The sequence below is a fragment of the Pantoea nemavictus genome (assembly GCF_037479095.1).
Lineage (GTDB): Bacteria > Pseudomonadota > Gammaproteobacteria > Enterobacterales > Enterobacteriaceae > Pantoea > Pantoea nemavictus.
Map to the genome: position 1 here is coordinate 1,325,751 of NZ_JBBGZW010000001.1, position 57,671 is coordinate 1,383,421.

The window sequence follows — 57,671 nt, forward strand, 5'->3', positions numbered from 1 at the left end:
CTGCGCAGCGCCAATTCGCCCGGCTAAAGCAGCTTGCGCAGCACAGCCAGACCTTGCTGCAGATCGTCGCGATCGTGCTCGTTAAGCCGATCATCAATGCGCGCCGCAATCCACTCAGCGCGCTGTTGACGTGCGGCGGCCAAAGCAGCGCGTGCCCGATCGCTCAGCACAATCACCTGGGCCCGCGCGTCCAGCGCACTTTTTTGCCGCAGCACCAAATCCTGTGACTCCAGCTCGTTAATCACCAGACGCATACTTTGATGCTTCACGCCGCGCAGTCGCGCGAGGTCCGCGATGGAGAGCGCCTGATGGCTGTCGAGCAGATCGAGGGTTTCATATTGCGACGTGCGTACGGTCGCCGTGGCAACACGCACATTACGCACCAGATGACTGACAAGCTGGCGGAGTTCTTCCGCCAGCTGCTGGGTTGAGGTTTCAGTGGTCAAGTTGGCGATTCCGGCAAAATATCTTCGCCCCATTATAGGGAATCGCGATAAATCTGCGCTAGCGCCAGGCTTTAAACAGCAAACTGGCATTCACCCCGCCGAAACCAAAGCCGTTGGATAATGCATAGGTCATCGCCGTCGGCTGTGCGGTCAACGCCACCAAATTCAGCCCTGCCGCCGCTTCATCCGGATGTTGCAGGTTCAGGGTTGGCGGGGCAATTTGGTCACGCAGCGCCAGAATCGAAAAGATCGCTTCCACGCCGCCCGCCGCACCCAGCAGATGCCCGGTGGCCGATTTCGTTGAGGTGATTGCCACCTGGCTGCCGGCAAACAGTGCAGCGATCGCCGCCAGCTCACCCTTATCACCCACCGGCGTCGAGGTGGCATGCGCATTAATATGCTGCACCTCAGCAGGGGAAATCCCGGCCTGCGCCAGCGCGGTTTCCATCGCCCGGCGCGCTCCTTCGCCATTTTCCGGCCCGGCGGTGAGATGGTAAGCATCCGCGCTGGTGCCGTAACCCACCAGCTCCGCCAGCGGCGTGGCGCCGCGCGCCTGGGCATGTTCCAGCGATTCAATCACCAGCAAACCCGCGCCTTCGCCCATCACAAAGCCGTCACGGTCACGATCAAACGGGCGCGAAGCCTGCTCAGGACGATCGTTAAAACCGCCCGACATCGCCTTCGCCGCGGCAAATCCCGCCAGGCTAACGCGATGGATCGCCGCTTCAGCGCCGCCACACAGCGCAATATCCGCTTCGCCGCTGCGGATCAGTCGTGCCGCATCGCCAATCGCCTGCGCCCCGGCCGCACAGGCGGTCACCGGTGCGCCAATCGGCCCGCGAAAACCATGTGCAATCGAGACGTGTCCCGCCGCGAGGTTGGCGAGAAACGAAGGAATGGTAAACGGCGACAGCCGACGCGGCCCACGCGCAGCGGTGGTTTCTACCGCGTTGGCGATTTCGTTAAAGCCGCCGATGCCGGTGGCGATCACCGTGGCGGTGCGCTGCTGCTGCGTCACATCCTGCGGCGACCAGTTGGCCTGCGCCAGCGCTTCATGGGCGGCCACCAGCGCGAACTCGATAAAGCGATCCATTTTCTTACGATCTTTGGCGGCAATGATGCCGTCGGGATTAAAGCCGTGCTGCGCATCCTGCTCCAGCGTTGGCACCTGCCCCGCCACTTTGCAGGCGATATCCTGCACCATCTCTGGCGGTAGGGCGCTGATGCCCGATTTTCCCGCCAGCAGCGATTGCCACACCGCCTCCGTGCCGCAGCCAAGCGGCGAGACCAGCCCCATGCCGGTGATTACAATACGTTTGCTCATAAATAACTCCTTTAAACCGCCGGCTTTACATCAAAGAACCGGCGGTGCGAATTTCACTGCGTTGTCTCCAGCGCGTTTTTTCTGCAGATAGTCATGGCGATAGTGCATCATCGGCACCGCCGCCGGGCCGGGTACCATCTGATATTTGTCCAGGCTAAGCGGCTGACCATTTTCGCTATCGACCAGTTGCATCTTCACCGGACGCTGAGTGGCGGTTTCCACCAGCTGCATCTGGCGACCTTCCGGCGAAAAGTGCGTACTGCCCCACTCCGTCAGCGCCAGAATCACGCCGCGAAAATCGCGTCCGATTGGCGTGAGATGATATTCGTAGCGCGCCGGACTGGTGCTGTAACACACCTTCTGTAGCAGGCCATCCTCCACCAGCTCTTTTAGCCGACGCGACAGAATGTTGGGGGCCACGCCGCTGCTTTTCTGGAACTCATCGAAGCGGGTAAAACCGGCCAGCGCATCACGCATGATCAGCATGCTCCAGCCATCGCCGATACGGCCGAGGCTGCGCGCGACCGGACAAGGCATGTTGCAAAGCGGTTGGTTTTTCAAGGCTGGATATCCGACATTGTTTTGGTGTCGAATACTGTTACAGAGTGACTTTCATTTTGCAAGTGACTTGCAAAATGAAAGTTATGATGGGGTATGCTTATTTGCGCAATAAATTGCGCCGCTACGGGTCGGTGCACTTGCTCGTAGCGGCGCGATTTATCGCGCGATTTTTCATTAGGTCCGCACCCGCAGCGCCGCCTCAATCTTGTCGGCAATCTTAGTCACCACATACGCAATCACCATGTAGAACACCACCGCAATCAGGAAGGCTTCGAGGTAGTAGAAATTCAGCGCTGCGGTCAATTGCGCCTGAGCGAAGATATCCACCACTTCAATGGCAAACGCCAGCGACAACGCTTTCATGATCACCATAAAGGCGTTCGCCAGATCGGGGATCGCCGCCACAATAATCTGCGGAAACATTACCCGACGGAACAGCTGGCCGCCGCTGTAGCCCAGCGACAGTGCAGCGTCAGATTGGCCGCTATCAAACGAATTGAGCGCGCCCTTCCACACTTCCGCCTGGAACGCCGCTACGCAGGCGCTCAGCGCGACGATAATGATCACCCAGTTCGGCAGCGAGTGGGCATTCACTTCCACGCCAAACAGGGTGGCGACATAGTGCAGCGCCGGCGGCAAACCGTAATAGGCGAGGAAAATTACCACCACCATCGGCACGCCTTTAAAGGCGATCTTGTACGCGATCACCAGCTGGCGCAGCACGGGAATGCGGCGATGCTCCACAAAGGCGAACAGCCCGCCGAGCAGCGTCGAGCAGATAAACACCGTCACTGCCATCAGCAGCGTAACCGGCACCGCATCGAGAATGCTCCAGAAGTCCGGCAGCAAAACCTCAAGATCAAACATGGTTGCTCCCCCTTATCAGACGCTGGTGAATTTCACGCGTGCAGCGGTTTTCGAGCTGTACTTCGCGTGACGTTGTTCGAAGAAACGGATAATCAACCAGGCCACACCGCACAGCAGCGAATAGAGCACCGCCAGCACCAGATAGGTACCGAACTGATACTGGTTGTAGTCGCGTTCCATGATCAGATGCGCGGTCGCCATCACATCCGCCGCGCCGATGTACATCACCAACGCCACGTTATGAATCAGATAGATAATCGCATTGCCGTAACCCGGCAGCGCGAAGTGCACCGCCTGCGGACCGACAATGCGCAGCATTTTCTGGCGGAAGCTGTAACCCATGCTGTCGGCGGCGTCGTGCTGGCCGCGCTCCACAGCAAGAAACGCCGGACGCATCACTTCCGACAGATAACCGCCGTGATAGAGGCTCAGGCCAATCATCGCCGCGATATTGGCGGTGACAAAATCGCTGAAGCCGAACTGCTCAGCCACCAGCGGCAGACCATAAAAGGCGACAAACAGCTGCAGCACCACCGGCACGCTGCGCGCGTAAGAGACGTACAGATCCACAAACTGGCTAATCACCGGAATGCGGCGCACGCGGAATACGGTGGCGATCAGCGCCAGGAAGAACCCGACGATCATCGCAACAAACATTATGCCGAGCGTCAACGGCAGCGCCGAGAGCAGCTCGGGAATCATCGAAGTCAGATTCACGGTGAAACACTCCTGCTAACAATGAAGCAACGCCCGGCTCAGCACCGGGCGCAGCGGCTTCAGGTGAATCTGTTACTTCATGTACTTGGTGACGTCTTCGCCAAACCACTTCTGCGCCAGCTTATCCAGCGTGCCGTCGGCCTTCAGCTGCTGCAGCGTTTTATTGATGTCATCGTTCAGCGCCTGGTTTTCAGCGGAGCGGTGAATCAGCACGTAAGTGTTATTGATGGAAACCGGCTCACTGGCTTTGATCGCCAGTTTCTGGTTGTCGATCACCGTCTGCTCGCCGAGGTTTGAAGGCAGGATCAGCGCATCATATTTGCCACGCTGCACTTCCTTCAGACGATCCGGATACGGCACGCCCGCGCTCGACGCTTTGATCTCCACCTTGTCATTTGGGTTGTCCTGCTGCCACTGGGTCACGAATTTGTACACGCCGCCACCTGCGGTAACCGGCACGATGTTTTTGCCGACCAGATCTTTCATGCCGTTGATATTGCTATCGCTGCGGCTGTAGATCTTCATCAGGCTGGCACCAATCGGCGCATCCGGGATCAGGAACTGTTTGCTGCGCGTCGGCGCTTTGTAATAACCGCCGGTCGCCATGTCATATTTACCGGTCGCCAGGCCGGTTTCCTGGGCGATATCCGCCGCGCCTTCCATGACGAATTTGTACTGCGGCAGTTTGGCGTTGATGGCTTTCAGCACGTCCGGCTCGTAGCCCTGCGGCTCGTGACCAATCGCGCCCCACGACAGCGGTTTGGATTCCGCCGCGGTAGCGATTTTGATGGTGCGCACCGCGTCCGCGAAGCTGTTACCGCTGATCAGTGCCAGCGCGATGATGCCAGGCGCGGCCAGGCGACGTAATGTGGTTTTGATTGCAGGCATGTGGTTGATTCCTTTAATTATTAGAATACGCGTTCTGAATTGAGGAACTGAGCAAGGCGCGGCAGGGTGGGATTATCAAACATCTCAGTCGGGCTGCCCTGCGCGGCCACCACGCCCTGATCCATAAACACGATGCGATTAGAGATGCTTTTGGCAAACTGCATCTCGTGCGTCACCAGCAGCGAGGTAATGCCGGACGACGCCACGTCTTTAATCACTTTCAGCACCTCGCCCACCAGCTCTGGATCGAGTGATGAGGTCGGTTCATCAAACAGCATCACGTCCGGACGCACCGCCAGCGCACGGGCGATGCCGGTACGCTGCAGCTGGCCACCGGAAAGCTGCGACGGATAGTGATCGAGCTTGGCGCCCAGACCGACGCGCTCCAGCTCCTGCACTGCGATATCGCGCGCTTGCTGTTTGCTTTTGCGTTGAATAACGATCAGCGGATCCATCACGTTTTCCAGCACCGTCATGTTTTTGAACACGTTGAACTGCTGGAACACCATCGCGGTACGCAGCCGGATCGCCTGGATCGCCGCTTTGTCCGGTGCCTGATAATCCATGCGAATCTGATCAAGCTGAATGGTGCCGGATGCCGGTTTCGCCAGATAGTTAATGCAGCGCAGCAGCGTGGTTTTACCGGTGCCGCTTGGCCCGATGATCGACACCACATCGCCACGTTTTACCGACAAATCGACGCCTTTCAGGATCGGCGTGCTGCCGTAAGCGAGCTTAATATCGTTGAGTTCTAACATGCAGCAGCCCCTATTTATTCAGGTCAGCATGGCCAAGCACATGCATCAGACGGTTGGCCCAGCCGAAAATGGCGATGGCGTGGATCAGATCGATAATCTCCTGATCGTTCATGCCGACCGCGCGCAGTGCCGCCATATCCTCAGCGCTGGCCTCTGACGGCGTGACGGAGAGACGACGGGCAAAACGGTAGATCGCCGCATCGCGCTCGCCGAGCACATCGGCACGATCGAAGTAAATCGCACTGACTACCGCATCACTTTCTGCCAGCTGCGCATGGCGGCGTGCGTGCACCACCGCGCAATATTTGCAGCCGTTGACGATCGACGCGCCCAGCGCGCCGAGTTCACGATCCGTACGATCCAGCCCGCCCTCAACATACATAATGGCGTTGAACAGCACGGTGCGCGCCACGTAGCTGTCGGGATCGTGCGCCAGCGTGCGCACATACTCGGAGATCTTCTTGTTCGATGGCGTCACTTTCATCGCATCGAGCTGCGCGGGCGTGGCGTCTGCCACTTCGACCGGCGCGATATAAGGGTGCCAGTGCAGCGGCTTGAGATTAACCGACGGAATCATGCAGACCTCAACAAACGTAATCCGGCCGCAACGCGCGTCTGGAAGTTAACAAAAGCGATCAGTTCAGAGAGCGCCACAATCTGCGGATTGCTCAATCCTGCCTGTTCCAGCAGGCGAATGTGCTGCTCGGTGGCGTTCATTGGCTGCTGCGTGACGAGATCGGCATGCCGCGCGATAGTCGCCAGCGGTTCGGCGAGATCGCTGGCACCGGCCGCCAGCGCCAGCAGCGCGTCTGAAGGCTGCAACGCCGCCAGTTGCGCCTGATAATCGTGTTGCAGCTCGGCATCGCCATTCAGCTTCGCCATGCGCTGCGCCAGCGCAAAACGCACATCCGGCGCTAAGCCCTGATCATCATTAGGTGCCAGCACCGATACACGGCACTGTTCTGCGCCATCAACAAATTCCGGGCGCAGGCGGCGCGTACCGTACAGCGCATCTTCAGCGTTTAAGCCGACTGCGCGATCAATTGCGTCACTCACTGCGCGTTCTCCTGGTTGAGTAAGGGCGTGGAATCCACCCATTCATCGCCCTGCAATTCAGGGGTGTCAAAAGCCTGTAAGTTGGCGTAATGCTGCTCGACGTCTTCGGCAAACAGCGACGCGCTGATGCCGCGCACCAGACGATCGGCACCGGCGCTCACCGCCGGAATATCGCCGGAGACTTTGCCGTGCGTCAGCATGGCGGCATCGTTGAAGCAGTGAATATGCGCCAGTCCGGGACACGCGCCTGGCGTCAATTCACGGAACTCAAAGGCGGGACCGAGATCCGGCGCTTCAAGCAGATTGGCGCGCGGCGCGCCCATTTCTGGCTGGTAACGCCCGTCGCGCCAGCTGCGGATATGCGGTGCGATGGCGGCAAACTCTGGGCGTCCGTGGAAATCGTTGCTAAAGCCGGTCGCGGCAATCAAAAAGTCGTAGCGCAGCGGGCCCTGAGTGGTTTCGATCAGCAACTCATCGGCCTGCTGTTTTACCGCTTTGATGCCGCAGTTGAGGAAGAAGCGGGCATTAGCATGACGTGAAACGCGCAGTGTCGAAGAACGCGGCGGCGGCGTTTGCGTAGTCGCGGTGTAATCCACAAACTTCCATTTCCATGCGTCCGGCAACTGATGCATCCCGTGCACCACGCCCTGGCTGCCAATGCCGGTCATTTTGTTGATGCGCGGCATCTGTGGGCGGCGAATCAGCAGATCCACAGCAGCCGCGCCGTTTTCCAGCGCGGTGGCGGCGTTATCCATCGACGATGCACCTGCGCCAATCACCGCAATGCGTTTGCCCTGCAAAGCAGCGAAATCAATGTCGTCAGCAGAGTGCGCCCAGAATTTACGCTCGATACCCTGCAGGAAGTCCGGTACGGCAAAACCGCCAAGGCCAGAGCGTCCGGTAGCCAGCACCAAACGGCGGGTGTAAACCCGGCCGGTTTCGGCACCGCTGAGATCGAGCGCGATTAACTCACCTTCGAAGGTAATATTGGTGACGCGCACATTGTTGCGCACCGGCAGATTCAGCACCTTGCGATACCAAATCAGATAATCCATCCACTGCGCTTTGGGAATTTTATCCAGCTCCTGCCAGGCTTCTTTGCCCCACTGCGCAGTGAACCACGCGCGGAACGTCAGCTGCGCCATGCCGAGCGCCGGGCCATGCAGTGACTTCGGTGAACGCAACGTTTCCATGCGCGCAAAGGTCACCCACGGACCTTCCAGCCCGGCGGGCGCGGCGTCATAGGCCACCACGTTGCTGATGCCGGTAAGCTGCAGTTTAGCCAGCGCCGCCAGGCCACACATGCCTGCACCGATCACCACCACATCACGCACCGGTGCGCCATCCTGGGTGCGCGCTGGCACCCAGGATTTCGCGGGCAGTTCAAGATATTCCAGATCCTGCTGCAGCTGTGCTTCCAGCGCGGCAAGGCCATCGGCGGCATAAGTCATACACGTTTTTCCCTGAAATAAGCGGCGGCCAGCAAACGGGCGAAACCACTAAAGTGCATTGGTGACTATGCATTCTCATTATCCTGATAACACATAGTTAGTGGGTATTAATCACCAAATCACATAGTAAGAGCTAAGGTTTCGCATAATCCTCTTGCCCTAAAACGGAGTCAACAATCTCGCTCAGCTTTTGACCAATGGATTTCTTATATCTTATGCCGAAAATGTTATAAGGCCTTAAGAGGAGATTTTTCATACGCTGGCTAATGACCTAAATCACGCACCTTCCGTAGCGGCGCGATTTATCGCGCAATAAATTGCGCCGCTACAAAATATGATTTGGGTGAGAGGTTTAATCCTGATTAATCAGGCGCATAATGCGCGGATGCTCGCTGGCAGGCAGGCGTTCAAAGCCCGGTAGCAGATGGGCCGCAGCGTCGGCTAAGGCCTCCACCAAGGCCTGTGCAGCAGCGGAGATTTGTCGCCCTTGCGGCGTGATCACGCCAAAGTAGTACGGAATATCCTCCTCCAGTGGACGAATCGCCACACCGGCCAGCGGCATGCCCCAACCGGTCACCGGCTCAAGAATCGCTACGCCCAGTCCGGCGCGCACGCAGCCGAGAATATTGGCGGAGGAGTTAGTCTCGATGGTTTCATGCAGCGGCGTTTTGACCTTTTTCAGCGCTTTTTCATAGCGCCCGCGTAGACGCTGCGGGCTCCACGGCGCAATCAAACGGCGTCCCGCCAGGCTGCTGAGCGACAGCCGCGTTTGCGCCGCCAGCTCATCGTTCTCCGGCAGCGCCACGACGCACTGCGACTGCCCAATCCAGTGTAGCTCCACCGAGTGATGCTCCAGCGGCAAGCTGCACAAACCGAGATCGGCCTCAGCGGTGATCACTGCATGCGCGGTATTAACCGCGGATTCGCTGATGATCTGCACTTTGTTCTGCAAATTGAGTGCGGCCAGCGCCTGCGGCAGCAACCCCGCCGCCAGCGCGGGCGTGGCGGCAATACTCAGCGGACGATGCTGTTGGTGAGCGATCTCCTGCGCGCGCAGGCGAATCTGCTGCAACGAGAGCAGCGCTTTCTGCACGTATTGATGCAGCTGCAACGCCTCTTCCGAGGGATGAATGCGCGGGCCGTTGCGGATAAACAGCGGATAACCGAGCGACTGTTCCAGTTCCTGAATCAAGCGCGACACCGCCGGCTGTGAGCGATTGAGCGCCTTCGCCGCTGCCGTGACGCTCCCTGCAGAGATCACCGCCGAGAAGGCTTCCAGCTGCCGCAAATCCAGGTCGTTTAAAATGGTCATCGCGCGATTTTTCCCTAACTCATTGATCACTCCCGACATTGGCGCGGGAAAGTTTTCATCATAGAGAGAGTCGCGGGAATTAGCCACTGGGTGGACAGTGCGCTTTGTCCCTCACCCTAGCCCTCTCCCGCAGGCGGGAGAGGGAACCGTCCTCTGCGGAATTCAGCATTTTCTCCCACCTAATCATTCCCTCTCCTTCTGGGTGTTCAGTCCGGGGAGATCGTGAACACTTGTTCGGGGACATGGTAGACACTTACAACTAAGGCATAAGAACCCGTTTATGGAGTCGCTTATGCCCTGGGATGCGAGAGATACCATGTCATTACGTACTGAGTTTGTTCTGCTCGCCTCGCAAGACGGGGCGAACATCCGCGAGCTGTGCCGCCGCTACGGCATTTCTCCCGCCACCGCCTATAAGTGGCTTCGCCGCTGGGCTGAGGAAGGGCCGTCCGGTCTTCAGGACCGCTCACGCACGCCCCGTCATTCCCCCGGCAGGTCGCCCGACGACATCACTGACCTGCTGCGTATGGCGCATGAGCTTCATCAGCGCTGGGGAGCACGCAAGATTAAGCGCTGGCTCGAAGAACGCGGACACCGCATGCCCGCCTTCAGCACCGTCCATAACCTGATGGCCCGCCACGGCCTGCTGCCGGGACTGGCTCCGGGTATCCCGGTCACGGGGCGCTTTGAACACGCGGCCCCGAACCAGCTCTGGCAGATGGATTTTAAGGGCCACTTTCCCTTTGGCGGCGGCCGCTGCCATCCGCTTACCCTGCTGGACGACCATTCCCGGTTCTCGCTGTGCCTTGTGCACTGCGCTGACGAACGGCGCGAGACGGTACAGGAGCAGCTGGTCAGCGTCTTTGAGCGCTACGGCCTGCCGGACCGGATGACGATGGATAACGGCTCACCGTGGGGCGACACGACCGGGACCTGGACGGCAGTGGAGCTGTGGCTGATGCGGCAGGGTATCCGGGTGGGCCACTCCCGGCCTTACCATCCGCAGACGCAGGGCAAGCTGGAGCGCTTTCACCGCAGTCTGAAGGCGGAAGTGTTGCAGGGAAAGTGGTTCGCGGATAGCGGAGAGCTGCAGCGCGCCTTCGACCACTGGCGGGCAGTCTACAACCTTGAACGCCCGCATGAGGCGCTGGATATGGCGGTGCCGGCGTCGCGCTATCAGCCATCATCGCGGCAGTACAGCGCCCGCGTAACGTCACCGGAATACGACGAGGGCGTGATGGTCAGGAAGGTGGATATCAGCGGGAAGCTGAGCGTAAAAGGCGTCAGCCTGAAGGCAGGCAAGGCGTTCAGGGGAGAGCGGGTTGGGCTGAAGGAGACGCGGGAAGACGGTTACTACGAAGTGTGGTGGTACAGCACAAAGGTGGGGGTGATCGACCTGAAGAATAAGTCGATCACCATGGGTAAGAATGTTAAAAAGTGTTCACCATGTCCCTGAACACCCGTTTACCATGTCCCCGGACCGTACACTGGGAGAGGGTTAGGGTGAGGGAAATCACAACTTCTCCGTCAACTCACATTCATTCTCATGCAGCAGCCGCAGCATCTCGAGTAAAAACGCGTCTTCGTTGCCCTTCTGCCAGGCAATGCTCAGCGGCAAACCTTTAATCTGTTCCGGTAAATCCAGCGCAATATAGCGCACGCTGTCGCTATTCATCGTGCGGTACGACGCGGGCACCACGGCCAATCCCAAACCGGCCGACACCAAACTCAGAATGGTTTGTTTCTCTTCGGCGAACTGCGCGATGTGTGGCGTGAGTCCCGCCAGTTTGAACAAATTCATCGTCAGATCGTGGCTGTGCGGGCGCGTGCGGCGATCGGGAATAATCATCGCTTCATGCTGAAAATCAGCCACTGCCACCTGTTCGCGCTGCGCCAGCGCATGCTGAATTGGCACCGCCAGCACGCAGCTTTCACGGGTAATAAAGCGCACCGCTAAAGACGCATCGATACTTTGCGGTTCGCGAATAAAAATCATATCCAGCCAGCCCGATTTTAATTTCGGGATTAAATTAATGGTTTTGTCTTCAATAATATGAATATCACTGTGCGGATGCAGCGGCACAAATAAGTTGAGTAAAGCCGGAACTAATCCGCGTGCGGCGCTATCGATGGCGCCAATGCGTAATGTCCGACGTTCATCTTTTAATCCCACTTTAAATCGCTGCGCCAGCGCATCAAATTGATCGATTAATTTGCTGGCCTCATCAAAAAATATTGCACCTTCGGCGGTTAATGAAACATTACGCGTCGAACGATTTAACAAGCGCACGCCAAGGTCTTCTTCCAGTAAACGGATGAAGCGAGAAAGTGACGCAGGCATCATTTCCATTCTTTGGGCAGCGCGCCCAAAATGGAGTTCTTTACCCACGGCGACAAAACAACGCAATTGATTTATATCCACATTTCCCTCGCCCGTTGATTATGCAAATACTTTATATAATCCCCGCCTGATGATCCGCCAAAGCAAAACTGCATACTGAACGCGAAGACAAAAAAATAATACTACCCCTACACAATCTGGAGCACTTTAATATGAACTCTCACCTCGAAAAAAGGGTGATGCGTAAAGTGACGTTACGCATTGTGCCCTTCATCATGCTGCTCTACTTCATCGCCTTTCTCGATCGCGTCAATATTGGTTTTGCTGCATTAACCATGAATCAGGATTTAGGTTTCTCGCCCACGGTATTTGGTTTTGGTGCCGGAATTTTCTTCCTTGGTTATTTCCTGTTTGAAGTACCGTCGAATTTAATTCTGCATAAAGTCGGCGCACGCATCTGGATCGCCCGCGTGATGATCACTTGGGGATTAGTCTCCGGCTGCATGGCCTTCGTGCAGGGCACCACCAGCTTCTATGTGCTGCGCTTCCTGCTCGGCGTGGCGGAAGCCGGTTTCTTCCCCGGCATCATTCTCTATCTCAGCTACTGGTTCCCGGCGGCGAAACGCGCGCAGGTCACCGCCATCTTTATGGCTGCCGCACCGCTTTCAACGGCGCTCGGTTCGCCAATCTCTGCTGCGCTGCTGGAGATGCACGGCCTGCTGGGCTTCGCTGGCTGGCAATGGATGTTTGTGCTGGAAGCCATTCCAGCACTGCTGTTCGGCATTGTGGTGCTGTTCTACCTCACCGATCGTCCGGCAAAAGCGAAGTGGCTGAACGATGAGGAGCGCGCCTGGCTGGAAAACACTATGCGGGCGGAAGAACAGGCGCGCGCCGCCAATCAGGGCCACAGCAGCGCATGGCGCGGACTGGCCGATAAGCGCGTTTTAGCGCTGGCGCTGGTCTATTTCGGCACCTCAGCGGGCTTGTACACCCTGGGCATCTGGTCGCCGCAAATCATCCGCAGCTTTGGCGCATCCTCAATGCAGATCGGTTTCCTCAACGCCTTCCCGGCGGTAATCGGCGTGATCGGCATGATCCTCTGGGCACGCCATTCGGATCGCACCAAAGAGCGTAGCTGGCACGTGATCGGCGCTTGTTTACTGGCGGCGGCCGGACTGATTTATGCCGGCAACGTCAGCACGCTGTTTACGGTGATTATCGCCCTGACGCTGGTGACCGTCGGCATCAGCGCCGCCAAACCGCCGCTGTGGAGCATGCCAACGCTGTTCCTCAGCGGTCCAGCGGCGGCGGCGGGCATCGCCACCATCAACTCGATTGGCAACCTCGGCGGTTTAGTCGGCCCGATGATGATTGGCGTGATTCGCCAGCAAACCGGCAGCTACAGCTGGGGCCTCTATTTCGTGGCGGGACTGCTGGCGATCTCCGCCATCGTGGTTCTGCTGCTCTCTGCCAGCGGCAATAAGCCGCAAACGGCCGAGCTTCCTCATCCTCATACTCATTAATCTGGAGAAACAACATGCGTAACTATTCGATTGCCGCTATTCCCGCAGACGGTATTGGTCCGGAAGTGATCTCTGCCGGTGTGGAAGTCTTGCACGCGCTGACGCGCCAGGATCCGCAGCTGAAGTTCGATGTCGAGACCTTTGACTGGGGTTCGGATTACTACAAACAACACGGCGTGATGATGCCGGAAGAGGGCCTGCAAACGCTGAAGAAGTTCGATGCGATTTACTTCGGCGCAGTTGGCGCACCAGACGTGCCGGATCACATCACGCTGTGGGGTTTGCGTCTGCCGATCTGTCAGGGCTTTGACCAGTACGCCAACGTGCGCCCCACGAAAATCCTGCCAGGTGTGACGTCACCGCTACGCAATCGCGGTCCTGGCGATCTTGATTGGGTCATCGTGCGGGAGAACTCAGAGGGCGAATATTCCGGCAACGGCGGGCGCGCGCACCGCGGGTTGCCGGAAGAGGTCGGCACCGAAGTGGCGATTTTCACCCGCGTCGGCGTGACGCGCATCATGCGTTATGCCTTTAAACTGGCGCAGTCGCGCCCGCGCAAACTGCTCACCGTGGTGACCAAATCCAACGCCCAGCGTCACGGCATGGTGATGTGGGATGAGATTGCCGCCGAAGTGGCGCTAGAGTTCCCGGACGTGCAATGGGACAAAATGCTGGTTGATGCCATGACGCACCGCATGACGCTGCATCCACAAAGCCTCGACACCATCGTGGCCACCAACCTGCACGCCGATATTCTGTCGGATCTGGCTGGCGCGCTGGCGGGCAGTCTCGGCGTGGCGCCGACCGCCAATATCGATCCCGAGCGTCGCTTCCCATCGATGTTCGAACCGATTCACGGCTCAGCGTTTGATATCACCGGCAAAGGCATTGCCAACCCGATCGCCACCTTCTGGACCGCAGTGCAGATGCTGGAGCATCTCGGCGAGCGCGACGCGGCGGCGCTGATTATGCAAGGCATCGAGTTTGTCTGCGCCAAAGGCATTTTGACCCCGGATGTCGGCGGCACGGCCAACACCGCCGAGGTGACGCGTGCGGTAGTGCAGTTTATTACGTCCAAAGCCAGCGTGGCAGAAGCCATCTGATTTGCCCAGTGCGGGTCCAATCATCGCACCTTCCGAAGCGGCGCGATTTATCGCGCAATGAATGGCGCCGCTACGACGGGTGCATGCTGTGATTTGATTTGCACCCTAAGCATTTTTCATTAACAGTCTCTGCCTACCGTTGTTTTTTGCAGGATCCCGCATGACGCACTCAGGCAGAGAAGCCCGTCCGAACGTGAATCGCACCATGATGTTAGCTTTGCTGGTCGCCGTGACCTTCTTTATGGAAAACCTGGATGCCACGGTGATCACCACCGCCATTCCACAGATGGCGCGTGATTTCGCTGCAAGCCCGGTGGCGCTCAACGTGGGTGTGAGTGCGTACTTACTGGCGGTGGCGGTTTTCATCCCGATGAGCGGCTGGCTGGCGGAGCGCTTCGGCGCACGTACGGTGTTTGCCAGCGCCATTCTGATTTTTACGCTCGCTTCCATTCTGTGTGGCCTGAGCGACACGCTGACGATGTTCACGCTCAGCCGCATTCTGCAAGGTATTGGTGGTGCGATGATGGTGCCGGTCGGGCGCATGGTGGTGCTGCGCGTTACCGAGAAAAAAGAGATGGTGAAAACCATCGCGTTTATCACCTGGCCGGGGCTGATTGCGCCGGTGCTCGGTCCGCCGCTTGGCGGCCTGATTGTCACGTATGGTCACTGGCCGTGGATTTTCTGGCTCAATATTCCGCTCGGCATCCTCGCGCTGATCGCGACCGGCTATCTGGTGCCGCAGTTTAAAACCGAGCAACCGCGCCGCTTTGATGGGCAGGGCTTCGTGCTGACCGCCACCGCCTGCACCTCACTGATTATCGCGCTGGAAGCGCTGGGGCAGATGCATCTTAACCTCGGCGTACCGCTGCTGCTGCTCGGCGTGCTGAGCAGCTGGCTGGCTTATCGTCACAGCTTCCGCCATGCGCAGCCGCTGCTGCCCTTTAGCGCGCTGAAAATTGCCACTTTCCGCAACGCGGTGATGGGCGGATCGTTCTTCCGCGCCTCCATCAATGCCGTGCCGTTTTTGCTGCCGCTGCTGTTCCAGCTCGGTTTTGGCTGGAGCGCGGCGCAAGCGGGCGCGATGGTGCTGTGGGTGTTTGCCGGTAATCTGGCGATGAAGCCGGCCACCACCTGGCTGATGAAGCGCTGGGGTTTTCGTCGGGTACTGATGGTTAACGGCGTCATCAGTCTGGCAGCGATGCTGGGCTGCCTGCTGCTCAATCCGTCACTCGGCTATTTCGCAATTGCGGCGATTCTGTTTATTGGCGGGCTGTCGCGTTCGCTGCAGTTCAGCTGCTACAACAGCCTCGGCTTCGCCGATGTGCCGCAGGCCAAAATGAGCGATGCGTCGGTGGTATTCAGCATCTTCTTCCAGTTCAGCATGAGCGCGGGTATCGCGTTGGCGGCGCTGTTCCTGCGCGGTGCCATGCTGTGGCACGATCATACGGCCATTACGCAAAGCGACATTCACATCGCTTTCGCCGGCGTCGCGTTATTAGTGCTGCTTTCGCTAGTTGATGTGTGTCGACTGGAGAAAAATGCCGGTGCACAGGTGCTGGTGAAATAAAGTTGTCCAGTATAAGTAAATAAATGGTTCATGGCCCTTTGAAGAGAAGGGCTAATAATCCAAATAGTAATCATCTCTCCGCATAGTAAAAAAATAGCCTTAATGGTGTTTAATTTCATCAGCTTGAAAATTAAATTAAATATAAGCGATACGGGTAATCACCTTGTAAATAATTTAGCCAGAGAAATATATTTATCACTCCAATAAAATAATAAATTAAATAACGAGAAATAAGCGAGCCTTTTCAACACCGATAAGATAACTCCTAATTAGCCTGCCTTGTGCGTTAGGCTTTAACGACTAGCCTTAAGTGGTAACTGAAATAATAGTTATCTAACTTATTTGAGGCATTAATTATGACAACACCACGTGGCGGTTCTGGCAATTTTGCTATGGACCCAGAAAGAGCCCGCGAAGCGGGTAAAAAAGGCGGCCAGCTTAGCGGCGGTAATTTCCGAAATAATCCCGAGCGCGCGATAGAAGCGGGACGAAAAGGCGGTAAAAAAAGCCGTCGCGTCGTGGATAAATCCCCTGAGTAATGTCACTGCGGCTAGCGATAAATATCCACGTTAGCTGCAGCTCCCTTTATTTTAAGTAAGGAACCATACGATGAGTAATAACAGCGAAGCACACTTTCTTGATTGGGTGAGAGATGCCCATGCGATGGAAAAACAGGCCGAAAAGATGCTGGAAAAAATGGCGTCGCGCCTTGAACACTATCCGGATCTTAAATTGCGTATCGAACAACATCTGGTTGAAACCCGTGAACACCAGGTATTAGTACAGAGCGTTATTGACCGTTACTCCACTTCACAATCGGTATTGAAAGATATCGCCGGCAAAATCTCGGCCTTCGGCCAATCCATCGGCGGTGTCATGGTGGAAGATGAAGTGGTGAAAGGCGCCATCAGCGGCAACGTGTTTGAACACCTTGAGATCGCCAGCTACACCTCGCTGATTGCGGCGGCGCAGCATCTTAACGATCACCAAAGTGCCGAGATCTTTAACCGTATTCGCGACCAGGAAATCGCGATGGCGGATTGGACCTTGACGCATCTGCCGCAGGTAACAGAGCAGTATTTAATTCGTGACGCCACGCCGGGCGTTGAGGCCAAGAAATAGCGCTCATCAACCCGTCGAGACTCTTCCATTTTTCGCAACAATGACTTCGCTAATCCGGCTATTCTGCCCCGCAATTGTCTGTGCGAACCTTATGGTCAGGCTCGGGATCATCCCGAGCATTACCTAAGGAATCGCATCATGAAACTCTATCACTTCCCCCTCTCTGGTCATGCGCACCGCGCTCGTCTGTTCCTGTCGCTGCTGGATGTGCCGCATGAAGTTGTGGATGTCGATCTCAAAGCGGGCGAGCACCACACGCCCGCGTTCCTCGCCATGAACCCCTTCGGCCAGGTGCCGGTGCTGGAAGATGACGGCGTGTATATTGCCGACTCCAACGCCATTCTGGTCTATCTGGCGAAGAAAACCGGGCGCAGCGAGTGGCTGCCGGAAGATGCGCGCGGTGCGGCGGCGGTGCAGCGCTGGCTTACCGTGGCGGCCGGTGATATCGCCTTTGGCCCGGCGGCGGCACGCTTAATTACCGTGTTTGGTCGGCCATTCAATCCAGAAGAAGTCATTGCCCGCGCCCATCTGGTGCTGTCACGCATTGAGCAGCACCTTGAAGGGCGTGAATGGCTGGTGGGCGATGGTCCGACCATCGCCGACATCGCGCAGTACAGCTACATTGCCGGTGCGCCGGAAGGCAACGTCGATCTCTCCGGCTACCCGGCGGTGAACGCTTTACTGCGCCGCATTGAAGCGCTACCGGGCTTTGTACCCTTCCCGCAAACCGCCGCGGGCCTGCGCAGCCAGGTTTAGGAGACGATCATGGGCGAGAAACTGTCAGTGTGGCATGCGGGTGAAATTGCGCTGCAGCAGCAGGCGGGCGTGGCGGATCGCATGGCGGAAGTGGGCCAGCGCGTGGTGCGCGATCACATGCCCGATCAGCATCGTGATTTCTACGCGCAGCTGCCGTTTATTATCGCGGGCAGCGTGGATGCGCACGGCGATGCCTGGGCTACGCTGCTGGAAGGCCAGCCCGGTTTTATCTTCTCGCCCAACGCCACCACGCTGGATATCGCCGCGCACGCCGATGCCAGCGATCCGGCGGCGGCCGGCATGCAGGATGCAGCGCCGATCGGGCTACTCGGCATGGAGCTGCACACGCGGCGGCGTAACCGCATGAATGGCGTGCTGCACGCGATTGGCGGCGGTTTTCGCGTGCAGGTAGAGCAGAGTTTTGGCAATTGTCCGCGTTACATCCAGCTGCGCGACGTTCAGTTTGCGCGCGATCCTGCCGCGCCTTATCACGGCGCCGTGGAAACGCTCAACGCGCTGGATGATGAAGCTCGCACCAGCATCGCCGCAGCGGATACCTTTTACGTGGCGACCTACAACGATCAACCGCATCGCCAGGTGGATGCCTCGCATCGTGGCGGCAAGCCCGGCTTCGTGCGCGTCGGCGATGATGGCCTGCTGACCATTCCCGATTTCAACGGCAACCTGTTCTTCTCCACGCTCGGCAATATCCACCAGAATGGCCAGGCGGGATTGCTGTTTATTGATTACGCCAGCGGCGACACGCTGCAGATGAGCGGCGAAGCGGCGGTGATACTCGACTCGCCGGAGATCGCCGCGTTTCAGGGGGCTGAGCGGCTGTGGACATTTCGCGCGCGCCGTATCGTGCGCCGTCGTGCCGCCCTCGCCCTGCGCTGGCAAACGCCAGCCGATGGCAGCGCGCCCGCTTCACTGATGACCGGTGACTGGCAAACTGCCGCCGAGCGTATGCGTACGGCGCAGCTGGCAACGCGCTGGCGGCCGTTCCGGGTGACGAAAATTGTCGATGAGAGCGCCACCATCCGCTCGTTTCATTTAATGCCGGCTGATGGTGCCGGTTTGCTGCCGCATCTGGCCGGTCAACATCTGCCGATTCGCGTCCAGCCGCCGGGCGCTGGGAAGCCGCTAATGCGCGCCTATACCTTATCAGTCGCGCCAGCCGATGGTTTTTATCGCATCAGCGTTAAGCGTGATGGCGCGGTGTCGCGCTATCTGCACCAGCAGCTTGCGGTTGGCAACATAGTGGAAACGCGCGCACCGGCGGGTGATTTCACTATTGATGCCAGCGAAACGCGTCCGGCGGTGCTGCTTGCTGCGGGCGTGGGAATTACGCCGATGCTGGCAATGCTGCGCCATCTGGTATTTGAGGGGCAGCGCAAACAGCGGATGCGGCCGACGTTTCTGCTGCAGTCGGCGCGCAGCAAAGCCGAGCGCCCTTTCGTACGCGAAATCGATCGGCTGCTGGCGCAGGCGCAGGGCGCGCTCAAGCTGGTGCGCGTGCTGAGCCAAACGGCAGATGCGCAGCAGGATCTGGATTACGACGTCGCCGGACGCATCGATATGGCGCTGCTGTCGCAGGTGCTGCCGTTCAACGACTACGACTTCTATTTGTGCGGGCCGCCGCAGTTCACGCAGGCGCTGTACGACGGGCTGCGCGCCTACAACATCGCCGATCGCCGCATTCACGCCGAAGCTTTTGGGCCATCATCGTTGCAGCGTAGCCGCGATGGCGTTGCAGAAGCACAGCCGCTGCCGCCGGTGGCGACTGAATCGGTGCCGGTGAAGTTTATGGATTCGATGAAGGAAGCGCGCTGGACGCCGCAAGCCGGTTCGCTGCTGGAGCTGGCCGAAGCGCGCGGCCTGAGCCCAGCCTACAGCTGCCGTGCCGGACACTGCGGCAGCTGTAAAACCAAACTGTTGCAGGGCGCAGTGACTTATAAAACACCGCCCAGCGCCCGCGTGGCAGAAGATGAAGTGCTGATTTGCTGTGCGCAGCCCGCGCAGCAGGAAGGTGACGAACAGGCGATTCATTTGGCGTTGTAAGGGGACAATCCACCGCCATCAAGACAGCGTGTGCACAGTGAATTATTAACGAAAAGTTTAACTTCTTAGGTCGTACGCAACTTGCTGTTTTTAATGTTATTTAATTTAACGTCAAATAATAAAGGCGACGCAGAGTGGCTTTGAGCCACGTCTCATAAATACTTTTTTCGCGGCCCTTATTATGGCGCCGTTAGCTGCGTATAGGATGTAGCTGAGTATTTGAGAATGAACACCATGGAAGAATCCAAAAAAAATAGCGTGCATCGTTCCAGTCACGAGAACGCAACGCTCTCCGTTTTAAGCACTGCGCCGGCCCACGTCAGCGCGCATGCAGCATCATCACCAGCAGAAGAACAGACTGTCATCATCAACGCCTCAACGGCTGAAACCAAGCCCGTTTCCATCTGGTACGTGGCTGACTATGAACATGATGGGCAGATTTTACGCGGCGGCATTTATGAAAACGCCGCGCCACGTTTTGTCGGCACCGCCGATCCCGGCACTTTAATTACCATTTTCGATGGTGATAAACAGATTGGCCAGGTGGTCGCGAATATTGAGGGCAACTGGCATTTCACCCCCAATCCTCCTCTAGAGATCGGACCGCGCAACCTGGTTTTCAGCTCCGGGATCTCAAGTGATTCGTTTGATTATGTCGTGCTGGCTGAAGGCTCGCAGATTATTGAGTTGAAGGCTCAGGCCTTCGATAGGGATGAGCGAAGCATACCCCTTATACCCGGCGATAAAATCGAGGACACCACCCCGCGCTTTGTGGGCCTTGCCGATCCAAATATCACTATCACCGTCTACGATCATGGCAAACCGATAGCCACCGTTATCTCTGACGACGAGGGCACCTGGTATTTCTTCCCGACGTTGGGCTTGGGCGAATACTCCCTCACCTTTGACGCTGGCAACGGCAATACCACCAAACCGTTTAATTTCGAAATTATCGGCAGCGCAGAACCGGAAGAGCCGGTGATTGTTGAGCCAGTAGATCCGGTGATTGAAGGCCCGGAAACCCAGCTGATCACCATTGAAGAGGTGAACCAGAATACCAATTATGTCTGGGAACGCATTGCTGAGAACGGCACTACCATCGACACCACGCCGCGCTTTAACGGCAAAGCGGGTGCCAATGTGCAGATCACCGTGTATGACAACGGCCAGCCGATTGGCGTCACCACCTCTAACGCGCGCGGCGAGTGGGTGTTCACACCGCAACTGGACGGCGGCGAGCACAACATCAGCTTCAAAGCCGGTGAAGGCAGCGAGAGCAAGGTATTCAGCTTCACCATCGACGCGAACATCACCATCGAAGCGGTCAACCAGAACACCAATTATGTCTGGGAGCTGATTACCGAGAACGGCACCACCAACGACACCACGCCGCGCTTTAACGGCAAGTCGAGCCCGAATGTGCAGATCACCGTGTATGACAACGGTAAGCCAATCGGCTTCACCACCGCTAACGCGCGTGGCGAATGGGTATTCACGCCGGAACTGAGCGGCGGCATGCACAACATCAGCTTTAAAGATGCTAAGGGCAACGAGAGCAAGGTGTTCAGCTTTACCATCGATGCACAAATCACCATCGAAGAAGTGAACCAGAACATTAATTATGTCTGGGAATCTATTGCTGAGAACGGCACTACCATCGACACCACGCCGCGCTTTAACGGCAAGGCCAGCCCGAATGTGCTGATTACCGTGTATGACAACGGTGAGCCAATCGGCAGCACCACCTCTAACGCCCGTGGCGAATGGGTCTTCACGCCAGAGCTGAGCGGCGGCGTGCACAACATCAGCTTTAAGGATGCGCAGGGCAACGGCAGCAAGGTGTTCAGCTTCACCATCGACGCGAACATCACTATCGAAGCGGTAAACCAGGACACCAATTATGTCTGGGAGCGCATCAGTGAGAACGGCAGCACCAACGACACCACGCCGCGCTTTAACGGCAAGGCCAGCCCGAATGTGCTGATTACCGTGTTAGACAACGGCCAGCCGATCGGCAGCACCACCTCTAACGCGCGCGGCGAGTGGGTCTTCACGCCGGAGCTGGGCGGCGGTGAGCACCACATCAGCTTCAAAGACGCTCAGGGCAACCAGAGCAAGGTGTTCAGCTTCACCATCGATGCGCAAATCACCATCGAAGAGGTATATCAGAGCAGTAATTATGTGTGGGAGCGCATTGCGGAGAACGGCACCACCAACGACACCACGCCGCGCTTTAACGGTAAGGCCAGCCCGAATGTGCTGATCACCGTGTATGACAACGGTGAGCCGATCGGCAGCATGACTTCCAACGCCCGCGGCGAGTGGATCTACACGCCGGAACTAGGCAGCGGTCTGCATAACATCAGCTTTAAGGATGCTCAGGGCAACGCGAGCAAGGTGTTTAGCTTCACCATCGTATTAGCTGAAAGCCAGCCGATCATCGTGGATGAGGTATATGACAACGCGCATTCTGCCTGGCAGCTGGTGACGGAGAACGGCATCACCAACGACACCACGCCGCGCTTTAACGGCACATCAGGCGCGAATCTCAGAATCAATGTATATGACAACGGTCAGCCTATCGGCTTCACCATGTCCGATCACAACGGTAAGTGGGTGTTCACACCTGAGCTGAAGGCAGGTGCGCATAGCTTCACCTTTAAAGCCGGCGAAGGCAGCGAGAGTGATGCGTTTAATTTCACCGTGGAAGTGATGCCGATTACCATCACCCACGCGTATGACGACTCGCAGGGTTACCAACGTGATTTTGAACGCAACACCACCATCAACGACTCAACGCCGCGTTTTGTTGGTCACGCCGAGCCGGGTAAGAAAATCACCGTATATGACAACGGTCAGCCGATTGGCATCATTACTCCCGATCACAGCGGATACTGGTCTTATACCGCCCTCCTGAACAGCGGCGCGCACAAGATCGTCTTCAAGTCAGGCGAAGATAACCAAACCGATCCGTTTGACTTCACGGTGGTGACGCCGGATAGCCAGCCGATCACCGTTGATGATGCCTACGACGACTCCTTAGGCTACAGCCAAAACTTTGCTCGCCACGCCACCATCAATGACACGTCGCCAAGCTTTAGTGGGCAAGCGGGGCCAAATGCGAAAATCACCGTGTATGACCACGGTCAGCCTATTGGTACCGCGGTGTCTAATGCCTGGGGCTACTGGAGCTACACCGCCGAGCTGAAAGGCGGCGCGCACAGCATCACCTTTAAGGCCGGCGAAGGCAGCGAGAGTGAAGCCTATGATTTCACCGTCGCCGCGACGCCCGTCACTATCGATCGCGCATTCGATGATAGCGTCGGCTATGACCGCGAAGTGGGCGACAACGCCACCGTCAGTGACACCGCGCCACACTTTAACGGCAAAGCGGCACCTAATACGGTAATCACTGTTTTCGATAACGGGGTTCCTATCGGCTCAGTCTTATCGAGCTGGGGCGGACGCTGGAACTTCGAGCAGGAACTCGGCGCGGGCAAACACATCATCACAGTGAAAAGCGAAGACGGCAGCGTGAGCGATCCGTTTACGATTTACATCACCGCACCGGTTAAGGCACCTGAAGTCACCATCGATCGCGCGTTTGATGACAGCGCTGGCTATGACCGTGAAGTCGGCGACAACGATAGCGTCAAAGACACCGCCCCCCGCTTTAACGGCACCGCGAAGCCAAATACGCTGATCACTATTTTCGATAACGGTGTTCCTATCGGCTCAGTCGTATCGAGCTGGGGCGGACGCTGGAACTTCGAGCAGGAACTGGGCGGTGGCGAGCACGTCATCACGGTGCAAGGCGAAGATGGCAGCGAAAGTGATCCCTTTACGTTGTATATCGACGCGCCAGTTGAGCCGGGGCCTGATCCTGAACCTCAGCCTGTGCGTAAAACCGAGATTGATTACGGTTTTGCCAAGGTTGGAAACAAAGTCGGCCATCTGAAACAGCATGATGTTATTCAGGACGACAAGCCTGCGCTTGCCGGCTTCGCTGAGCCTAACAGCCTGATTACCATTTATGACAACGATGTAATAATCGGTGTGGCGAGAACCTCCAATCTTGGCACCTGGTCATTCATCGTTCACGACTATCTGGGACAAGGTTCACATAACTTTGTGGCGAAAGCCGACAATGGTCAGGATAGCGATCCGTTTGTGCTGGTGGTGAAAGTACCGGTGAGTGCGAATGCTGTTTATGCCAACTCCGGTGAGGAGTCGAGCTGGAATTCAACCGCCGATACCACGCCCGATCTGCGCGGCGGCGGCCCAAAAAATGTGGTGATCAATCTGTATGAAGGTGAAAACTGGATTGGTTCAGTCAAAACCTTAGCCGACGGCAGCTGGACCTTTACCTTTACCGAGCCGCTGAGTATCGGCCCACATCACATCGTGGCCGTCGCTGAAGAGGGTAATACCAGCGAGACGTACACCTTCGACATCACCGAACCTTCTGTCGTTGAGCCGCCGGTTGAGCCAGAGGTGACTTACACCGTTACGAGGGCGAGCGATGACGTACTGGAGCACGGCCACGTTCTTGCTAATGGCGAGACAGATGACGCAACCCCGCGCCTTTACGGCCAGGCTACACGCTATGCCATGGTCCAGATCTTTGATAATGGTAATAAGATCGGTGAAGTACGCGCTGATGTGTCTGGCATATGGACGTTCGAACCAGAAATTGCGTTAACGCTGGGTAAACATGACATCACTGCAGGACCCGATGTTCAACATCAAGGCCCAGCCTTTAGCTTCACCGTGGTGGCGCCAGATCCAGAAAACCCATTACCGATCCAGATCATTTACGAAGTCAGCAATGCCTACGATAGCGTGCTGGAATCGGGACGTATTCCACAGAACGGCGAGAGTGATGACGCAGCACCGCGTTTTTCAGGGCATGCATCGCGCTATGCGCTGGTCCATATCTTCGATAATGGCGTGAAGATCGGTGAAACGCGCGCTGAAGCGTCTGGCTTGTGGACGTTCAAACCAGAACCCGCATTGTCACTGGGTAGGCATGAAATCAGTGCAGGACCTGATGCCGAGCATTATGGCCCCGCCTTTGTCTTCACCGTAGTGGCACCTGATCCAGAAAATCCACTACCGAAAGGAACGACGTATGAAGTTACCAGTGCCTACGATAACTTCTTTAAGTCTGGCTTTATCAAAGCCAACGGTGAAAGTGATGACAATGCCCCGTTCCTGGCAGGAAAAGCCGATAGCAATGCACTGGTGAAGATCTTCGATAATGGCGTTCAAATTGGTGAAACGCGCGCTAGTGCCACCGGTTCATGGACGTACCAGGTAGAAACTGCGCTTACGCTGGGTAAACACAACATCACGGCGGGATCGAACGTCAAATATCACGGTGAGGCATTTACCTTTACCTTGGTGCCAGCCGCAGCTGAACGCATTTTAGTGGTGGAAGGAGTGAGTACCTACAACGAGGGTGTTGAGCGTTTTGGTATTGGTCATAGCACAGCGATTTACGACAACACGCCGTCATTTAGCGGTATCGCAGCAGTGGGTTCGGTCGTCACCATCACTATCAACGGTAAGACACATGGAACGGCGCTAACCAATGAGTATGGTCGTTGGAACTTCGACGTCACTGAGCCGTTGAAATCGGGCAATAATCTGGTGAAAGTCACCGGTGAAGGTCAGGTGGAGAGCATTGACTTTAGCTTCGAGCTGGCGTCACCGTATGATATAGCCATCTTATGCAGCGTTTATGACGATCAACAGGGGGAAATTCTGATTGGAAACGGCCAGATTTCTTCTGACTCGACCCCTACGCTGAAAGGTTTTGCTGGACAAGATATCCTGTTGGAAATTTTGGACAATGGTAAACCTATCGGTTCGGTACAGACCCTGCAGGACGGCTCGTGGTCGTTTATTGTCCCTGAGCTGCAAGATGGTCCGCACTCAATTGTGGTAAAAAGCCTCTATCTGGAGAGCCACCCCAATAACTTCAATGTTCAGTCTGCCCCTGCGGAATCTGAGGCATCGCTGCTGAATATTTCAGCCGCCGATCTGCTGAGTTCTGCGGAGCCTGCGCTGTTCAGTGAGGACGCTGATGTTCAGCAGCCCGCTGCCCAACCGCTGTCTATCGCACAAGCCGATATGGCGGTAGAAACGCAGTCCGGTGTAGTGAACAACGCTGCGCGAGCGATGATTGAATCTGAGGAGCAAAACTACTCAGTAATGTGATGCTTTAACGCATAAACCACTAAGCAAAAACGGATGGTTCGCCATCCGTTTTTTTATGGATTAAATAGTGGATATTATTAGCTATGATGATGGCGTTCAAAATATAACCCTGAAATTAAACCCTGCCGACGATTATCATGCGATTTTAATTGTCAAAAAATTACAGATTTCTTTTATATATCCATGAATGAATTTACCCAGGACAATTCTGTACGATACCTTCCCCCCGCTTATTCACCCCCCTTTCCTTTCAATGGAATATTTATTAAAAATATCATTAACTCTCAATAAAGTGCCCAAATAACAAGAAATTTCCTATATTTTCACCCATCAAAAATCAAACTGAAATATTGCCATGCGCCAATAAACAGGTAGAGTATTAATAGCAGTTAAGGATAATCATTAATCTGGAATAAACTCATGGAAGAGAAAGCAGGCATAGCGCTTGCCGTTAGCGCATGGTCGCTGGCAATCGGCATTATATTTCCGCAGGTGGCGACCGCCGCCGAACAGGACATTATTCAGCAGCAGCGTCAGAAAGCGATTGAGGCCCAGCTTCAGCCGCCAACGCCTGACGTGCGTTTATCCCCGTCAACCAGCGGCTCCTCCCGCGTCAGCTTTCCACAGGAAACGCCCTGTTTCGCTATTCAGCACATCACGCTGAACGGGCTGAGTGACTTTCCGCACTGGCTACCGCTGCAGCGGCTGGCCAGCCAGGGCCAGGGAAAATGCCTGGGCGTGAAAGGCATCAACCTGCTGATGAGCGTGCTGCAGAACCGCATGATCGACAGCGGTTACGTTACCAGCCGGGTGCTGGCTCCGCCGCAGGATCTGACGCAAGGTACGCTGACGCTGCAGCTGCTGTCCGGAAAAATCAGCCACATCACGCGCACTGACTCCAGCGATCGCTACGTCACGCTCGCCAGCGCCCTGCCCTCGCGCGAAGATCAGTTGTACGACCTGCGTGATACCGAGCAGGGGCTGGAAAACCTGCAGCGTCTGCCCACCGTGCAGGCCGATATGGCGCTGATCCCCGGCAGTGCGCCGGGTGAAAGCGAGATGGCGGTGCAGTGGAACCAGAGCAAGATGTGGCGACTCGGCGCTTCACTCGACGATTCCGGCTCAACGTCCACCGGCCGTTATCAGGGCGGCCTGACGCTCTATATCGATAACCCGTTGTCGCTGAGCGACATGCTCTACGTTTCGGCGAGCCATGATTTGCAGTTTGGTAATGACAAAGGCACCAAAAACTTCACCGGCAGCTACTCGGTGCCGTTTGGTTACTGGATGGCGGGCATCACCACCAGCGATTACAGCTACAACCAGACGGTGGCTGGGGCGTTCACCGATTATCAGTACAGCGGCAAAAGCAAAAGCCTGAACGCCAATCTCAGCCGCGTGCTGCACCGCAACGGCAGCCAGAAAACCACGCTGAGCTATGACGTGATGACGCGTGAAACCCGCAACTTCATCAACGACACCGAAGTTGAAGTGCAGCGCCGCCAGACTTCGGCGTGGCGCCTCGGCTTGCAGCATCGTCACTATATCGGCAGCGCGACGCTGGATGCGGGCGCCAGCTATCAGCGCGGTACCCGCTGGTTTGGCGCACAGCCCGCACCCGAAGAGTTCTGGGGTGAAGCCACTGCGCTGTCGAAGATTATTCAGCTCAACGCCCAGCTGGCCGTGCCCTTCTCGCTGCTTAATCAACAGTTCAGCTTTAACACCCAGTATCTGCGCCAGATGAGCAACACGCCGCTGACGCCGCAGGATCAGTTTGCCATCGGCAACCGCTGGTCGGTGCGTGGCTTTGACGGCCAGCGCACCCTGAATGCAGATGAGGGCTGGTATTGGCGCAACGACATCGGCTGGGCGACGCCGCTGCCGTCGCAGGAGCTCTATCTGGCGCTGGATTATGGTGAAGTGGGTGGGCGCAACAGCGGCCAGGATTACCTGATTGGTAAACACCTGGCCGGTAGCGCGGTGGGACTGCGCGGCTACGCCTTCCGCACCAGCTATGACCTGTTCGCCGGTATTCCGCTCTCGAAGCCTGCCGGCTATCACACCAGTGGCTTAACGCTCGGCTTCAACCTGAACTGGAGCTACTGATGGAGATCAACGGTTACCGGTTAATTGCGCCCTGGCTGGCAGCGGATGACACCAGCGAGGCCGAAGTGCTGGGCATGGCGGTCTGGCTGTGGATGCACTCGAAGCGCCACCGCGATGCCCCGCTGCATACCCTGCCGACGCTGCTGCTGCCGCCGATCAAACAGCAGCAGTACGCCATCGCGGTAAAAGAGGGTCGCCCGCAGTTTTATCTCGGCTGGGCGTGGCTGGATGCCGAGGCAGAGCAGCGCTACCTCACGCACGCCTCGGTGATGATGCAAGAGCAGGACTGGATCAGCGGCGATCGCCTGTGGATCACCGATTTTATCGCCCCCTTTGGTGAGATCCGCGATCTGCTGCGCCTGATGTATGAGGTGATTCTGCCGGAGCACTGTTTCCGCTGGCAGGATCAGCAGGGCAATCTGCGCGGTCAGCGGGTGCATTTTTATCATGGAAAGAAAGTCAGCGAGAGCGCGGCCAAACAGTGGCAGCAGGCGCATCCGCTGAGCGTGGCGTTACCCGAAATCGGATAAGGACATCAGATGAACAAACTTCTCTATCGCATCATTTTTAACAAAGCGCGCGGCATGCTGATGGTGGTTGCCGATATCGCCCGCAGCGGCCAGGGCAAGCAGGCACGTGCACGCAGAACACAGCAGGCGGCCAGCCGGATCTGCGCCCTTTCAGCGCTGCGCTTCTCGCTACTGAGCGCGCTGGGCTGCGTTAGCGTACTGCCCGTTCAGGCGCAGATTGTGGCCAACGGCCAGGCGCCGGGCAACCAGCAGCCGACCGTGGTCAGCAGCGCCAACGGCACCACGCAGGTCAATATCCAGACGCCGAGCGCAGGCGGCGTATCGCGTAACAACTACAGCCAGTTTGATGTCGATCAGAAGGGCGTGATCCTCAATAACTCGCACGGCAATACAAAGACCCAGCTGGGCGGCATGGTCACCGGCAACCCGTGGCTGGCGCGCGGCGAAGCCAGCGTGATCCTCAACGAGGTGAATTCGCGCAATCCGAGCCAGCTCAACGGCTACGTGGAAGTGGCTGGTAAAAAGGCGCAGGTGGTGATTGCCAATCCGTCCGGTATTACCTGCGACGGCTGCGGCTTTATCAACGCCAACCGCGCCACGCTGACCACCGGTCAGGCGCAGGTGAATAACGGCAACCTGACGGGTTATCAGGTCAGCGGCGGTGAGATTGTCATCAACGGCAAAGGACTGGATTCACGCAGTCAGGATTACACCGACATCATCGCCCGCACCGTGAAGGTCAACGCTGGCGTCTGGGCTAATGATTTGAAAGTGACCACCGGTCTCAATCAGGTGGATGCCGCGCATGAAACGCTGACGGCAACGCAGGCCGATGCCGCCCGCCGCCCACAGGTGGCGCTCGACGTGGCGGCGCTGGGCGGCATGTACGCCAGCAAAATTCGCCTGATTGGCACCGAACAGGGCGTCGGCGTGCGCAACGCCGGTGCGCTGGGCGCTACGGCGGGCAACTTTACGCTCACCAGCGATGGGCGCATTGAGAACAGCGGCAGCATCAACGGCGCGCAGGATATTGCGCTGACCAGCCAGGCCGACATCCGCAACAGCGGCACGGTTTACGCGCAGCGCGACAGCCAGCTGCAGGCCGCGGGCGGGCTGAGCAATCAGGGCGTGATCGGAGCCGCAGGCAATAACCGCATTCAGGCGGCATCGCTCAGTAACACCAGCAGCGGCGTGCTGGCCGCCGGTATGAAAGCCGACGGCTCGCTCGGTTCTCAGGGCGACCTGAACCTGACCACGCGCGGCCAGCTCACCAGCAACGGTCGTAATCTGGCGGCGGGTAATCTGAACGCGCAAGGCACGGCGGTTGATCTCAGCGGCAGCCAGACCTATGGCAACAATATCAACCTGACCGCCAGCACTGGCGACGTCAGCACGCGCAGCGCCACGGTCGAGGCGAAGAACAGCCTGCGCGCCAGCAGCAAAAGGCGCATCAACAATGACGGCGGCAAAATCCAGGCGGACAAACTGGAGCTGACCGCCCCGCTGCTCTCCAACCGCCAGGGCGTGCTCAGCCAGCTGGGTGAAAGCGATCTGCTGCTGTCGCACGCGGCGGGGATCGACAACACCAGCGGCACCATTGCCAGCAACGGCACCAACCTGACGCTGAACACCGGGGTGCTGGATAACGGCTCAGGCAGGATTCAGCACGCGGGCAGCGGCCAGCTGAACATCAATGCCAGCACGCTGAACGGCAGCCAGGGCAGTGTTATCACCAACGGTGGATTAGCACTGCGCGGCGATGCGCTCAACCTTGACGGCGCTACCACCGCCGCTACGCAGATCCGCATTGATGCAGGCAGCCTTTCGCATCGTCAGGGTGAGATGGTGCAGAGCAGCAACGGCGTGATGACTATCAACGTAGTGTCGGCGCTGGATAACAGCAGCGGGAAAATTGCCGGTAATGGCGATGTGAATCTGCATGCCGGTTCCCTGAATAACCTGAAAGGCCAGGTTATTGCCGCCGGCTCCGGTTCGCTGAATGCCGCTATTGCGCAGAAGCTGGATAACCACAGCGGCACGCTGGCGGCCAGCCAGAACCTGACCGTCAATGCAGAAACGCTTGATAACACTGCGGGTGCCATCAGCGCGGTGGCGGGCAACACCCAACTGACCAGCCAGACGCTGAACAACAGCACGGGTAAGATTAACGCCGGTCAGACGCTGTCGGTGACCAGCAACGGCCTGAACAACAGCGACGGGCTGCTTACTGGCGCAACCACCACGCTGCAGCTCGGCAGCGGCACGCTGAATAATCAGCACGGCGTGATTGCCGCCGCTGAACAGCTCAACGTCAGCAGCGGCTTGTTCGACAACACCGCCGGGCTGGTGCAGAGCCAGGGCGATGCGCGCATCAACACTAATGGTAACGCCTTTATCAACCGCGACAGCGGCACCGATGACGGCGTTATTGCGCTCGGTTCGCTGACACTCAATTATGGCCTGCTGGATAACCGCAGCGGCGTGATTAACGCGCAGGATCTGAACCTGTTCAACGGCGATATCAATAATCAGCAGGGATTGCTGGCGGCGCAGAACGCCCTGAACATCACAGCAGGCAACATTGATAACCAGCAGGGAAATCTGATTGCCGGACAGGCGCTGCAGCTGCGCAGCAATGAGCTGCTCAACGCCGATGGCTTGATCATGAGCAGCGGCCCGGCAGCGCTTGCCACCGCTAATCTGGATAACCGCCAGGGGAAAATCGGCGCGGTGGGAGATTTAACGCTCAACACGCAACGCCTGCAAAACGATAACGGCGGGCTGATTCAGAGCGGTGCGGCGCTGAGTATCGACACCAACGGCCAGCGGCTGAGCAACACCAACAGCGGCGACAGCGGCGGCCTGATCAGCCAGGGCGATATGCATCTGGTTGCTGGCGAGCTGGATAACCAGCACGGTGCGCTGCTGGCATCCGGGGCCATCAACCTTGCGTCCGGAGAGTTTCTGAACCAGTTCGGACAAATCACCGGGCTCGGCGGCATCACCGCGCAAACGCAGGCGGTCAATAACCAGCAGGGCAATATTCAGTCCGGCGGCGTGCTTGACTGGAATACGCAGGGCAACGCCTTCAACAATGCCGACGGCCTGCTCAGCGCTCAGGGCGATTTCACCCTGCGCAGCGGCGATCTGAACAATCGCGCAGGCCAGGTGATTTCCGGCAGCGATCTTACCCTCAGCAGCGCGGATATCGACAACACCGACGGCACGCTGGCCAGCAAAGACGATTTCGCTCTCGTCGCCAGCACGCTGACCAACCTGCGCGGCGCGGTGCAGGCCGCCGGTAATATGGTGATGACGCTGGTGAACAGCTTTACCAACCAGGGCAACGTGCAGGCCAATGGCGACCTGACGCTTGCCAGTGGCGGCGACATCCGCAATGAAAAGCTGATTCAGGCCGGGGAAACGCTGCACGTCAGCGCCGCCAATCTGGTTAACCTGCAGGACGCCGAGCTCAGCGGCTACACCACCCTGCTCGACGCCAGCGACACGCTGACCAACTACGGCCTGATTGACGGCTATAACACCCGCCTGAACGGCGAGACCGTCAGCAACATCGGCAGCGGACGCATCTACGGCGATTTCCTCAGCATCCAGGCGGGCACGCTGAACAACCTCGCGCAGGACGGTGTGGCGGCGACGATTGCCGCGCGTCAGCGTCTGGATCTCGGCGTCGGCACGCTCAACAACCGCGATCACGCGCTGATCTACAGCGACGGCGTGATGAGCATTGGCGGCACACTCGACGCTAATGGACAAGCCACCGGACAGGCAGGAACCCTCAATAACCACAGCGCCACCATCGAATCCGCCGGCGATATGCTGCTCAACGTCGCCAGCCTGAACAACATCAACGACAACTTTGAAACCGAACTGGTTGAGGTCTCACGCGAAAACATCGAGGAGTACCAGGTATCCGGCAATGCCAACCGCTACGGCCGCGATGAGGTCAGTTTCGAGCACAAAGAAGTCGATTTCGTGCTGACGCCTGATTATCCATGGCAGCAAAACGATATTAACGACAACTGGTATCGCTACCAATACGAGCGCACCGTTGACGAAACGCGGATTAAAACCAGCGATCCGGGCCGGATTATCGCGGGCGGCAATCTGACGATTAACGCGGATAACGTCCTCAACGATAAGAGCCAGATCGTCGCCGGAAACAATCTGGTGATTAACGCCGACACGCTCGACAACGTGGAGGTGGCCGGTGAACGGCACATCACCGACGTCGGCACCGCTTTCCACTACTGGCGCATCCACGAGAAAGGTGGCGACAGCCAGGGCAGAAGCACGGCGGATTACACTCCGCCCACCGTTATCCAGAGCATTACCTTAAAACCCAGCACTATAGAGGAACATCAAAAAGCGGAAGGCAGCGGTCTGGTGATTGATAACCGGACGGGCGGTAGCGTGGGCGATATCTCGCTGGGTGATTTGAGTGCCGGTGCAGCGTTCAATCCTGGTAACGCGGTATTGCTGCCGCCGGGTAAAACCTTTGAAGTGCCGGTGAATACGGCAGCGGATGGCGATGCGGCCAGCAGCGTGATCCGCACCCAGGGGCCGAATACGCGCCTGCCGGATAACAGCCTGTACAAAACCAACCCGACTGGCGGTGATTACCTGATCGAAACCGATCCGCGCTTCACCAACACGCAGAAGTGGCTGGGTTCTGATTACATGATGCAGGCGTTCGTTACCAATCCGGATAATGTGCACAAGCGCCTCGGCGATGCTTACTACGAGCAGAATCTAATTCGCCAGCAGATGATTAATTTAACCGGCCAGCGCTATCTGGATGGCTACGACAGCGACCAGGAACAGTACAAAGCGCTGATGGATGCCGGTATCGCCTTCGGTAAGCAGTTTAATCTGCTGCCGGGCATGGCGCTGACCGCCGAACAGATGAGCCTGATGACCGGCGACATGGTGTGGCTGGTGACGCAAACCGTAACGCTGCCGGATGGCAGCCAGCAGCAGGTGCTGGTGCCGCAGCTGTTTGCTAAGGTGCAGCCGGGCGACCTTGACGGCAGCGGCGCGCTGCTGGCCGGGAAAAATGTCAGCCTCAACCTGAGCGGCGATCTGAACAACAGCGGACGCATTAACGCGCGCGCTAATACCCAGGTGGTGGCCGACAATATCAATAATCTCGGCGGGCTGATTCAGGGCGACAGCATCGGTTTACAGGCGCGCACCGACATCAACAACTTTGGCGGCGTGCTGAAAGGCACCTCCGCGCTCACCGCGCTGGCCGGGCGCGACATTAATGTCACCACCGCCACCCGCACGGCTGAAAGCGCCGACGGCAACTTTGCCCGCACCAGCCTCGATAGCATCGCCGGTATCTACGTCGAAAAAGGCGACGGCACGCTGGCGCTGCAGGCCGGACGCGACGTTAACCTCACCGCCGCGCAGGTGGTGAACAGCAGCGAAAATGGCAGCACGGTAATCAGCGCCGGACGCGATTTGAACCTGAACGCCGTCACCACCGGCAGCCGCGACGATCTCAACTTCGACGGCAGCAACTGGCTGCATCAGTCCTCATCGACCCAGCTGGGAACGGAGATTGCCGGCAAGGGCAACATTGGTCTCGCGGCGGGTAATAACCTGCTGGCAACGGCGGCGAACGTCAGCGCAGGTAACCAGCTGGCGCTGAGCGCGGGTAATGATTTGAGCATCGTCAGCGGCGAATCGCGCACGCAGATGGATGAGCACACGAAAGCCAGCGGCAGCAGCGGCATCGCCTCAAAGAGCACCCGCGAAACCTACACCACCCTTGACGCGCGCACGTCGGTGGGCAGCTCGCTCTCCGGCGACAGCGTGCAGATGCTGGCCGGTCACGACCTGCTGGTTAAGGGCAGCGACGTGGCGGGAACGCAGGACGTGCGGCTGGCGGCGGGCAATAACCTCACCGTCACCAGCGCTGCCGAACAGCGCGACGAGTCGCGCATGATTCAGGAGAAGAAATCGGGCCTGTCCGGCACCGGCGGCATCGGCGTCAGCTACGGCAGCAACGCGCAGAAGTCCACCACCACCACGCACACCGACAGCGTGCGCGGCAGCACCGTCGGCAGCGTGCAGGGCAACCTGACGATGCAGGCGGGCAGCGACCTGCTGCTGCACGGCTCGGACGCCATCGCCGGTAAAGACCTGACGCTTGCCGGCAAGAACGTCACGGTCAGCGCCGCTGAGCAGGGTCTGACGCAGCGCGACACCTATGAAACGAAACAGAGCGGCCTGACGCTGGCGCTCTCCGGCGTGGCGGGCGGCGCGCTGAACACGGCGGTCACCACCGCGAGGGACGCGCGCGAGGAGAGCAGCGGGCGGCTGCAGGCGCTGAAGGGCGTGCAGGCGGCGCTGACCGGCGTTCAGGCCGCGCAGGCCACCCAGCCGGGCGCGGCCAGCCAGGACAACGCCATCGGCGTCAGCCTCTCGTACGGCAGCCAGCAGTCGAAGTCTGAAACTAACCTGACGCAGCAAACCCATCAGGGCAGCACCCTCACCGCCGGCAATAACCTGAACGTTATCGCCGGTGCGGGCGACATCAGCGTGCAGGGCAGCCAGCTGCAGGCGGGCAAGGACGTGCTGCTGAACGCCAGCCGCGACATCAGCCTCACCTCCAGCCAGGAGACGGAGCGCTCGCGCGGCACTAACTCATCCAGCGGCGGCTCGCTGGGCGTGGGCTTTGGCACCAGTTCAGACGGCAGCGGCGGCGGCTTCAACGTCTCGGCGAGCATCAATAAGGGCAAAGGCCACGAGAACAGCGACAGCCTGAGCCACAGCGAAACCCAGGTCACCGCCGGCAACCGCGTGACGCTGGTGAGCGGACGCGACACCACGCTGACCGGCGCGCAGGTGAGCGGCGAGTCCATCAAAGCCGACGTGGGCCGCAACCTGACGCTGACCAGCGAGCAGGACAGCGCCACCTACGACGCGCAGCAGAAGAACAGCAGCGCGGGCGCCAGCTTCAGCTTCGGCTCCATGACCGGCTCGGCCAGCGTCAATATGAGTAAAGACAAAATGCACAGCGACTACAGGTCGGTGCAGGAGCAGACCGGCCTGCTGGCGGGCAAAGGCGGCTTCGACGTCACGGTGGGCGGCCACACACAGCTCAACGGTGCGGTTATCGGCTCGACCGCGGACGCCGGCCTGAACCGGCTCGACACCGGCACGCTCGGCTTCAGCGACATCCACAACAGCGCGGCGTTTAAAACCGAGCACCAGAGCGTCGGCATCAGCACCGGCCCGCTTGGCGGCACCGGCGGCGTCGGTATCGGCGCCATCGGCAGCCAGTTCGCCGGGAACCTGGCGAACAACCTGCAGACCGGTGCGAATAACTCGGGCAGCGCAGACAGCACCACGAAAGCGGCGGTGTCGGACGGCACGATTGTTATCCGCGACCAGGCGAGCCAGAAGCAGGACGTGGCCGACCTGAGCCGCGACGTGGAGAACGCTAACCCGGGACTGGGGCAAATCTTCGATAAGGAGAAAGAGCAGAACCGGCTCAAAGAGGCGCAGCTGATTGGCGAGATTGGCAACCAGGCGGCGGACATTGCCAGGACGCAGGGGCAGATTGCGGCAGCAAAAGCCGCAACCGACAAAATGAAGGACGTTACGCCCGAGCAGCTGCAGGCGGCGCAGGATGAGTGGAGCAAAGCCAACCCGGGCAAAACGCCAACGGCGGAGGACATCAGCGGCCAGGCGTACCAGAACTTCTATAACGAAGCCTTTACCAACAGCGGCTTTGGCACCGGCGGCAAGGTGCAGCAGGCTATCCAGGCCGCCACCGCGGCGGTTCAGGGGCTGGCGGGCGGCGACATCGGAAAAGCGCTGGCGGGCGGCTCTGCGCCCTATCTGGCAACGGTGGTTAAGAACACCGTCGGAGAAGACAATCCGGCCGCTAACCTGATGGCCCATGCGGCCATCAATGCGGCGCTGGCGCTGGCTAAGGGGGAAAACGCAGCAGCGGGAGCGGCAGGCGCGGCGATCGGCGAAGCGATGGGTATGATTGCCAAATCCTACTATGACAAGCCGGTCAGTGAACTGAGCGAAACCGAAAAACAGACGGTGAGCGCGCTGGCCACGCTGGCTGCGGGACTTGCGGGCGGCCTGGCTGGCGGCTCAACGGCGGATGCGGTTGCGGGCGCGCAGGCGGGTAAGACGACGGTGGAGAATAATGCGCTGAGTGACATTATTGAGAACAAAGCCTCCGGAATATCGCAGGAAGAGAAGTATCAGAATGCGCAGAATCAGCTGAAAGCTGCAGTGGAGGAATTTAAGACGCAAAACTGTACCGGAATTAGTCCTGATGCTTGTTCCGCTAAAATGGAAATACATCGCAATGAACTGCTAGCCGGTTTTGCGGCGGCGGGGCTGGATTTTGTTCCGGTGGTCGGCGATATCAAGAGTTTTGCGGAAGCACAGGGTGCGATAGATTATCTGGCGGCAATGGTCGGGATTATACCCGGAGCGGGCGATGTAGCCGCTAAGGCTATCAAAGGTGCTCAAGCGGCTCTGAAGAAAGGCGATGTGGCTGAAGCGTCGAAACTTATAAATCAGGCCAGTAATGAAGTATCAGCATATAACGTAGCGGCTTATCCTAAGTTGAAAGATGATCTGATAAAGCAGAATTTGGACAATATTGCAAAACAAGACTCAAGGTTAGCTGCAGTCGTTAAAGGTGATAATGGCAAGCTGAATTATGGTGTTGGAGCTGGGACACAAAAGGAAGCTACTCAACTGGGTAAGATATGGGTTGGTGATGGAGCAATACCAACAACCGATGGGAAAGGATTAGTTAGTTCTGATGGTTTAAGGGTATATCGTTACCCTGATACAAAACCAAACGCTCCAGAGCATTTAAACCCAACGGGTATACAAGCTAACTTTGAAACATACAAAATAAATCCATCAACTGGAGAGCGCGTACGTATCGGTAACGGCCATATGAGTATAAATAAATGAAAGCAGAATTAAGAACGTTAGGAAATGATTTATACGATCTGAATACATATATTCCAGAGGAAAATGATAACTTCATTATGTCATTAACTTTGACAATTGGTCCGGTGAATGAGGTAGGAAGCAATTTTTTTTATGTGAGAGTCTGCACCCCTGAATGGCTTTGTAAACATCAATGGGTACCGGAACTGATACGTCATACGCTGCTGGTACGTAAATATGATCTGGATGAGATAACAAAAATCATTACAGATTATATCGACCAGTGCGAAGGTGATGACTGGATGGACACAGCGCAAAAACTCTCTCGCGTCTTTGCCTGGGAATATGAAGACTATCAGCCTTAACTGATAAATCCCGCCCTTGTGGGCGGGATTTTACTTATACGTCAGCGAATTACTCTTCAGCCGCCAGCCAGATGTCAGTTGCTCTGGTTCGATAATTTTCTCTATCTTCTGCCGAGTATCAAATCTCAGCGCTGCCATCCCAAACCCCTTCAGAAAGTATGTGCTGGTGCCATAACTGTTTTCCAAAGTGCAAGTACATTCCGGCGCCCTTGACGAAAACGGCACGCCGCTGGTCAGGAAAACATCTACCTCAACGCCGTCACCACCGGCAGCCGCGATGACTTCAACTTCGACGACAGCAACTGGCTGCATCAGTCCTCGTCCACCCAGCCGGGAACGGAGATTGCCGGCAAGGGTAACGTTGGCCTCGCGGCGGGCAATAACCTGCTGGCAACGGCGGCGAACGTCAGCGCAGGTAACCAGCTGGCGCTGAGCGCTGGTAATGATTTGAGCATCGTCAGCAGCGAATCGCGCACGGAGATGGATGAGCACACGAAAGCCAGCGGCAGCGGCGGGTTTGACGTCACGGTCGGCGGGCACACACAGCTTAACGGCGCGGTGATTGGCTCGACGGCGGAGGCTGACAAAAACCGCCTCGACACCGGCACGCTGGGGTTCAGCGACATCCGCAACAGCGCGGAATATGAGGTTGAGCACCAGAGCGTAGGCGTCAGCTCCGGCGGCGGCATGACCGGCGCGGGCGGCCAGTTCGCGGGCAACATGGCCAGCAGCCTGCTGGTCGGAATGAACAGCAGCGGCAGCGACAGCTCAACCACCAAATCGGCGGTAAGCGACGGCACGATTGTTATTCGCGACAAGGACAACCAGAAGCAGAACGTGGACGACCTGAGCCGCGACGCCGAACACGCGAACCAGACGCTCTCCCCTATTTTCGACAAGGAGAAAGAGCAGAACCGGCTCAAAGAGGCGCAGCTGATTGGCGAGATTGGCAATCAGGCGGCAGACATTGCGCGCACGCAGGGGCAGATTGTCGCGGCTAAAGCCGCAGCCGACAAAATGAAGGACGTCACGCCGCAGCAGCTTCAGGCGGCGCAGGATGAGTGGAGCAAAGCCAACCCGGGCAAAACGCCAACGGCGGAGGACATCAGCGGCCAGGCGTACCAGAACTTCTTTAACGAAGCCTTTACCAACAGCGGCTTTGGCACCGGCGGCAAGGTGCAGCAGGCAATCCAGGCCGCCACCGCGGCGGTTCAGGGGCTGGCGGGTGGCGACATCGGCAAAGCGCTGGCGGGCGGTTCTGCGCCCTATCTGGCAACGGTGGTTAAGAACACCGTCGGAGAAGACAATCCGGCCGCATTGATGGCCCATGCGGCCATCAATGCGGCGCTGGCGCTGGCTAAAGGGGAAAACGCGGCAGCGGGAGCGGCAGGTGCGGCGGTCGGCGAAGCGATGGGTATGATTGCCAAATCCTACTATGACAAGCCGGTCAGCGAGCTGAGCGAAACGGAGAAGCAGACGGTGTCAGCTCTTGCTACGCTTGCTGCCGGGCTTGCGGGTGGGCTGGCAGGCGGCTCGACGGCGGATGCGGTTGCCGGGGCGCAGGCGGGTAAGACGACGGTGGAGAATAACTCACTGAGCGGAGATAAAGCCCGCGAAACGGTGAAACAGGCCGCTGAGTCACTGAAAAATCAGGTCAGGGATAAGCTGGGTCAAGGCACAACCTCCTCCATCGCTAATGGCATTATTAACGCCCTTGCCGATACCGGCGATGCGGCATTGGGAAGTGCGGATTACGCAGCGGATGCAGCAATGGCGCTGGCAGCATGTGCTGCAGGTGACAGTTACTGCGGTACGGCTCTGAATGACCTGTCCGGGAAGAATCAGGCGGTAGCAGACAACGTTAAAGCCCTGATGAACAGTGATACCTGGTCAGCAGTAGCCGACACAATCAAACAGGCATCAGAGGGCAATCAGGTAGCGCTGGAAGCCACGGGCGGTATGCTGGCCGGGATTATATTGCCAGGGAAGAAAATACCGGATGCAGCAAATCGAATTGAAACGATACTTAAAACTGAGAAAAACTGGGAAAGTGCACGAAATAAAGCATTGAATATTGTAGGTAGTTTGGGGGTTGACTCTAAACCTGTTATTGGTCGGTTAGAAGTGAGTGCAGGTAACGGGAAAGTTATTGGACGCCAGTCAGGTGATGGTAAAGTTGGCTGGCGTGTCGATTATGATCCTGAAAAGGGAACGCATATTAATATATGGGATTATTCTCAAGGAAAGGGCCCGGGAAAAGCAGTGAAGCAGGTCATACCTTTTGAAGGAAATGAAAAATCATTTGAAACCATATTAAAACAGTTAAACAGGTAGAAATATGAGTTTATTTAATGAGTGTAAAGAAGCTCTTAGCGATGATTTTAACGTGCTCGAAGGTCAGTCTGAAAAGGAAATCATCAATATTTTGTATCAGTTCCCACTATCTAATGGAAACATACTATGGGAAGAACTTGAATATGCAGATTTTGAAGATATAAATGCATTTATTGCAGCCAGTCAGAAAAATGAGTGTGTGTACATTTTTGCAGATGATATTGATGTGCCTGTTTTCAAAACTAATTTATTCTTGGTTGCTCAGAATATTTATGATGTTACTGCATTATCACCTAGACTGTTTATTTTTAACGATAAATTCATATTACAACCATTATTCCCAACTGAAATAATCCGGGTAGGGATAAAGAAATAAAAATGTTAAGTAAATCCTAGCCTTTATCAGCTGGGATTTCTTTGCCAGCTGTCCGATCCGTTGGTCGCTCGTTTCTTTATCTTTGCCATGATCTGAATAACCTCCAGCCTCTCGTACGGCAGCCAGCAGTCGAAGTCTGAAACTAACCTGACGCAGCAAACCCATCAGGGCAGCACCCTCACCGCCGGCAATAACCTGAACGTCATCGCCAGTGCGGGCAACATCAGCGTGCAGGGCAGCCAGCTGCAGGCGGGCAAGGATGTATTGCTGAACGCCAGCCGCGACATCAGCCTCACCTCCAGCCAGGAAACCGAGCGCTCGCGCGGCACTAACTCGTCGAGCGGCGGCTCGCTGGGCGTGGGCTTTGGCACCAGTTCAGACGCCACCGCGGCGGTTCAGGGGCTGGCGGGTGGCGACATCGGCAAAGCGCTGGCGGGCGGTTCTGCGCCCTATCTGGCAACGGTGGTTGAGAACACCGTCGGAGAAGACAATCCGGCCACTAACCTGATGGCCCATGCGGCCATCAATGCGGCGCTGGCGCTGGCTAAGGGGGAAAACGCAGCAGCGGGAGCGGCAGGTGCGGCGGTCGGCGAAGCGATGGGTATGATTGCCAAATCCTACTATGACAAGCCGGTCAGCGAGCTGAGCGAAACGGAGAAGCAGACGGTGTCAGCTCTTGCTACGCTTGCTGCCGGGCTTGCGGGTAGGCTGGCAGGCGGCTCGACGGCGGATGCGGTTGCCGGGGCGCAGGCGGGTAAGACCACGGTTGAGAATAATGCGCTGAGTGCCAGCCAGGCTCTAACCTTTGATAAGGAGTTGTCAGATTGCCAGAGATCCGGTGGTGACTGTCAGGGCGTTATTGATAAGTGGAAGCAGGTCAGCGACAAGCAGAGCACCGAAATCGACCAGAAGCTGAAGGATAATCCTCTGGAAGCCGTGGTGGTTGATAAAGAACTGGCCCAGGGCGGCATTGATATGACAGAGCGGCCCGGTTGGATAGGTAACCTTCCCGGTGTGGATGTGATGACCAGTGAGGAGGCTAAAGCTTACGTTCAGCAGTGGAACGGCCAGGATCTTGCGAATATTGATGTAAATAGCCCTGGCTGGACGAGTTTTGCGGCGTTTGCATCAGATCCTGAGAACCAGGCCGCAGTGGCATCACTGGGAATACTGGGCAAAGACCTTCTTAAGCTTGCTAAGGCAACCGTTTCGAATATAGTTCAAAGCGGTGTATCAACGGGCATAAAGAGTATGCAAACCGGACTGAGAAACCCTCAGCAAGTAGATCAGATAAAAAATGATATGACATCAGGAAATTATAGATTTAATGCTCCTGAAGGCCATATCGATGGATATATAGATAGTAAGGGAAATTATTATATATCTGAAGGTAACCATCGAATGGTAGCTGCTCAAGAAATATATAAAAAACAGGAGATAAATCTTACATAGATAAATTACTGCAAAACGGCTCATGGAACCAGAAAAAGAATGCTCCAGTAGGGGGCTAAACCTATGCCGACAAGGAAGTGATGATCTTATGGAGAATATTATCAATATGAAAAAGAATGAGATATATGTAAAAATGCTATCCCTTTCCCTGCCTTACATCAGAAATGTCCAGTCATTGGGTAAGAAAGACAAAGGGCAAGATACATCATGCTATTTTGAAGCTGAATTGGTGCATAACCTGATGCATACCCTGCTTATCACAGATTTTGTTGAGCATGATTTATGGTTTTTAAATAACCAAGCTAAATATTACTTTGATAAATGTAGCGAAGATATATCACCCAATTATAATCAGCATATAGAATATATTAAATCATTATTTAAAATGGTACCTGATAATTTAAGAACAAATCTGTTATGGCAAGGACCTTGATAAGTATCCCGAAAATATGAGCTGGAATTTTTATCAGTCAGTTATGACTCAAGGATAATCCACTAACTAAGAAGAATAGTGGTCGTGATGTGTATCGTGGACAGGACGAAAACCTTTATGCTCTCGATACGCAACATGGCCGATTTGAAGTTGTCAATCCAAAGGCAAACATTGAGGTAAAGCTGATTTTTCTATGGAAGTAAGAAAACCTGCCGATCCATCTGGCGGACATAACCTGAAGGTTAAATGATGGAATATATCAAACCACTAAATTATTAAGAGAAGTCTATCCGGCGAGGAAGTGTTTTTAGATTTCCTGCGGTGTGGCCATATGAAGATAATGTAGACTTTATGGTGAGTAAGAAATAATAGAATAAAAAAATACGCTGAGCGATTACTGCTATAACTTTCTTGATTTTCATTCTTTTAATTATTATCCGGTTAATTATGACTTACAGAATGATTTAATGAAACCTCCGATCTTAGCAACAAATATACTTGGGGCGTTTACAGCATCAACAACAAGACATATCTGTATATTTCAACCACACCAAAAAAAATAAGACAATACTTAAATAGAACAAGTAATAAATGCACTTAACCCTAACTAACCAAGAGAAGAAAAGCAGACAGGCATCTCAAAATTTCACGATATTTATTGAATTCACCTTGTCATCAACTGTAGTTTTAATATTCACAGAAAGCGCAACTGTGAGTAACTTGTTAATTAAGGATGATTTATGAAGTACACCATAGTATCTCTGGCTTTTTTAGCTGCAATGACTACCTCAGCTGTTGTTAAAGCAGATAATCACACCATCACCCTGGGTTATGCACAAAGTAAGGTGAAGGATTTCAAAGACATTCACGGTGTGAATGCGAAATATCGTTATGAATGGAATTCGCCGCTGAGTATTATCACTTCATTTACCTATATGAAGGGTAGTGATGACAGCAGCTATTTAGCAGCTAAAGACATTATCGATCGTCATGCAGATGCAAAATATTACTCTCTGGCAGTAGGCCCGGCTTACAGAATTAACAGTATAATTAGTGTTTATGGCCTGGTTGGATTTAACCATAGCAAAGTTAATTATAATTATGACTGGAAAAACTATGGTGGAGGGAGTTATACCGACTTGGGAAATATCAGTGCTAGCGGTAAATCTACCAACTTCATGTACGGTGCTGGTGTGCAAATTAATCCATGGAATAGTCTGACAATAGATATTGGATATGAAGGCTCTAAAGCCAGCTACGAAAATAAGGATTATGCAATTAATGGATTCAATATTGGTGTGGGATATCGATTTTAAGTCGATTGAACAAAGCGCTATTTATTGAATAATAGCGGATAGAATCCGGCTTGATACCGGGTTCTATCCGCTCACACGGTTTCAGGATCAAAAAAGATTACAATGTCAACAGATTCCAATTTACCAAGGTTAAGCGGCTGACCTTTAAATCGTTGCTGAATACAACCCTTCTTAGCCCACTTCTACTGGCAAAAAAAATTATTCAAACGTGAGTCAGAACAATCTTTCCCTGGATATTTCCCCAGCCAGCGCGCTCATGTGCGGCGTAAACTTCTGCCAGCGGATAGATGCTTTCAACAACTACACTAATTATGCCCTTCTAAAGTAATTTCTCTGCTTCCGCCAGCTGTCTGCCGCTGGAGCGCACCTGTGTTGTGTAGCCAATTCTCTGGCACCAATAAGTATCTGCCAAATGATTGGTTCTGCCGGTTTTCCCAGAATGCATTCATTTATACTGAAACCATTCCAGTTGAATTTCATTCTCACTTTAGACGTGCTGCGCAATTACCACAGGCTTCACTAATCAGTGAACAAGTTACATATATAGCTATTAAAAGTTTGGATTTTGTCCGCAACTCAAAAAAACATTACTTCCCAACGTTAGTTAAACCCATAAGAAACGCTAATAATTAGTTTCTCTAAATCCTATTCGCTGTTACTATCACACACAGTTATTACATGGATATCGAAGGAACGATGGCACTAAATGGAACACTGATTCTGAACGGCGCGGATTATGTACCGTTCAACATTTATGGCGTGGGCGTTTTTATGGCGTTCTCAGGAAAAGGCGTTTATATGAATAATGCCGCATGTGGCGCAATTCCCAATGAAGGGCCCATACCACCGGGTAAATACTGGATTGTCGAGCGCGGCGGAGGCGGGATTTTATCGTGGTTAAAAGCACAGTCTCAGGATCTTTATAACCGCATTTATAACGGTGCTGAGTTTGGTCGTGATGAGTGGTTTGCTTTGTTTAGGGATGACTGGACTATTGATGATGATTCCTGGATTGAGGGAGTCAAACGCGGATTGTTCAGGCTTCATCCAGGCCGCGTATCAGAGGGATGCATTACTTTGGTTCATAACTCAGATTACGCACTGATTCGCGACGCATTAATGCAGACTTCACCTATGCAGGTTCCCTGTATGAAATCCCTGATGGCACGTGGATGGATTGAGGTAATTGCCAGTGGCAATAACAACATTTGTCCGTAGGACATCAAAAGTTATTTTCTATTTCGCTATTTCACTGATTACCGGGCGAATAATAGGCAACCCTGAAATATGGTTGGATCATAACTTAGCTACTCGCATCGCTAAATTTATTTATGGTGATGGCGAAATAGGAGCGGATAACTTCTACGACCTTTATTTTTATATATCCGTAATTTGTGTCTTGTCTATAACTACTGTTATTTACATCTCAACAATGAAGTTATTACAAAAAATAAGGAGCAATTAAATGCCAATCCCTCCGTACATGTGGCTCAAAGACGATGGCGGTGTAGACATCAGAGGCTCTGTCGATGTTCATGAGCGCGAAGGTAGTATTGAGATCATCGGCTTAAGTCACGGCATCAACCTCCCGGTAGATACTGCCAACGGCAAAATCACGGGTACTCGCCAACATTCATCAATGCGTATTGAAAAGGAAGTGGATAGCTCAACGCCCTATCTTTATAAAGCCGCTGCTACCGGGCAGACATTAAAGAGCGCCGAGATCCGCTTTTACAATATTAGCGATGCTGGGCAAGAGGTTTGCTACTACACGGTGCTACTGGAAAACGTGAAGATTACTGGCGTTCACTGCGGTGTTCCCAATGTGAAACTATCGGGCAACGATAAAATGAATCACTCAGAAAGCGTTAGCATGCAGTATGAAAAAATCACCTGGCGCATCGTTGTTGGCAACATCCAGTACACGAATGCATGGAACGAACGTCCTACTGCTTAACAGAACGCGAGTTACCTCTGGCGATACAGATGCTCAATTTCCGCTTTGAGTCGCAATCGTCGAGCGTTTGTTTGAAGAGTGATGAATCGCAGAAAAGCAAAAACCCAGCCATAAGCTGGGTTTTCTAAATGTTGGTGCCCGGACGCGGAATCGAACCACGGACACGGGGATTTTCAATCCCCTGCTCTACCGACTGAGCTATCCGGGCAACGGGGCGCATTAAACCTTACTGGCGCGGCACCGTCAAACGCTTTTCGGCAAAAATTGACTGACTGATGCCTTTTAAAGCAACCGCCAGACCAACCGGTAAAAAATCATTCTACCTATCGCAGTTATCGATGAATTTTTAATCGCTTGTGCCGATAACCGTGCTGACATCTCATACCAATAATTAAGGTGCACCATGTTCAGCACAATTACATCAGGAATCCTGTCGCGCCTTGCGTGGCAGAAACGCGGTCATAGCCTGGCAACGCTCAATTCGTTGCAGGACGCTATCGCCATGGTCGAATTCACCCCCGAAGGCAAAATTCTCACCGCCAACGATCTGTTTCTTGAGCGCATGGGTTATACGCTCAAAGAGATCGTCGGCCAGCATCACAGCCTGTTTTGCACCGCCGATCAGATCACCTCTCCGCACTATCGCGACTTCTGGCGGCGCCTGAATCGTGGCGAAGGTTTTAGCGACAAATTCCTGCGCGTGGCAAAACACAGCCGTCCCATCTGGCTGGAAGCCAACTATGTGCCGGTGCAGGATCGCAGCGGTCGCGTGATTAAAATCGTCAAGCTGGCGAGCGATATCACCGCGCGCATTATGGATGCGCAGGAGCAGCGCGCGATGACCACCGCCATAGAGCGCTCCATGGCGGTGATTGCCTTCAACTTGCAGGGCGAAGTGTTGATGACCAACGACAACTTCCTGAAAACCATGGGCTACAGCGCGACGGAAGTAGTTGGCGTGCATCACCGCCAGTTCTGTCCGCCAGAGATGCGTGCCAGCGACGAGTATCGCCGCTTCTGGCACAAGCTCAATCAGGGCGAATTTATCTCCGGTCAGTTTCAGCGCGTGAATAAACGTGGCCAAACGGTGTGGTTGCGCGCCACCTACAACCCGGTGTTTAACGAAGCCGGCGAGCTGTACAAAGTGGTGAAGTTCGCCACCGATGTCACCGCGCAGGTAGAGAAGAATCAGCTGGAGCGCGAAGCGGCGCAGCAGGCGTATCAAACCGCGCTGCAAACCAGCGAAAGCACGCGACTGGGTGCGACGGTGATTGAAAACAGCGTGCAGACCATGAACGATCTGGCTGGCGAACTGCACGGTATTTCCGGCGATATCAGTAATCTGAGCGACTCATCCGATCGCATTGGCGCCATCGTCGAAAGCATTCGCCGCATCGCCGATCAAACTAATCTGCTGGCGCTCAACGCGGCGGTAGAAGCGGCGCGCGCCGGTCAGCACGGTCGCAGCTTCGCCGTGGTGGCCAACGAAGTGCGTACGCTGGCGGCGAACATCAACCGCGCTACCACCGAGATTGAGAATATGGTGCAGCAGAACCACACATTGGCGGAGAAAGCGCTGAAAGGCATTGCATCTAACCTGAAACGCGCCGATCAAGGCGTGGTGTTAGCGCAGGAAGCGGGCGGCATGATGGCCGATATTCGCGGCAGTTCCAGCGAAGTGGTGCGCGCCATCGGCCACGTTACGGATGCATTGAAAGAGGACTAATTCACTTTCCTACTGCGCCGCTGTTGCCAGCGGCGGCGCTGCAGCTTCCGGCACAAAGATATGGTCAAGGATGTTGCGCATCAGCGGCGCCGCCGTGACGCCTTCGTTGCCGCCGTTTTCCAGAATCAACGCCACTGCTACTTTGGGATCGTTAAACGGTGCAAACGCGGTATAGAAGATGTGATCGCGCAGACGCATCGGCGTCATTTTGGCGTTATACACCTGATTCTGCTTGAGGCTGAAGACCTGCGAGGTGCCCGATTTGGCCGCAATGCCGTACGGCGCGGTGTGGAAGTATTTGTAGCCGGTGCCGTTTGGCGCATTCGCCATACCGAACATGGCGTGGCGCACCAGCGACCAGTACGGCGATTTGGCATCGCCAATCTGCGCCTGCGGTAATTTCGGCTGATACGGCTGCATGTCGGTGCCACGCTGCGATTTCTCCAGCAGATGCGGGTTGATCACGCGGCCATTGTTGATCAGCGCCACCATCGCTTTCACCATCTGAATCGGCGTAGCCACCCAATAACCTTGCCCAATACCGACCGATACTGTATCGCCCTGATACCACACATGTTTGTGCACCTTTTGCTTCCACTCGCGGCTCGGCAGCAAGCCCGCGTACTCTTCGTTGAGATCGATGCCGGTCGATTTGCCGTAGCCAAACTGGCTCAGCATGGTGTGGATGCGATCGATACCCATCATGAACGCCACCTGATAGAAGAAGGTGTCGGCGGACTCCTCAATCGCGCGCGTGACATCCAGCATGCCGTGGCCCGATTTTTTCCAGTCGCGATATTTGCGATCGGTGCCCGGCAGCGTCCAGGTTGGCGCGCCGAAGAAGGTGGTGCCCGGCGTAATCACTTTGGTGAGCAGCGCGGACATCGCCATATACGGCTTCACCGTCGAGGCTGGCGGATACAACCCCTGGGTGACGCGGTTAATCAGCGGCAGGTCTTTATCCTGCAGCAGGGTTTTATAGGCTTTATAGCTGATGCCTTTAACGAACGGATTGGGATCGTAGCTCGGCGCGGAGACCATCGCCAGCACGCTGCCGTCGTGCGGATCTTCAATCAGCGCCGCCGCGCGTTGCCCCGCCAGCTGGCTCTCAACATACTGCTGCAGATGAAGATCAAGCGTTAGCGTGATGTTTTGTCCGGCAACCGGCGGCACCTCTTTCAGCACGCGCACGATGCGGCCGTGATTATCCACCTCCACTTCCTGATAGCCGGTTTTGCCGTGCAGCAGCGATTCGTAATAGCCCTCAATGCCCTGCTTACCGATGTTGTGGTCGGCGGCATAGTTCTCGCCCACACCTTGAGCGTTCAGACGCTTGTAGTCGTTATCGTTGATTTTCGAGACGTAGCCGAGCACGTGCGCCAGATCGGCGCCGTAAGGATATTCGCGATCCTGATAGGTATCGACGGTGACGCCGCTAAAGCGGAATTGATTGACGGCGAAGCGCGCCACTTCTTCGTCAGTCAGTTCGGCTTTCAGTTCAACCGGCTTGTAGCGGCTGTTCTGCTTGAGTTCATGCTCGAAGGTTTCGATCTCTTCTGGCGTCAGATCGACAATCGGCGTTAGCGCTTTTAGCGTTGCCTGCATGTCGGCGATTTTGTACGGCGTGATGTGAATATCATACCAGCTGACGTTGCGTACCAGCGGGATACCGTTGCGATCGAAAATCAGCCCACGCGTCGGCGCAATGGGGATCATTTTGATGTCGTTCTCATTGGACCGCGTTTGGTAATAGCTGTGCTGATCAACCTGCAGGCGATACAGGTTGATGCCTAAAATGGTAAAGCAGATGACAACCAGGGCAAAAGCGACAATCGCACGGCGGGCAAACAGCTTTTCTTCTGCTTCGAAATTACGAAAATTCATCAGGTGGGCTTAGTCTCTTTGTTATCACGCTAATGATAAGCAGAGAATGTTTCAGAGCCAGCACGAAGATGCACAAGCCTGGGTAAAAGTGTGTCAGATGTTTACGGTGGGGAGCCAGGTCGCCATGAATGGCGACCCTACATTCGTTGTAGGGGCGGCATTTATGCCGCCCTGGTTAATAGGCGCAGCAAGGATAGAAATTAATCCCCCAGCAGCACCGACTCCAGCGCGATCTTAATCATATCGTTGAAGGTGGTCTGGCGTTCAGCTGCGGTGGTCTGCTCATGGGTGCGGATATGATCCGACACGGTGCAGATAGTCAGCGCTTTCGCACCGAACTCCGCCGCCACGCCGTAAATACCCGCCGCTTCCATTTCCACGCCCAGAATGCCGTACTTCTCCATCACGTCGAACATCTGCGGATCTGGCGTATAGAACAGGTCGGCCGAGAAGATGTTACCCACGCGTGCATCAACGCCCAGCGCTTTGGCCGCGTCAACCGCGTTGCGCACCATGTCGAAGTCCGCGATTGCGGCGAAATCATGATCCTTGAAGCGCATACGGTTCACTTTGGAATCGGTGCAGGCACCCATCCCAATCACCACGTCACGCAGTTTCACGTCAGCGCGCACTGCGCCACATGAACCCACACGGATGATCTTCTTCACGCCGAAATCGGTGATCAGCTCTTTGGTGTAGATCGAGCAGGATGGAATGCCCATGCCGTGACCCATTACCGAAATCTTGCGGCCTTTATAAGTACCGGTGTAACCCAGCATGCCGCGCACGTTGTTCACTTCTACCGCATCTTCGAGGAAGGTTTCCGCAATGTGCTTCGCGCGCAGCGGATCGCCCGGCATCAGCACGACGTCCGCGAAATCACCCATTTCTGCATTAATATGAGGCGTTGCCATGATTATTTTCCTTATAAAAATTGGTGCGCTGTTTTACAGCATGCTCTTGCCGTAGTCCATGCTGGACAGGCCGAAATATTTTGCGATGGTCTGGCCGATATCGGCGAAGGTATCGCGGTATCCCAGCGAACCTGGCTTCACATGCGGACCGTAAATCAGAATCGGAATGTGCTCGCGCGTATGTTCGGTGCCTTCCCAGCTGGGATCGCAGCCGTGATCGGCGGTGAGGATCAGAATGTCACCCTCTTTCACCAGTTCCATCAGCTCGGGTAAACGACGATCGAATAACTCCAGCCCGCCCGCGTAACCGGCGATATCACGACGATGTCCCCACGTTGAGTCAAAATCAACGAAGTTAGTGAACACAATTGAGGTATCAGGCGCTTTTTTCATCTGCTCAATGGTGGCATCGAACAGCGCGTCTAAACCGGTCGCTTTCACTTTCTGCGTGATGCCCTGCTCGGCGTAGATATCGGCGATTTTACCTACCGAAATCACTTCACCGCCCTTCTCATCGACCAGTTTTTTCAGCATGGTCGCCGATGGCGGTTCTACCGCGAGGTCATGACGGTTGCCGGTACGCTCGAAGTGTCCGGCTTTGTCGCCAACAAACGGACGCGCAATCACGCGGCCAATGTTGTAGCCACCTTTCGTCAGCTCTTCACGGGCGATTTCGCACAGTTCATACAGGCGTTCGAGGCCAAAGGTCTCTTCGTGGCAGGCAATCTGGAATACCGAGTCCGCCGAAGTATAGAAAATCGGCTTGCCGGATTTCATATGCTCTTCGCCGAGCTGGTCGAGAATTACCGTTCCTGAAGAGTGACAGTTGCCGAGATAGCCCGGCAGATCGGCGCGTTTCACCAGGATATCCAGCAATTCCTGCGGGAAGCTGTTCTCTTTGTCGCTGAAGTAGCCCCAATCAAACAGTACCGGCACGCCGGCGATTTCCCAGTGGCCCGACGGCGTATCTTTACCCGACGACAGTTCGCTGGCGTAAGCGTACGCACCGATGATTTCCGCGTTGGGATCGAGGCCTGGCGGGAAGCGACCGGTGGAAAGCTCAGCGGCTTTGCCGAGTCCTAATTTAGTCAGGTTAGGTAAGTGCAGCGGGCCTTCGCGACCTTCATTGGCGCGGCCTTCGAAACACGCTTCGGCGATATGGCCGAGGGTGTCCGATCCTTCATCACCGAATTTATCGGCGTCTTTGCTGGAACCGATCCCGAAGGAGTCGAGAACCATAATAAAAGCACGTTTCATGCAAGTCTCCTGCGCAATGCGCGATGACAAGTCAAAAAAAAGCGATCAGATCAGTATACCCGAACGGCCGCTGCCTGGCACGCAGAAGCGCCAGTTATTCACTGACGCGACGATAAACCACCGGCGTCATCGCTGGCGCGCTGTCACTCAAGGTGATGGCGGCTTTCACCGCAGCAGCGGCCTGCTGCCACTGCGCTTCCGAACTGGCGTGAATGATGGCCAGCGGGCGCTGCGCGTCAATCTGGGTGCCGAGCGTGGTCATGTCACTCAGGCCGACGCTGTAATCAATGCTGTCGCTGGCGCGCTGACGTCCGCCGCCAAGCGACACCACCGCCATGCCGAGCGCGCGCGTATCCATGGCGCTGACAATGCCAGCACCCTCGGCGTAAACCGCTTTGCTTAGGGTTGGTGCCGGCAAATAGCTGTCCATGCGCTCAATGAAATCTGCCGGACCATTTTGCGCCGCCACCATGCGGGCGAACACTTCAGCGGCCTTGCCGTTATCCAGCACCTGCTGCAGTTTTTTGCGCGCTTCGGTATCGTTCTCCGCCAGTTTGCCGGAGATCAGCATTTCTGAGCACAGCGCCATCGTCACTTCCAGCAAGCGTGGATTGCGTGCAACGCCTGTCAGGAACTGCACCGCTTCACGTACTTCCAGCGCATTACCGGCAGTGGAAGCCAGCACCTGATTCATGTCGGTCAGCAGCGCGGTGGTTTTGCAGCCTGCACCGTTCGCCACGCCGACAATCGCCTGCGCCAGATTTTCTGACGCTTCGAAGGTCGGCATAAAGGCACCGGAACCCACTTTGACGTCCATCACCAGCGCATCCAATCCTTCCGCCAGTTTTTTAGCGAGGATCGAGGCGGTGATCAGCGGAATGGAATCGACGGTGGCGGTGATATCGCGCGTAGCGTAGAAACGCTTGTCGGCCGGCGCCAGCGAGTTGGTCTGGCCAATAATCGCGATGCCGACATCTTTAATGATTTGGCGGAAACGATCGTCGCTGGGGAAGATATCAAAGCCAGGAATCGCTTCCAGTTTATCCAGCGTGCCGCCGGTATGGCCCAGACCGCGACCGGAGATCATCGGCACGTAGCCGCCGCAGGCCGCTACCATCGGACCGAGCATCAGCGAAGTCACATCGCCCACGCCGCCGGTGGAGTGCTTATCCACAATCGGGCCGTTGAGATTCAGCGATTTCCAGTTCAGCACCGTGCCGGAATCACGCATCGCCATGGTTAACGCCACGCGCTCTTCCAGCGTCATATCGTGGAAATAGATGGTCATCGCCAGCGCGGCGATCTGGCCTTCCGAGACGCTGTTGTCGCGCACGCCATTGATGAAGAAGCGGATCTCCGCTTCACTCAGCGCCTGGCCGTCGCGTTTTTTACGAATAATTTCTTGTGGCAGGAACACGGTTGCCTCCCTGGAATGAGGAGGTCGCCATGAATGGCGACCCTACAAAGAATGGATTGAACTTAGTAGCCCGCTTTGCTGGTCGCGGTTTCGTGGCCCAGCGTGTTGAGCAGGCTTGCCAGCAGGCTGGAAGCGCCAAAGCGGAAATGACGCGCATCGGCCCAGCCTTGGCCCAGAATGTCGTCGGCCAGTTTCAGATACAGCGCCGCGTCTTCAGCGGTGCGCACGCCGCCCGCCGGTTTGAAACCAACCTGCTGCTGCACGCCTTTATCTCGAATCACCTGCATCATGATCGCCGCCACGTCTGGCGTAGCGTTGACCGGCACTTTTCCGGTTGAGGTTTTGATGAAATCTGCGCCCGCATCGATAGCGATTTCCGAAGCGGCACGAATCAGCGCTTCGTCTTTCAGCTCACCGCTTTCGATGATCACTTTCAGCAGCACGTTGGCTTCTGCGCAGGCGGCTTTACAGGCTTTCACCAGCTCGAAACCGATGTCGCGGTTGCCCGCAATCAGTGCGCGATACGGGAACACCACGTCGACTTCGTCAGCACCGTAGGCGATTGCCGCACGGGTTTCGGCCAGTGCGATCTCGATGTCATCGTTGCCATGCGGGAAGTTGGTCACGGTGGCGATGCGGATGTCCGGTGTGCCCTGTTCACGCAGCGCTTTACGCGCCGCCGGAATGAAACGCGGATAGATACAGATAGCCGCGGTGTTACCGGCTGGTGATTTCGCCTGACGGCACAGCGCGATCACCTTCTCGTCGGTGTCATCTTCATTCAGGGTGGTTAAATCCATCAGTTGCAGTGCGCGCTGTGCGGCTGCTTTAAGGTCGGTCATGATGCTCTCCAAAAGTCAGACCGGCAGGCACAACCCACCGGAAAATGTGATAATCCTAACAATTACCGTGACGATGAATTGCGCCTCACGTCACACAGAAAAGAAAATCTGTCATGAAAATACAATTATTTAGTGATAAACATCACAAATAATTGCTGATCAGGCCAAAATATCAACCAAACTGTCGTTGTTATTATTATCACAAAAAAGGACGTAAAAGTGTACTTCCCGCTTTAATACTGTAGCTAATCGGGCGTAAGGCAGCGTAAATGCAGAATCTGTCGGGGAGGATCAGGCAGGCAGAGCAAACAGGCGCAGGCTGTTTTGCCATAATGCGTCGGCAATCACCTCGGGCGATTCGCTGCGAAGCTGGCACAGCACGTCAAACACGTTGCGCGCCCGCTCCGGACGGTTAGGCTGGCCCTGAAAACCTTGCAGCGGCATATCGGGCGCGTCGGTTTCCAGCAACAGGGAATGTAGCGGCAGGTTGGCGATGGTATTGCGGGTTTTGCTAGCACGTTCATAGGTAATGGTGCCGCCGACGCCAATCGCATAGCCGAGCTGAATAAAGCGCTCGGCCTGCTGCTGGCTGCCGGCAAAACCGTGCACGACGCCACGGCGTGGCAGATCGTGACGACGCAGGTGCACAGCTAACTGATCGTGGGTGCGCCGCGAGTGCAGAATCACCGGCAGATCGTACTGCTTCGCCAGCTTAAGCTGCTTATCAAGCAGCCGCGTCTGCTTAGCGAATTGCGCCTCCTGCATATAGAGATCGAGACCGATCTCGCCGATCGCCACGCGCTTGCTATCTGGCTTCTTCAACCAGCTTTCCAGCTCGCCAAGATGCGCATCTTCCTGATGCTGTGCAATATTGATCGGATGCAGGCCCAATGCGGCATACAGCGCGCCATGCTGCTGCGCCAGCTGACTGACCAATGCAAAACGGCTGGCAGCGACGCTTGGCACAATGATGCGTTCCACGCCCGCCTGCGCCGCGCGCGCAATACTGGCGGGTGCCGCATCAACGAACGGTGGAAAATCAAAGTGACAATGGGTGTCGATAAACTTCATGCCAGCGAGCCTTTATCAAAATCAGCATCGTTTTCCGCCAGCGCGGGCGTAATCAACGGGCGATTGTCGGGCGCATTGGCAACGGCAGCCGGCGGCGTTACCGTGGTTGAACGCACCAGCGGTTCGGCATCGCTGAGCCATTGGCCGAGCGTGGCGAGGAAATAGCGTCCGCTGCGGCGACCTAAATGGTAATCCTGATTGAGCGAGGACAAACGGCTGCCGAGCGCCATGCTCGCCAGCGGCTTAGGCGGGCAGATTTCAATGATGCGCAGGTTATCCGGCGGCTGTTCAATGAACTGCTGGATTTCACGATAGCTCTCTTCATGCTGATGCAGGACGTTGATCATCGGCTGCAACGCGCTATCGGACAAAAAGCGCTCCATGCGTTTGAACCACTTCGGCGTATACGACATCTGCGACGGCACGGTGCGGATCACCACGATGGTATCCGCGCCACGGCGTGCCGCTTCACGCACCGGGATCGCATCACTGATGCCACCATCCAGATAGCTCACGCCATCCATCTGCACGCCGCTGCGGTAGAAGCCGGGAATCGCGCTGGAGGCTTTGATGATGTCATGCCAGTTGGTGCTGGTCGGGTTGAAGTACTCAGCACGATAATCGTCGCTCCGGCAAGCGCACATATAGAACTCGCTGCCTTTGGCAAACAGCCCTTCGGCGGTGGTGAGCGCCAGCGGAAATTCCTGTTTGGTGATATCGATCAGCCAATCGAGATCGATAAGATGCCCTCCGCGCACGAAACGTAGCGGATCGAAAAACAGTTTGCTGGTGGTGTAACGGGAGATCACGCGTCGTGCGTAGCCAGGTTGGCCGCAGACAAAAGCAGAAAGATTTTGTGCACCGGCAGAGGTGCCAAGCATCAGTTGAAAGGGATTGAATCCAGCGCGTTGAAACTCATCCAGTACGCCCGCAGTGAAGATGCCACGCTGGCCGCCGCCTTCGCACACTAAGGCAATTTTGTTGGATTTGAAGGGAGTTAAAGCCAGCGGTTCAAATGAACCTAACGTCAGCGGAATACGAGTACCCAATGGATGTCCCTCAGTGTTTGCTCTGAGGGAGCTGCCTGAGCAGCATCCCGGAGAACCAGTCATTGTCGTTCCCTGACCAATTGCGTCTGCAATCGTTGCGGCTTCATAGTATGCCGCAAATGACCGGTCTCCGCTTTACGTAACTCGCGGGTTAGCGTCTATGACGCAAGTAGTCAGGGTCGTTTGCGCCCGGTAAACAGGCTCACGAGGAACAGAATAATACCGACAATGAAGACAATTTTAGCTGCCCATGCTGCCGTACCCGCCAAACCGCCGAAACCTAATGCTGCAGCAATCAGAGCGATGACCAGAAAGATAATACCCCAACGAAACATAAGCCTCTCCTTTACCATTGTGAAAATCGAACTGCTTATTTACACCTTTGTTTTTATTACGAAACGGCACCAGCAGGTGCCGAGTCGCCCGCGTTAAGATTTCACCTTCAGGTCATTCTTCACGCTTTTCACGCCTTCAATGGCTTTGGCGATTTTCTCAGCACGATCGGACTGTGCCTGGTTCGCCACTTCCCCAGATAACTGCACCACGCCATTGGTGGTTTCCACCTTAACGTTGCGCGATGGCACAATGTCATCTGCTAAAAGCTTAGCTTTAATTTCGCTGGTGGTGGCGGTATCACCGGCATAACCCTTCAGCGAAGCATTTTTGCTGTCTTTAACGTGCAGTTTGTCACTGACGGATTTCACACCTTCGACTTTCTGCACCAGCGCGACGGCTTTTTCCGCCTGATCCTGAGAGGCAACGAAGCCGCTCAAGGTCACCACGCCATCATGCGTCTTGACGGAGATATCCGTACTTTTAATCGCTTCATCATCCACCAGCGCCGCTTTGGCTTTCGCAGTGATGCCGCTGTCATCCATATAACCATCGACTTTTTTCATTGAGCTATCGATTTTCGAACCCGCGCTGTCGGAGGTTTGCTGTGCTTTCTGCGACAGTGATTCATCTGCAAACGCCGCGCCGCTCAGCAGAGCAGAACCGGCAAGAGCAGCAATCAGGGTTTTGGCAATCTTAGTCTTATTCATCGATATCATCCTTCTATCAGTTAACTCATCCGTTATCGCGGATGCGCCAGCAACGAACGGCGTTGCTGAGTTAGTGGACGTAATGAAACCCGAAAGGTCTCTTTTCTCGTCCGACAGGATAATAGTAGTAGGGATTACAGCTTTTGCTGGCTCTTGTGGTTGATATATCGCCAAAAAGAGAAAAAAACAGCGGAATTAGGAGGAGTCTGTATCCGATAAAACAGGGCCAGTGAAAACCACTGACCCTGCTGGTAACGCCGATTAGTGCTCGCGCGTTTTGCGGAATCTCACGTCAGGATAACGCTCCTGGGTGATATTGAGGTTCACCATGGTTGGCGCGATGTAAGTGAGGTTATCACCGCCATCCAGCGCCAGGTTCACTTCGTTTTTACGCTGGAAATCGTCGAATTTTTTCGCGTCATCACACTCAACCCAACGGGCGGTTGAGACGTTGATGGCTTCGTAAATCGCTTCAACGTTGTATTCGCTTTTCAGGCGCGCCACCACCACTTCGAACTGCAGCACACCGACCGCGCCGACGATCAGATCGTTGTTATGTA

The 57,671-nt window shown here is 55.8% G+C and carries 44 protein-coding genes, 1 tRNA gene and 1 pseudogene (2 of these 46 cut by a window edge); 22 read left to right on the forward strand and 24 right to left on the reverse strand.

Annotated features, from left to right (window positions below; all coding sequences use genetic code 11):
* On the forward strand, positions 1-27 hold the 3' end of the coding sequence (locus WH298_RS05980; protein ID WP_180822444.1) for an ester cyclase. Its footprint begins 396 nt before the window's first position; 27 of the gene's 423 nt are visible here — the last part of the coding sequence; the start codon falls outside the window, past its left edge; its stop codon occupies positions 25-27.
* Here WH298_RS05980 and WH298_RS05985 read toward each other — a convergent pair.
* The 11 genes from WH298_RS05985 to WH298_RS06035 all read right to left on the reverse strand — a co-directional run bounded on the left by WH298_RS05985 (position 24) and on the right by WH298_RS06035 (position 9,380).
* Positions 24-446 (reverse strand): MarR family winged helix-turn-helix transcriptional regulator, encoded by a 423-nt coding sequence (locus WH298_RS05985; protein WP_235440714.1) that lies wholly within the window; start codon positions 444-446, stop codon positions 24-26. The genes WH298_RS05980 and WH298_RS05985 overlap by 4 nt on opposite strands.
* A gap of 58 nt (positions 447-504) precedes the next feature.
* On the reverse strand, positions 505-1,770 hold the full coding sequence (gene fabF, locus WH298_RS05990) for a beta-ketoacyl-ACP synthase II (protein WP_180822446.1): 1,266 nt from the start codon (positions 1,768-1,770) through the stop codon (positions 505-507).
* Between the two features lie 30 nt (positions 1,771-1,800).
* A complete protein-coding gene (locus WH298_RS05995) occupies positions 1,801-2,331 on the reverse strand; it encodes a winged helix-turn-helix transcriptional regulator (RefSeq protein ID WP_036622070.1) in 531 nt (176 codons plus the stop codon).
* A gap of 174 nt (positions 2,332-2,505) precedes the next feature.
* Entirely contained in the window at positions 2,506-3,198 is a 693-nt protein-coding gene (locus tag WH298_RS06000) for an amino acid ABC transporter permease (RefSeq protein WP_007893102.1), read from the reverse strand.
* 15 nt (positions 3,199-3,213) lie between these two features.
* Entirely contained in the window at positions 3,214-3,900 is a 687-nt protein-coding gene (locus tag WH298_RS06005) for an amino acid ABC transporter permease (RefSeq protein ID WP_191322179.1), read from the reverse strand.
* A gap of 87 nt (positions 3,901-3,987) precedes the next feature.
* Complete coding sequence (locus WH298_RS06010) at positions 3,988-4,803, reverse strand: transporter substrate-binding domain-containing protein (RefSeq protein WP_007893098.1); 816 nt, start codon at positions 4,801-4,803, stop codon at positions 3,988-3,990.
* Between the two features lie 20 nt (positions 4,804-4,823).
* Positions 4,824-5,561 carry an amino acid ABC transporter ATP-binding protein gene (locus tag WH298_RS06015; protein ID WP_049850676.1) on the reverse strand — a complete coding sequence of 246 codons (738 nt, stop codon included), beginning with the start codon at positions 5,559-5,561 and terminating at the stop codon, positions 4,824-4,826.
* A gap of 10 nt (positions 5,562-5,571) precedes the next feature.
* A complete protein-coding gene (locus WH298_RS06020; RefSeq protein ID WP_049850675.1) occupies positions 5,572-6,138 on the reverse strand; it encodes a peroxidase-related enzyme in 567 nt (188 codons plus the stop codon).
* On the reverse strand, positions 6,135-6,617 hold the full coding sequence (locus WH298_RS06025; protein WP_180822447.1) for a hypothetical protein: 483 nt from the start codon (positions 6,615-6,617) through the stop codon (positions 6,135-6,137). The genes WH298_RS06020 and WH298_RS06025 overlap by 4 nt, the downstream gene beginning before the upstream one ends.
* Positions 6,614-8,068, reverse strand: coding sequence for an NAD(P)-binding domain-containing protein (locus WH298_RS06030; protein ID WP_180822448.1), 1,455 nt, complete (start codon positions 8,066-8,068; stop codon positions 6,614-6,616). Before WH298_RS06030 ends, WH298_RS06025 begins: the two co-directional genes overlap by 4 nt.
* A gap of 352 nt (positions 8,069-8,420) precedes the next feature.
* Complete coding sequence (locus WH298_RS06035; RefSeq protein ID WP_180822449.1) at positions 8,421-9,380, reverse strand: LysR family transcriptional regulator; 960 nt, start codon at positions 9,378-9,380, stop codon at positions 8,421-8,423.
* Positions 9,381-9,672: 292 nt separating this feature from the next.
* On the opposite strand from WH298_RS06035, the gene WH298_RS06040 reads away from it, so the two are divergent.
* Positions 9,673-10,836, forward strand: coding sequence for an IS481 family transposase (locus tag WH298_RS06040; RefSeq protein ID WP_422616024.1), 1,164 nt, complete (start codon positions 9,673-9,675; stop codon positions 10,834-10,836).
* A 57-nt stretch (positions 10,837-10,893) separates the two neighbouring features.
* Here the strand turns inward: WH298_RS06040 and WH298_RS06045 are convergent, their stop codons facing one another.
* Positions 10,894-11,802 (reverse strand): LysR substrate-binding domain-containing protein, encoded by a 909-nt coding sequence (locus WH298_RS06045; RefSeq protein WP_180822451.1) that lies wholly within the window; start codon positions 11,800-11,802, stop codon positions 10,894-10,896.
* Between the two features lie 131 nt (positions 11,803-11,933).
* Between WH298_RS06045 and WH298_RS06050 the strand changes: the two genes are divergently transcribed.
* The 12 genes from WH298_RS06050 (at position 11,934) to WH298_RS06105 (ending at position 38,040) form a co-directional block, all read left to right on the forward strand.
* Positions 11,934-13,244, forward strand: coding sequence for an MFS transporter (locus tag WH298_RS06050; protein ID WP_180822452.1), 1,311 nt, complete (start codon positions 11,934-11,936; stop codon positions 13,242-13,244).
* A gap of 14 nt (positions 13,245-13,258) precedes the next feature.
* A complete protein-coding gene (locus WH298_RS06055) occupies positions 13,259-14,347 on the forward strand; it encodes a tartrate dehydrogenase (RefSeq protein WP_007893079.1) in 1,089 nt (362 codons plus the stop codon).
* A gap of 160 nt (positions 14,348-14,507) precedes the next feature.
* Positions 14,508-15,914, forward strand: coding sequence for an MFS transporter (locus tag WH298_RS06060; RefSeq protein WP_180822453.1), 1,407 nt, complete (start codon positions 14,508-14,510; stop codon positions 15,912-15,914).
* A gap of 356 nt (positions 15,915-16,270) precedes the next feature.
* Positions 16,271-16,453 carry a con-10 family general stress protein gene (locus WH298_RS06065; RefSeq protein WP_007893075.1) on the forward strand — a complete coding sequence of 61 codons (183 nt, stop codon included), beginning with the start codon at positions 16,271-16,273 and terminating at the stop codon, positions 16,451-16,453.
* A 70-nt stretch (positions 16,454-16,523) separates the two neighbouring features.
* Complete coding sequence (locus tag WH298_RS06070; RefSeq protein ID WP_007893072.1) at positions 16,524-17,036, forward strand: ferritin-like domain-containing protein; 513 nt, start codon at positions 16,524-16,526, stop codon at positions 17,034-17,036.
* Positions 17,037-17,174: 138 nt separating this feature from the next.
* On the forward strand, positions 17,175-17,792 hold the full coding sequence (locus tag WH298_RS06075) for a glutathione S-transferase family protein (protein WP_180822454.1): 618 nt from the start codon (positions 17,175-17,177) through the stop codon (positions 17,790-17,792).
* A 9-nt stretch (positions 17,793-17,801) separates the two neighbouring features.
* Positions 17,802-19,853, forward strand: coding sequence for a 2Fe-2S iron-sulfur cluster-binding protein (locus WH298_RS06080; RefSeq protein ID WP_180822455.1), 2,052 nt, complete (start codon positions 17,802-17,804; stop codon positions 19,851-19,853).
* Positions 19,854-20,087: 234 nt separating this feature from the next.
* Positions 20,088-26,075: an Ig-like domain-containing protein gene (locus WH298_RS06085; protein WP_180822456.1), complete on the forward strand. Its 5,988-nt coding sequence runs from the start codon at positions 20,088-20,090 to the stop codon at positions 26,073-26,075.
* A gap of 420 nt (positions 26,076-26,495) precedes the next feature.
* Entirely contained in the window at positions 26,496-28,181 is a 1,686-nt protein-coding gene (locus WH298_RS06090; protein ID WP_180822457.1) for a ShlB/FhaC/HecB family hemolysin secretion/activation protein, read from the forward strand.
* Positions 28,181-28,711: a toxin-activating lysine-acyltransferase gene (locus tag WH298_RS06095; RefSeq protein ID WP_180822458.1), complete on the forward strand. Its 531-nt coding sequence runs from the start codon at positions 28,181-28,183 to the stop codon at positions 28,709-28,711. Before WH298_RS06090 ends, WH298_RS06095 begins: the two co-directional genes overlap by 1 nt.
* Positions 28,712-28,720: 9 nt before the next feature.
* Positions 28,721-37,696, forward strand: a complete 8,976-nt coding sequence (locus WH298_RS06100) for a two-partner secretion domain-containing protein (RefSeq protein ID WP_180822459.1) — start codon at positions 28,721-28,723, stop codon at positions 37,694-37,696.
* On the forward strand, positions 37,693-38,040 hold the full coding sequence (locus tag WH298_RS06105) for an immunity 8 family protein (protein WP_180822460.1): 348 nt from the start codon (positions 37,693-37,695) through the stop codon (positions 38,038-38,040). The genes WH298_RS06100 and WH298_RS06105 overlap by 4 nt, the downstream gene beginning before the upstream one ends.
* Positions 38,041-38,070: 30 nt before the next feature.
* On the opposite strand, the gene WH298_RS06110 is transcribed toward WH298_RS06105, so the two are convergent.
* Positions 38,071-38,352, reverse strand: coding sequence for a hypothetical protein (locus tag WH298_RS06110; RefSeq protein WP_180822461.1), 282 nt, complete (start codon positions 38,350-38,352; stop codon positions 38,071-38,073).
* 135 nt (positions 38,353-38,487) lie between these two features.
* Between WH298_RS06110 and WH298_RS06115 the strand changes: the two genes are divergently transcribed.
* The 7 genes and pseudogenes from WH298_RS06115 (at position 38,488) to WH298_RS06150 (ending at position 45,908) form a co-directional block, all read left to right on the forward strand.
* A complete protein-coding gene (locus WH298_RS06115) occupies positions 38,488-40,374 on the forward strand; it encodes a VENN motif pre-toxin domain-containing protein (RefSeq protein WP_422616025.1) in 1,887 nt (628 codons plus the stop codon).
* 4 nt (positions 40,375-40,378) lie between these two features.
* Complete coding sequence (locus WH298_RS06120; RefSeq protein WP_180822462.1) at positions 40,379-40,750, forward strand: CDI toxin immunity protein; 372 nt, start codon at positions 40,379-40,381, stop codon at positions 40,748-40,750.
* A gap of 147 nt (positions 40,751-40,897) precedes the next feature.
* Positions 40,898-42,283 (forward strand): annotated as a pseudogene (locus WH298_RS06125) (VENN motif pre-toxin domain-containing protein).
* A 7-nt stretch (positions 42,284-42,290) separates the two neighbouring features.
* Entirely contained in the window at positions 42,291-42,635 is a 345-nt protein-coding gene (locus WH298_RS06130) for a zinc ABC transporter substrate-binding protein (protein ID WP_238344414.1), read from the forward strand.
* A 740-nt stretch (positions 42,636-43,375) separates the two neighbouring features.
* Positions 43,376-43,951 (forward strand): Ail/Lom family outer membrane beta-barrel protein, encoded by a 576-nt coding sequence (locus tag WH298_RS06135; RefSeq protein ID WP_180822463.1) that lies wholly within the window; start codon positions 43,376-43,378, stop codon positions 43,949-43,951.
* A gap of 696 nt (positions 43,952-44,647) precedes the next feature.
* Positions 44,648-45,169 carry a DUF2778 domain-containing protein gene (locus WH298_RS06145; RefSeq protein WP_180823695.1) on the forward strand — a complete coding sequence of 174 codons (522 nt, stop codon included), beginning with the start codon at positions 44,648-44,650 and terminating at the stop codon, positions 45,167-45,169.
* A 247-nt stretch (positions 45,170-45,416) separates the two neighbouring features.
* Positions 45,417-45,908 carry an Hcp family type VI secretion system effector gene (locus WH298_RS06150; RefSeq protein ID WP_180822464.1) on the forward strand — a complete coding sequence of 164 codons (492 nt, stop codon included), beginning with the start codon at positions 45,417-45,419 and terminating at the stop codon, positions 45,906-45,908.
* Positions 45,909-46,040: 132 nt separating this feature from the next.
* Here the strand turns inward: WH298_RS06150 and WH298_RS06155 are convergent.
* Positions 46,041-46,116: transfer RNA gene (locus tag WH298_RS06155), tRNA-Phe, on the reverse strand.
* Between the two features lie 195 nt (positions 46,117-46,311).
* On the opposite strand from WH298_RS06155, the gene WH298_RS06160 reads away from it, so the two are divergent.
* Positions 46,312-47,634 carry a methyl-accepting chemotaxis protein gene (locus WH298_RS06160; protein ID WP_180822465.1) on the forward strand — a complete coding sequence of 441 codons (1,323 nt, stop codon included), beginning with the start codon at positions 46,312-46,314 and terminating at the stop codon, positions 47,632-47,634.
* 9 nt (positions 47,635-47,643) lie between these two features.
* On the opposite strand, the gene mrdA is transcribed toward WH298_RS06160, so the two are convergent.
* The 10 genes from mrdA to prfC form a co-directional block, all read right to left on the reverse strand.
* Positions 47,644-49,518 carry a penicillin-binding protein 2 gene (gene mrdA / locus WH298_RS06165; protein WP_007893176.1) on the reverse strand — a complete coding sequence of 625 codons (1,875 nt, stop codon included), beginning with the start codon at positions 49,516-49,518 and terminating at the stop codon, positions 47,644-47,646.
* 200 nt (positions 49,519-49,718) lie between these two features.
* Positions 49,719-50,432, reverse strand: coding sequence for a purine-nucleoside phosphorylase (deoD, locus tag WH298_RS06170; protein ID WP_007893178.1), 714 nt, complete (start codon positions 50,430-50,432; stop codon positions 49,719-49,721).
* A gap of 33 nt (positions 50,433-50,465) precedes the next feature.
* Complete coding sequence (gene deoB / locus WH298_RS06175; RefSeq protein ID WP_180822466.1) at positions 50,466-51,689, reverse strand: phosphopentomutase; 1,224 nt, start codon at positions 51,687-51,689, stop codon at positions 50,466-50,468.
* 94 nt (positions 51,690-51,783) lie between these two features.
* Positions 51,784-53,106: a thymidine phosphorylase gene (gene deoA / locus WH298_RS06180; RefSeq protein ID WP_007893182.1), complete on the reverse strand. Its 1,323-nt coding sequence runs from the start codon at positions 53,104-53,106 to the stop codon at positions 51,784-51,786.
* A gap of 62 nt (positions 53,107-53,168) precedes the next feature.
* The gene (gene deoC, locus WH298_RS06185; protein ID WP_049850655.1) at positions 53,169-53,948 is read right to left on the reverse strand and encodes a deoxyribose-phosphate aldolase; all 780 of its coding nucleotides are present in this window, start codon (positions 53,946-53,948) and stop codon (positions 53,169-53,171) included.
* A gap of 291 nt (positions 53,949-54,239) precedes the next feature.
* A complete protein-coding gene (locus tag WH298_RS06190) occupies positions 54,240-55,019 on the reverse strand; it encodes a TatD family hydrolase (RefSeq protein WP_180822467.1) in 780 nt (259 codons plus the stop codon).
* On the reverse strand, positions 55,016-56,068 hold the full coding sequence (locus WH298_RS06195; protein WP_007893189.1) for a patatin-like phospholipase family protein: 1,053 nt from the start codon (positions 56,066-56,068) through the stop codon (positions 55,016-55,018). Before WH298_RS06195 ends, WH298_RS06190 begins: the two co-directional genes overlap by 4 nt.
* A gap of 173 nt (positions 56,069-56,241) precedes the next feature.
* A complete protein-coding gene (locus WH298_RS06200; RefSeq protein WP_007893192.1) occupies positions 56,242-56,403 on the reverse strand; it encodes a DUF1328 domain-containing protein in 162 nt (53 codons plus the stop codon).
* 93 nt (positions 56,404-56,496) lie between these two features.
* A complete protein-coding gene (gene osmY, locus WH298_RS06205; RefSeq protein WP_180822468.1) occupies positions 56,497-57,111 on the reverse strand; it encodes a molecular chaperone OsmY in 615 nt (204 codons plus the stop codon).
* Positions 57,112-57,372: 261 nt separating this feature from the next.
* A protein-coding gene (prfC, locus tag WH298_RS06210) for a peptide chain release factor 3 (RefSeq protein WP_180822469.1) crosses the window boundary here: on the reverse strand, positions 57,373-57,671 show its 3' portion. The gene runs 1,291 nt beyond the window's last position; 299 of the gene's 1,590 nt are visible here — the last part of the coding sequence; the start codon falls outside the window, past its right edge; it ends in the stop codon at positions 57,373-57,375.

Excerpts from the sequence above, each read along its gene's own strand:
- fabF (WP_180822446.1), bottom strand. The coding sequence starts at position 1,770 with ATGAGCAAACGTATTGTAATCACCGGCATGGGGCTGGTCTCGCCGCTT.
- WH298_RS06000 (WP_007893102.1), bottom strand. The coding sequence starts at position 3,198 with ATGTTTGATCTTGAGGTTTTGCTGCCGGACTTCTGGAGCATTCTCGAT.
- WH298_RS06005 (WP_191322179.1), bottom strand. The coding sequence starts at position 3,900 with ATGATTCCCGAGCTGCTCTCGGCGCTGCCGTTGACGCTCGGCATAATG.
- WH298_RS06010 (WP_007893098.1), bottom strand. The coding sequence starts at position 4,803 with ATGCCTGCAATCAAAACCACATTACGTCGCCTGGCCGCGCCTGGCATC.
- WH298_RS06015 (WP_049850676.1), bottom strand. The coding sequence starts at position 5,561 with ATGTTAGAACTCAACGATATTAAGCTCGCTTACGGCAGCACGCCGATC.
- WH298_RS06020 (WP_049850675.1), bottom strand. The coding sequence starts at position 6,138 with ATGATTCCGTCGGTTAATCTCAAGCCGCTGCACTGGCACCCTTATATC.
- WH298_RS06030 (WP_180822448.1), bottom strand. The coding sequence starts at position 8,068 with ATGACTTATGCCGCCGATGGCCTTGCCGCGCTGGAAGCACAGCTGCAG.
- WH298_RS06035 (WP_180822449.1), bottom strand. The coding sequence starts at position 9,380 with ATGACCATTTTAAACGACCTGGATTTGCGGCAGCTGGAAGCCTTCTCG.
- WH298_RS06040 (WP_422616024.1), top strand. The coding sequence starts at position 9,673 with ATGCCCTGGGATGCGAGAGATACCATGTCATTACGTACTGAGTTTGTT.
- WH298_RS06050 (WP_180822452.1), top strand. The coding sequence starts at position 11,934 with ATGAACTCTCACCTCGAAAAAAGGGTGATGCGTAAAGTGACGTTACGC.
- WH298_RS06055 (WP_007893079.1), top strand. The coding sequence starts at position 13,259 with ATGCGTAACTATTCGATTGCCGCTATTCCCGCAGACGGTATTGGTCCG.
- WH298_RS06060 (WP_180822453.1), top strand. The coding sequence starts at position 14,508 with ATGACGCACTCAGGCAGAGAAGCCCGTCCGAACGTGAATCGCACCATG.
- WH298_RS06065 (WP_007893075.1), top strand. The coding sequence starts at position 16,271 with ATGACAACACCACGTGGCGGTTCTGGCAATTTTGCTATGGACCCAGAA.
- WH298_RS06070 (WP_007893072.1), top strand. The coding sequence starts at position 16,524 with ATGAGTAATAACAGCGAAGCACACTTTCTTGATTGGGTGAGAGATGCC.
- WH298_RS06075 (WP_180822454.1), top strand. The coding sequence starts at position 17,175 with ATGAAACTCTATCACTTCCCCCTCTCTGGTCATGCGCACCGCGCTCGT.
- WH298_RS06080 (WP_180822455.1), top strand. The coding sequence starts at position 17,802 with ATGGGCGAGAAACTGTCAGTGTGGCATGCGGGTGAAATTGCGCTGCAG.
- WH298_RS06085 (WP_180822456.1), top strand. The coding sequence starts at position 20,088 with ATGGAAGAATCCAAAAAAAATAGCGTGCATCGTTCCAGTCACGAGAAC.
- WH298_RS06090 (WP_180822457.1), top strand. The coding sequence starts at position 26,496 with ATGGAAGAGAAAGCAGGCATAGCGCTTGCCGTTAGCGCATGGTCGCTG.
- WH298_RS06095 (WP_180822458.1), top strand. The coding sequence starts at position 28,181 with ATGGAGATCAACGGTTACCGGTTAATTGCGCCCTGGCTGGCAGCGGAT.
- WH298_RS06100 (WP_180822459.1), top strand. The coding sequence starts at position 28,721 with ATGAACAAACTTCTCTATCGCATCATTTTTAACAAAGCGCGCGGCATG.
- WH298_RS06105 (WP_180822460.1), top strand. The coding sequence starts at position 37,693 with ATGAAAGCAGAATTAAGAACGTTAGGAAATGATTTATACGATCTGAAT.
- WH298_RS06110 (WP_180822461.1), bottom strand. The coding sequence starts at position 38,352 with ATGCAGCCAGTTGCTGTCGTCGAAGTTGAAGTCATCGCGGCTGCCGGT.
- WH298_RS06120 (WP_180822462.1), top strand. The coding sequence starts at position 40,379 with ATGAGTTTATTTAATGAGTGTAAAGAAGCTCTTAGCGATGATTTTAAC.
- WH298_RS06130 (WP_238344414.1), top strand. The coding sequence starts at position 42,291 with ATGGAGAATATTATCAATATGAAAAAGAATGAGATATATGTAAAAATG.
- WH298_RS06135 (WP_180822463.1), top strand. The coding sequence starts at position 43,376 with ATGAAGTACACCATAGTATCTCTGGCTTTTTTAGCTGCAATGACTACC.
- WH298_RS06145 (WP_180823695.1), top strand. The coding sequence starts at position 44,648 with ATGGCACTAAATGGAACACTGATTCTGAACGGCGCGGATTATGTACCG.
- WH298_RS06150 (WP_180822464.1), top strand. The coding sequence starts at position 45,417 with ATGCCAATCCCTCCGTACATGTGGCTCAAAGACGATGGCGGTGTAGAC.
- WH298_RS06160 (WP_180822465.1), top strand. The coding sequence starts at position 46,312 with ATGTTCAGCACAATTACATCAGGAATCCTGTCGCGCCTTGCGTGGCAG.
- mrdA (WP_007893176.1), bottom strand. The coding sequence starts at position 49,518 with ATGAATTTTCGTAATTTCGAAGCAGAAGAAAAGCTGTTTGCCCGCCGT.
- deoD (WP_007893178.1), bottom strand. The coding sequence starts at position 50,432 with ATGGCAACGCCTCATATTAATGCAGAAATGGGTGATTTCGCGGACGTC.
- deoB (WP_180822466.1), bottom strand. The coding sequence starts at position 51,689 with ATGAAACGTGCTTTTATTATGGTTCTCGACTCCTTCGGGATCGGTTCC.
- deoC (WP_049850655.1), bottom strand. The coding sequence starts at position 53,948 with ATGACCGACCTTAAAGCAGCCGCACAGCGCGCACTGCAACTGATGGAT.
- WH298_RS06190 (WP_180822467.1), bottom strand. The coding sequence starts at position 55,019 with ATGAAGTTTATCGACACCCATTGTCACTTTGATTTTCCACCGTTCGTT.
- WH298_RS06200 (WP_007893192.1), bottom strand. The coding sequence starts at position 56,403 with ATGTTTCGTTGGGGTATTATCTTTCTGGTCATCGCTCTGATTGCTGCA.
- osmY (WP_180822468.1), bottom strand. The coding sequence starts at position 57,111 with ATGAATAAGACTAAGATTGCCAAAACCCTGATTGCTGCTCTTGCCGGT.